Annotated in this window: 57 protein-coding genes and 3 pseudogenes; 28 read left to right on the top strand and 32 right to left on the bottom strand. The window is 71.5% G+C overall.

The window, feature by feature from the left end:
* The 3 genes from AB0J74_RS30780 to AB0J74_RS30790 form a co-directional block, all read left to right on the top strand.
* The coding region (locus AB0J74_RS30780) for an amidohydrolase family protein (RefSeq protein WP_363454152.1) at positions 1 to 495 on the top strand (495 nt) is incomplete at its 5' end.
* Positions 492 to 1,184, top strand: a complete 693-nt coding sequence (locus tag AB0J74_RS30785; protein ID WP_363454154.1) for an iron-sulfur cluster assembly protein — start codon at positions 492 to 494, stop codon at positions 1,182 to 1,184. The genes AB0J74_RS30780 and AB0J74_RS30785, both read left to right, overlap by 4 nt.
* Complete coding sequence (locus tag AB0J74_RS30790; protein WP_363454156.1) at positions 1,181 to 2,206, top strand: NAD(P)-dependent alcohol dehydrogenase; 1,026 nt, start codon at positions 1,181 to 1,183, stop codon at positions 2,204 to 2,206. The genes AB0J74_RS30785 and AB0J74_RS30790 overlap by 4 nt, the downstream gene beginning before the upstream one ends.
* A gap of 161 nt (positions 2,207 to 2,367) precedes the next feature.
* On the opposite strand, the gene AB0J74_RS30795 is transcribed toward AB0J74_RS30790, so the two are convergent.
* Both AB0J74_RS30795 and AB0J74_RS30800 read right to left on the bottom strand, forming a co-directional pair.
* The gene (locus tag AB0J74_RS30795) at positions 2,368 to 3,240 is read right to left on the bottom strand and encodes a methyltransferase domain-containing protein (RefSeq protein WP_363454158.1); all 873 of its coding nucleotides are present in this window, start codon (positions 3,238 to 3,240) and stop codon (positions 2,368 to 2,370) included.
* A complete protein-coding gene (locus tag AB0J74_RS30800; protein WP_363454160.1) occupies positions 3,240 to 3,533 on the bottom strand; it encodes a hypothetical protein in 294 nt (97 codons plus the stop codon). The genes AB0J74_RS30795 and AB0J74_RS30800 overlap by 1 nt, the downstream gene beginning before the upstream one ends.
* Positions 3,534 to 3,598: 65 nt before the next feature.
* Here AB0J74_RS30800 and AB0J74_RS30805 point away from each other — a divergent pair, with 65 nt between their 5' ends.
* Together AB0J74_RS30805 and AB0J74_RS30810 are read left to right on the top strand one after the other, a co-directional pair.
* Positions 3,599 to 4,225: a helix-turn-helix domain-containing protein gene (locus tag AB0J74_RS30805; protein WP_363454162.1), complete on the top strand. Its 627-nt coding sequence runs from the start codon at positions 3,599 to 3,601 to the stop codon at positions 4,223 to 4,225.
* Between the two features lie 56 nt (positions 4,226 to 4,281).
* Positions 4,282 to 4,890, top strand: a complete 609-nt coding sequence (locus AB0J74_RS30810) for a class I SAM-dependent methyltransferase (protein ID WP_363454164.1) — start codon at positions 4,282 to 4,284, stop codon at positions 4,888 to 4,890.
* 26 nt (positions 4,891 to 4,916) lie between these two features.
* Here the strand turns inward: AB0J74_RS30810 and AB0J74_RS30815 are convergent, their stop codons facing one another.
* Positions 4,917 to 5,819 (bottom strand): AraC family transcriptional regulator, encoded by a 903-nt coding sequence (locus tag AB0J74_RS30815; RefSeq protein ID WP_363454166.1) that lies wholly within the window; start codon positions 5,817 to 5,819, stop codon positions 4,917 to 4,919.
* A gap of 124 nt (positions 5,820 to 5,943) precedes the next feature.
* Here AB0J74_RS30815 and AB0J74_RS30820 point away from each other — a divergent pair, with 124 nt between their 5' ends.
* The gene (locus tag AB0J74_RS30820) at positions 5,944 to 6,366 is read left to right on the top strand and encodes an organic hydroperoxide resistance protein (protein ID WP_363454168.1); all 423 of its coding nucleotides are present in this window, start codon (positions 5,944 to 5,946) and stop codon (positions 6,364 to 6,366) included.
* Between the two features lie 16 nt (positions 6,367 to 6,382).
* Here AB0J74_RS30820 and AB0J74_RS30825 read toward each other — a convergent pair whose 3' ends face one another.
* The 9 genes from AB0J74_RS30825 to dapA all read right to left on the bottom strand — a co-directional run bounded on the left by AB0J74_RS30825 (position 6,383) and on the right by dapA (position 14,989).
* On the bottom strand, positions 6,383 to 6,847 hold the full coding sequence (locus AB0J74_RS30825) for a hypothetical protein (protein ID WP_363454170.1): 465 nt from the start codon (positions 6,845 to 6,847) through the stop codon (positions 6,383 to 6,385).
* 16 nt (positions 6,848 to 6,863) lie between these two features.
* Entirely contained in the window at positions 6,864 to 8,054 is a 1,191-nt protein-coding gene (locus AB0J74_RS30830) for an ABC transporter permease (RefSeq protein ID WP_363454172.1), read from the bottom strand.
* On the bottom strand, positions 8,051 to 8,746 hold the full coding sequence (locus AB0J74_RS30835; protein WP_363454174.1) for an ABC transporter ATP-binding protein: 696 nt from the start codon (positions 8,744 to 8,746) through the stop codon (positions 8,051 to 8,053). Before AB0J74_RS30835 ends, AB0J74_RS30830 begins: the two co-directional genes overlap by 4 nt.
* On the bottom strand, positions 8,743 to 10,038 hold the full coding sequence (locus AB0J74_RS30840) for an efflux RND transporter periplasmic adaptor subunit (RefSeq protein WP_363454176.1): 1,296 nt from the start codon (positions 10,036 to 10,038) through the stop codon (positions 8,743 to 8,745). Before AB0J74_RS30840 ends, AB0J74_RS30835 begins: the two co-directional genes overlap by 4 nt.
* A gap of 77 nt (positions 10,039 to 10,115) precedes the next feature.
* A complete protein-coding gene (locus AB0J74_RS30845; protein WP_363454178.1) occupies positions 10,116 to 11,363 on the bottom strand; it encodes an efflux RND transporter periplasmic adaptor subunit in 1,248 nt (415 codons plus the stop codon).
* Positions 11,364 to 11,490: 127 nt separating this feature from the next.
* Positions 11,491 to 12,315 (bottom strand): DUF4097 family beta strand repeat-containing protein, encoded by an 825-nt coding sequence (locus AB0J74_RS30850; RefSeq protein WP_363454180.1) that lies wholly within the window; start codon positions 12,313 to 12,315, stop codon positions 11,491 to 11,493.
* 26 nt (positions 12,316 to 12,341) lie between these two features.
* Positions 12,342 to 13,091, bottom strand: a complete 750-nt coding sequence (locus AB0J74_RS30855; protein ID WP_363454182.1) for an ABC transporter permease — start codon at positions 13,089 to 13,091, stop codon at positions 12,342 to 12,344.
* Complete coding sequence (locus AB0J74_RS30860; RefSeq protein WP_363454184.1) at positions 13,088 to 14,029, bottom strand: ATP-binding cassette domain-containing protein; 942 nt, start codon at positions 14,027 to 14,029, stop codon at positions 13,088 to 13,090. The genes AB0J74_RS30855 and AB0J74_RS30860 overlap by 4 nt, the downstream gene beginning before the upstream one ends.
* Before the next feature lie 78 nt (positions 14,030 to 14,107).
* On the bottom strand, positions 14,108 to 14,989 hold the full coding sequence (gene dapA, locus AB0J74_RS30865) for a 4-hydroxy-tetrahydrodipicolinate synthase (protein WP_363454186.1): 882 nt from the start codon (positions 14,987 to 14,989) through the stop codon (positions 14,108 to 14,110).
* Positions 14,990 to 15,061: 72 nt separating this feature from the next.
* On the opposite strand from dapA, the gene AB0J74_RS30870 reads away from it, so the two are divergent.
* From AB0J74_RS30870 to AB0J74_RS30880, 3 genes are all read left to right on the top strand, one after another.
* Positions 15,062 to 15,982: a LysR family transcriptional regulator gene (locus AB0J74_RS30870; RefSeq protein WP_363454188.1), complete on the top strand. Its 921-nt coding sequence runs from the start codon at positions 15,062 to 15,064 to the stop codon at positions 15,980 to 15,982.
* Positions 15,983 to 16,112: 130 nt separating this feature from the next.
* Complete coding sequence (locus AB0J74_RS30875; RefSeq protein ID WP_363454190.1) at positions 16,113 to 16,874, top strand: alpha/beta hydrolase; 762 nt, start codon at positions 16,113 to 16,115, stop codon at positions 16,872 to 16,874.
* 9 nt (positions 16,875 to 16,883) lie between these two features.
* On the top strand, positions 16,884 to 18,137 hold the full coding sequence (locus tag AB0J74_RS30880; RefSeq protein WP_363454192.1) for an aspartate aminotransferase family protein: 1,254 nt from the start codon (positions 16,884 to 16,886) through the stop codon (positions 18,135 to 18,137).
* Here the strand turns inward: AB0J74_RS30880 and AB0J74_RS30885 are convergent.
* The 4 genes from AB0J74_RS30885 to AB0J74_RS30900 all read right to left on the bottom strand — a co-directional run bounded on the left by AB0J74_RS30885 (position 18,117) and on the right by AB0J74_RS30900 (position 21,625).
* Entirely contained in the window at positions 18,117 to 19,085 is a 969-nt protein-coding gene (locus AB0J74_RS30885; RefSeq protein ID WP_363454194.1) for a hypothetical protein, read from the bottom strand. The two genes, AB0J74_RS30880 and AB0J74_RS30885, sit on opposite strands and share 21 nt — an antisense overlap.
* Positions 19,086 to 19,173: 88 nt before the next feature.
* The gene (locus AB0J74_RS30890) at positions 19,174 to 20,376 is read right to left on the bottom strand and encodes an FAD-dependent monooxygenase (RefSeq protein WP_363454197.1); all 1,203 of its coding nucleotides are present in this window, start codon (positions 20,374 to 20,376) and stop codon (positions 19,174 to 19,176) included.
* Positions 20,373 to 21,032 (bottom strand): VC0807 family protein, encoded by a 660-nt coding sequence (locus AB0J74_RS30895; protein ID WP_363454199.1) that lies wholly within the window; start codon positions 21,030 to 21,032, stop codon positions 20,373 to 20,375. Before AB0J74_RS30895 ends, AB0J74_RS30890 begins: the two co-directional genes overlap by 4 nt.
* Positions 21,029 to 21,625 carry a TetR/AcrR family transcriptional regulator gene (locus AB0J74_RS30900; protein ID WP_363454201.1) on the bottom strand — a complete coding sequence of 199 codons (597 nt, stop codon included), beginning with the start codon at positions 21,623 to 21,625 and terminating at the stop codon, positions 21,029 to 21,031. Before AB0J74_RS30900 ends, AB0J74_RS30895 begins: the two co-directional genes overlap by 4 nt.
* 132 nt (positions 21,626 to 21,757) lie before the next feature.
* Between AB0J74_RS30900 and AB0J74_RS30905 the strand changes: the two genes are divergently transcribed.
* Positions 21,758 to 22,282, top strand: coding sequence for a hypothetical protein (locus AB0J74_RS30905; RefSeq protein WP_363454203.1), 525 nt, complete (start codon positions 21,758 to 21,760; stop codon positions 22,280 to 22,282).
* A gap of 249 nt (positions 22,283 to 22,531) precedes the next feature.
* On the opposite strand, the gene AB0J74_RS30910 is transcribed toward AB0J74_RS30905, so the two are convergent.
* Complete coding sequence (locus AB0J74_RS30910) at positions 22,532 to 23,962, bottom strand: tetratricopeptide repeat protein (RefSeq protein WP_363454427.1); 1,431 nt, start codon at positions 23,960 to 23,962, stop codon at positions 22,532 to 22,534.
* A gap of 104 nt (positions 23,963 to 24,066) precedes the next feature.
* On the opposite strand from AB0J74_RS30910, the gene AB0J74_RS30915 reads away from it, so the two are divergent.
* Entirely contained in the window at positions 24,067 to 24,822 is a 756-nt protein-coding gene (locus AB0J74_RS30915) for an SDR family oxidoreductase (RefSeq protein WP_363454205.1), read from the top strand.
* Positions 24,823 to 24,827: 5 nt separating this feature from the next.
* Here AB0J74_RS30915 and AB0J74_RS30920 read toward each other — a convergent pair whose 3' ends face one another.
* From AB0J74_RS30920 to AB0J74_RS30945, 6 genes and pseudogenes are all read right to left on the bottom strand, one after another.
* Complete coding sequence (locus AB0J74_RS30920) at positions 24,828 to 25,106, bottom strand: PRC-barrel domain containing protein (RefSeq protein ID WP_363454207.1); 279 nt, start codon at positions 25,104 to 25,106, stop codon at positions 24,828 to 24,830.
* Positions 25,096 to 25,449 (bottom strand): hypothetical protein, encoded by a 354-nt coding sequence (locus tag AB0J74_RS30925; protein WP_363454209.1) that lies wholly within the window; start codon positions 25,447 to 25,449, stop codon positions 25,096 to 25,098. The genes AB0J74_RS30920 and AB0J74_RS30925 overlap by 11 nt, the downstream gene beginning before the upstream one ends.
* Position 25,450: 1 nt before the next feature.
* Positions 25,451 to 26,668, bottom strand: a complete 1,218-nt coding sequence (locus AB0J74_RS30930) for a divalent metal cation transporter (protein WP_363454429.1) — start codon at positions 26,666 to 26,668, stop codon at positions 25,451 to 25,453.
* The gene (locus tag AB0J74_RS30935; RefSeq protein WP_363454438.1) at positions 26,665 to 27,120 is read right to left on the bottom strand and encodes a hypothetical protein; all 456 of its coding nucleotides are present in this window, start codon (positions 27,118 to 27,120) and stop codon (positions 26,665 to 26,667) included. Before AB0J74_RS30935 ends, AB0J74_RS30930 begins: the two co-directional genes overlap by 4 nt.
* Positions 27,121 to 27,214: 94 nt before the next feature.
* Positions 27,215 to 27,457: pseudogene (locus AB0J74_RS30940) on the bottom strand (GNAT family N-acetyltransferase); the annotation flags it as partial.
* 121 nt (positions 27,458 to 27,578) lie between these two features.
* Positions 27,579 to 27,710: pseudogene (locus AB0J74_RS30945) on the bottom strand (winged helix-turn-helix transcriptional regulator); the annotation flags it as partial.
* A gap of 380 nt (positions 27,711 to 28,090) precedes the next feature.
* Between AB0J74_RS30945 and AB0J74_RS30950 the strand changes: the two are divergent.
* On the top strand, positions 28,091 to 28,297 hold the full coding sequence (locus AB0J74_RS30950; protein WP_363454211.1) for a hypothetical protein: 207 nt from the start codon (positions 28,091 to 28,093) through the stop codon (positions 28,295 to 28,297).
* 41 nt (positions 28,298 to 28,338) lie between these two features.
* Here AB0J74_RS30950 and AB0J74_RS30955 read toward each other — a convergent pair whose 3' ends face one another.
* Complete coding sequence (locus AB0J74_RS30955; protein ID WP_363454213.1) at positions 28,339 to 29,748, bottom strand: MDR family MFS transporter; 1,410 nt, start codon at positions 29,746 to 29,748, stop codon at positions 28,339 to 28,341.
* A gap of 93 nt (positions 29,749 to 29,841) precedes the next feature.
* On the opposite strand from AB0J74_RS30955, the gene AB0J74_RS30960 reads away from it, so the two are divergent.
* On the top strand, positions 29,842 to 30,432 hold the full coding sequence (locus AB0J74_RS30960; protein WP_363454215.1) for a TetR/AcrR family transcriptional regulator: 591 nt from the start codon (positions 29,842 to 29,844) through the stop codon (positions 30,430 to 30,432).
* Positions 30,433 to 30,465: 33 nt separating this feature from the next.
* Positions 30,466 to 31,212 (top strand): helix-turn-helix transcriptional regulator, encoded by a 747-nt coding sequence (locus tag AB0J74_RS30965; RefSeq protein ID WP_363454217.1) that lies wholly within the window; start codon positions 30,466 to 30,468, stop codon positions 31,210 to 31,212.
* Here the strand turns inward: AB0J74_RS30965 and AB0J74_RS30970 are convergent.
* Entirely contained in the window at positions 31,209 to 31,964 is a 756-nt protein-coding gene (locus AB0J74_RS30970; protein WP_363454219.1) for an SDR family oxidoreductase, read from the bottom strand. The two genes, AB0J74_RS30965 and AB0J74_RS30970, sit on opposite strands and share 4 nt — an antisense overlap.
* Before the next feature lie 68 nt (positions 31,965 to 32,032).
* Here AB0J74_RS30970 and AB0J74_RS30975 point away from each other — a divergent pair, with 68 nt between their 5' ends.
* The 6 genes from AB0J74_RS30975 to AB0J74_RS31000 all read left to right on the top strand — a co-directional run bounded on the left by AB0J74_RS30975 (position 32,033) and on the right by AB0J74_RS31000 (position 37,387).
* A complete protein-coding gene (locus AB0J74_RS30975; protein WP_363454221.1) occupies positions 32,033 to 32,638 on the top strand; it encodes a helix-turn-helix domain-containing protein in 606 nt (201 codons plus the stop codon).
* 247 nt (positions 32,639 to 32,885) lie between these two features.
* A complete protein-coding gene (locus AB0J74_RS30980) occupies positions 32,886 to 33,605 on the top strand; it encodes an ABC transporter ATP-binding protein (RefSeq protein ID WP_363454223.1) in 720 nt (239 codons plus the stop codon).
* A gap of 102 nt (positions 33,606 to 33,707) precedes the next feature.
* Complete coding sequence (locus tag AB0J74_RS30985; RefSeq protein WP_363454225.1) at positions 33,708 to 35,027, top strand: FtsX-like permease family protein; 1,320 nt, start codon at positions 33,708 to 33,710, stop codon at positions 35,025 to 35,027.
* Complete coding sequence (locus AB0J74_RS30990; RefSeq protein WP_363454227.1) at positions 35,024 to 36,241, top strand: sensor domain-containing protein; 1,218 nt, start codon at positions 35,024 to 35,026, stop codon at positions 36,239 to 36,241. Before AB0J74_RS30985 ends, AB0J74_RS30990 begins: the two co-directional genes overlap by 4 nt.
* A gap of 1 nt (position 36,242) precedes the next feature.
* Positions 36,243 to 36,887 carry a response regulator transcription factor gene (locus AB0J74_RS30995; protein ID WP_363454229.1) on the top strand — a complete coding sequence of 215 codons (645 nt, stop codon included), beginning with the start codon at positions 36,243 to 36,245 and terminating at the stop codon, positions 36,885 to 36,887.
* 53 nt (positions 36,888 to 36,940) lie between these two features.
* Positions 36,941 to 37,387 (top strand): DUF1801 domain-containing protein, encoded by a 447-nt coding sequence (locus tag AB0J74_RS31000; RefSeq protein WP_363454231.1) that lies wholly within the window; start codon positions 36,941 to 36,943, stop codon positions 37,385 to 37,387.
* Between the two features lies 1 nt (position 37,388).
* Here AB0J74_RS31000 and AB0J74_RS31005 read toward each other — a convergent pair whose 3' ends face one another.
* Positions 37,389 to 37,733 carry an MmcQ/YjbR family DNA-binding protein gene (locus AB0J74_RS31005; protein ID WP_363454233.1) on the bottom strand — a complete coding sequence of 115 codons (345 nt, stop codon included), beginning with the start codon at positions 37,731 to 37,733 and terminating at the stop codon, positions 37,389 to 37,391.
* Between the two features lie 72 nt (positions 37,734 to 37,805).
* Between AB0J74_RS31005 and AB0J74_RS31010 the strand changes: the two genes are divergently transcribed.
* Positions 37,806 to 40,586 (top strand): AAA family ATPase, encoded by a 2,781-nt coding sequence (locus AB0J74_RS31010; protein ID WP_363454235.1) that lies wholly within the window; start codon positions 37,806 to 37,808, stop codon positions 40,584 to 40,586.
* On the opposite strand, the gene AB0J74_RS31015 is transcribed toward AB0J74_RS31010, so the two are convergent.
* Complete coding sequence (locus AB0J74_RS31015; protein ID WP_363454237.1) at positions 40,570 to 41,793, bottom strand: amidohydrolase family protein; 1,224 nt, start codon at positions 41,791 to 41,793, stop codon at positions 40,570 to 40,572. The genes AB0J74_RS31010 and AB0J74_RS31015 overlap by 17 nt on opposite strands.
* A gap of 102 nt (positions 41,794 to 41,895) precedes the next feature.
* Between AB0J74_RS31015 and AB0J74_RS31020 the strand changes: the two genes are divergently transcribed.
* Genes AB0J74_RS31020 through AB0J74_RS31030 form a run of 3 tightly spaced genes read left to right on the top strand, consistent with a single transcriptional unit; the run spans position 41,896 to position 44,312 of the window.
* Positions 41,896 to 42,417 carry a SigE family RNA polymerase sigma factor gene (locus tag AB0J74_RS31020; protein WP_363454239.1) on the top strand — a complete coding sequence of 174 codons (522 nt, stop codon included), beginning with the start codon at positions 41,896 to 41,898 and terminating at the stop codon, positions 42,415 to 42,417.
* Complete coding sequence (locus tag AB0J74_RS31025; RefSeq protein ID WP_363454241.1) at positions 42,414 to 43,658, top strand: hypothetical protein; 1,245 nt, start codon at positions 42,414 to 42,416, stop codon at positions 43,656 to 43,658. The genes AB0J74_RS31020 and AB0J74_RS31025 overlap by 4 nt, the downstream gene beginning before the upstream one ends.
* Before the next feature lie 9 nt (positions 43,659 to 43,667).
* Positions 43,668 to 44,312 (top strand): MBL fold metallo-hydrolase, encoded by a 645-nt coding sequence (locus AB0J74_RS31030; protein WP_363454243.1) that lies wholly within the window; start codon positions 43,668 to 43,670, stop codon positions 44,310 to 44,312.
* Here AB0J74_RS31030 and AB0J74_RS31035 read toward each other — a convergent pair.
* The 4 genes from AB0J74_RS31035 to AB0J74_RS31050 all read right to left on the bottom strand — a co-directional run bounded on the left by AB0J74_RS31035 (position 44,302) and on the right by AB0J74_RS31050 (position 48,849).
* The gene (locus AB0J74_RS31035; RefSeq protein WP_363454245.1) at positions 44,302 to 44,916 is read right to left on the bottom strand and encodes an alpha/beta hydrolase; all 615 of its coding nucleotides are present in this window, start codon (positions 44,914 to 44,916) and stop codon (positions 44,302 to 44,304) included. The two genes, AB0J74_RS31030 and AB0J74_RS31035, sit on opposite strands and share 11 nt — an antisense overlap.
* 65 nt (positions 44,917 to 44,981) lie before the next feature.
* Positions 44,982 to 46,427 carry an MFS transporter gene (locus tag AB0J74_RS31040; protein ID WP_363454247.1) on the bottom strand — a complete coding sequence of 482 codons (1,446 nt, stop codon included), beginning with the start codon at positions 46,425 to 46,427 and terminating at the stop codon, positions 44,982 to 44,984.
* Positions 46,428 to 46,475: 48 nt separating this feature from the next.
* Positions 46,476 to 46,964: a MarR family winged helix-turn-helix transcriptional regulator gene (locus tag AB0J74_RS31045; RefSeq protein WP_363454249.1), complete on the bottom strand. Its 489-nt coding sequence runs from the start codon at positions 46,962 to 46,964 to the stop codon at positions 46,476 to 46,478.
* 34 nt (positions 46,965 to 46,998) lie between these two features.
* On the bottom strand, positions 46,999 to 48,849 hold the full coding sequence (locus tag AB0J74_RS31050) for a M48 family metalloprotease (RefSeq protein WP_363454251.1): 1,851 nt from the start codon (positions 48,847 to 48,849) through the stop codon (positions 46,999 to 47,001).
* A gap of 96 nt (positions 48,850 to 48,945) precedes the next feature.
* On the opposite strand from AB0J74_RS31050, the gene AB0J74_RS31055 reads away from it, so the two are divergent.
* From AB0J74_RS31055 to AB0J74_RS31070, 4 genes and pseudogenes are all read left to right on the top strand, one after another.
* Positions 48,946 to 49,893 (top strand): DUF4034 domain-containing protein, encoded by a 948-nt coding sequence (locus tag AB0J74_RS31055; RefSeq protein ID WP_363454253.1) that lies wholly within the window; start codon positions 48,946 to 48,948, stop codon positions 49,891 to 49,893.
* A gap of 17 nt (positions 49,894 to 49,910) precedes the next feature.
* The gene (locus tag AB0J74_RS31060; protein ID WP_363454255.1) at positions 49,911 to 50,375 is read left to right on the top strand and encodes a hypothetical protein; all 465 of its coding nucleotides are present in this window, start codon (positions 49,911 to 49,913) and stop codon (positions 50,373 to 50,375) included.
* A gap of 12 nt (positions 50,376 to 50,387) precedes the next feature.
* A pseudogene (locus AB0J74_RS31065) lies at positions 50,388 to 50,855 on the top strand (hypothetical protein); the annotation flags it as partial.
* 87 nt (positions 50,856 to 50,942) lie between these two features.
* Positions 50,943 to 53,855 carry a M36 family metallopeptidase gene (locus AB0J74_RS31070; protein WP_363454257.1) on the top strand — a complete coding sequence of 971 codons (2,913 nt, stop codon included), beginning with the start codon at positions 50,943 to 50,945 and terminating at the stop codon, positions 53,853 to 53,855.
* A 41-nt stretch (positions 53,856 to 53,896) separates the two neighbouring features.
* Here AB0J74_RS31070 and AB0J74_RS31075 read toward each other — a convergent pair whose 3' ends face one another.
* Entirely contained in the window at positions 53,897 to 54,286 is a 390-nt protein-coding gene (locus tag AB0J74_RS31075; protein ID WP_363454259.1) for a TIGR03618 family F420-dependent PPOX class oxidoreductase, read from the bottom strand.
* Positions 54,287 to 54,389 lie beyond the last annotated feature (103 nt).

Genomic DNA, 54,389 nt, shown 5'->3' on the forward strand with positions numbered 1-54,389 from the left:
ATCTGGCCGTTGGACAAGGACGCGTTCGATGTGTCCGATGTGGACCATGCCGCGACCGACTTCCCGGAGCTGAACTTCATCGTCGAGCACGTGGGCCTGCCGCGGATCGAGGACTTCTGCTTCATGGCGACCCAGGAGCCCAACGTGTACGCGGGCCTGTCGGTCGTCATCGGCGGTCTCATGCACGCCCGGCCGAAGTTCTTCGCGAAGGTGATGGGCGAGCTGCTGTTCTGGGTCGGCGAAGACAAGATGACCTTCGGCAGTGACTACGGCATCTGGGAACCCAAGTGGCAGATCGAAGGGCTCGTCGACTGGGACTACCCGAGCGACGAGTTCTCCGACTACCCGCGGGTCACCACCGCCACCAAGAAGAAGATCCTCGGGCTCAACACGGCGAAGCTCTACGACATCGAGGTGCCGGCGGAGTTCCGCCTCGACGCCGGCGAGGGCACCCCGGCGGCCCGGGAGGACGCGCAGCTGGTCGAGCCGACATGACCACGGACACGGGGTCGCGCCCCCTCTTCGACGCGCTCGACGAGGTACGCGACCCGGAGCTGGACGAGCCGATCACCAAGCTCGGATTCGTCGCATCCGCGTCGCTGTCCGACGACGGCGACGCGGTCGTGCACCTGCGGCTGCCGACCTACTTCTGCGCGCCCAACTTCGCCTATCTGATGGTGGCCGACGCCTACGACGCGGTGTCCACCGTGGAGGCCGTGCATCGAGTGGAAGTGGTGCTCGACGAGCACTTCGCCGCCGACGCGATCAATGAGGGAGTCGCGGCGCGGGCCGGCTTCGTCGGCTCCTTCCAGGGGGAGGCCGTCGACGAGCTCGACACGCTCCGCGAGAATTTCCTCCGCAAGGCCGTGCTCGCCGGCACGGACCAGGTGTGCAGGCCACTCGTTGACGCGGGAGCCACGCCGGCCGAGCTCGCCGCGCTCACGCTTGGCAGGGTGCCGCCCTCGCCCGCACTCGCCCGGCTACGACGCCGGCGGGCCGAGCTGAGCCTCCCGGCCGGGGACGACGCAACGCTGCTCATCGAGCCGGGCTCGGGCGACCCCGTGGACGCGCCTGCGGTGCCGCTGCACCTGCGCAAGGCCCGGCTGACCCGCACCAGCCTCGACGCCAACACCGGCATCTGCCGCGGCATGCTGCGCCACCGCTACGGAGTGGAGGACACATGAAAGCCGTACGGCTACACGCGTACCACCAGCAGCCGGTGGTCGAGGACGTACCGGAACCGACCGTCAAAGGGCCGTTCGACGTGCTCGTCCGGATCGGCGGCGCCGGCGTCTGCCGCACCGACCTGCACATTGCCGAAGGCCAGTGGGCCGCGGCGATGGCCCCACAGCTGCCCTACACACTCGGCCACGAGAACGCCGGGTGGGTGCACGAGGTCGGCTCGGCGGTCTCCAGCGTCGCCGTCGGCGACACCGTGATCCTGCACCCCACGACGACCTGCGGCCTATGCCGCGCCTGCCGGGCCGGCGACGACATGCACTGCGTCAACAGCTCCTTCCCCGGCCTGTCCCACGACGGTGGGATGGCCGAAGTCCTACTCACCTCCGAGCGCGCCTGCGTCAAGCTCGACCCGTCGACCCGCCCCCAGGACGTCGCCGCCCTCGCCGACGCCGGCATCACCGCCTACCACGCCGTCCGCAAAGCCGTCCCACTCCTGTATCCCGGCACCACAGCCGTCGTCATCGGCGCCGGCGGGCTCGGCCACATCGGCATCCAATGCCTCGCCGCCCTGACCGCCACGAAGATCATCGTCGTCGACCGCAACCCCGACGCACTCAAGCTCGCCGAACAGATCGGCGCACACGAGACCGTCGTCGCCGACGGCACTCACGTGCAGGCCGTGCAGGACCTGACCGGCGGCCGCGGCGCCGACGTAGTGCTCGACTTCGTCGCCGAACAGGGCGCCGAAGCCGACGCGTTCGCGATGACCGCGCGGGCCGGTTCCTACTTCGTCATCGGGTACGGCGGCACCGTCCACATCCCGACCCTCGACATCATCTCCACCGAACGCAACATCGTCGGCAACATCGTCGGCACCTACAACGACCTCGCCGAACTGATGGTGCTCGCCCAAGCCGGCCGCGTCACCCTGCACACCCGCACCTACCCACTGGACGCCGCCCTCGACGCGATCCAGGACCTCGACGCCGGCCGCGTCCGCGGCCGCGCCATCCTCGTGCCATAAGGGCCCCACGAACAGTCAGCACCTGCCAGGCCGCCGAATACTGTCCCGTCGGCACTGCGGCGACGCCGTCGGGCGCGGCGGGGGCGCGCTGGTTCGTCGCGGTTTCGGGCGGCGGCGCTGGCGAGGAGTGCGAGGAGCGGCCTGCCGAGAAGTCACCGGCGTCATTCCTGACCTCGGGCGGGCTCGGGGGTTGTCGCCGTAATCAGCCAGCATCCGGCGGGCAACCGATAGCCGTTGCCGGCCGTGCGGAAGCGTTCCAGTAGGCGTGCCGCGCCCGCACGGGCGGATTTCTGGGCGGACGGAAGAGCGGCCCGGTAGGCCGCGCCGGCGGGACCGATCTCGATCAGCCATGCCGCGACCGCTTCGGGGTCTTCGGGCGGTTCGAGCGCGACGTCCTGCGCGACGACCGCGACGTCGGTGAAGCCCGCCGCGGTGAGCAGGCGGGTCACCCGCGCCGGGTCCGCGAAGGCGAACGGCCCCGGCTCGTCACCGATCGGTAACGGCGGCATCGCACCCAAAAATGGCGCCGCGCCGAGCATCGCCGCTGGCAGCCACGGATTCGCGCCGCCGTCACGGAACACGGTCGCGGCCAGCCGGCCCCCGGTGCGCAGAGATCGCCGGATCGTCGTCAGTCCGGCGACCGGATCCGCGAAGAGCATGAGCGCCATCCGGGAGTGGACGGCGTCGAACGGCGCTCCGGGCACGCGATCGAGGGTCTCGATGTCGCCGACCAGGTAACGCAGACCCGGCGCGGCGAACCGCGCCCGGGCTGCCGCCACCATCGCGGCGGCGAGGTCGAGGCCCACGGCGCTGCCCGATGGTGCCACCGCCGCGGCGAGTTCGGCGGTGGCACCGCCGCACCCGCAGCCGACGTCCAGCACCCGTTCGCCGGGCCGTAGCCGCAGCCAGTCGAGCGCCGCCGCGCCCAGCGGCCGGCCGACCTCGTCGTGCCAGTCGGCATGCGTGATCCAGCCGGGTGCCGCCTGCGCCCAGAAGTCGGCATTGCGGGCCCGCAGAGCGGAGGTGTCAGTCATCAGAACGGCATCTCGGCGCCGGAGACGCTGGTGGACCGGAACCTGGCGGCCTTGGTCGGGTCGAAGCCGTCCTCCTGCGCTGCCAGGCCCGCGGCGCGGACCAGGCGCTCCGTCTGGAACCGACGAAACGCGGCCTCGTCGGCCCAGACGTTGATGATTCGCCAGCCTTCCTCCGAGGGACCGGCGACGTGGGCCAGCAGGCCCGGCGGGCGGTCCGGGCCGAGGTGCTTCTCGACCTGGCGATACTCCTGCTCGGTGACTCCGGGCATGTCCTGCACGACGCCGTACGGCATTTCGACCACCTAAGGCTTTAGTCAATAGAGCGAAGCTTTATCTAATAGTGGACTACGCTGCCCCCGTGGCTGTCAACCGCCGATATGTTTCGCCGAGGCGCCAGGAGCAGGCGCGGCTGACGCGGCGAGCGATCCTCGATGCCGCCGCCAAGTTGTTCGTCGACCCCGGCTACGCGGCTACCCCGCTCACCGCCATCGCCGCCGAGGCCGACGTCGCCATCCAGACGGTGTACGCGGTGTTCGGCAACAAACGCCAGCTCCTCTCCGACCTGGTCGACGTGACCCTGGTCGGCGACGACGAGCAGGTGGCGATGCAGGACCGGTCGTTCGTCACCGACATTCGCGGGCTGACCGGTCTGCGACCGAAACTCGCCCGATACGCCCGGCATCTCTCCGAGGTCCACGCCCGGCAGGCTCGCGTGATGCTGGCGCTCGCCGGCGCGGCGACCGCCGACGCGGACGCCGCGGCGATCTGGCGCAAGAATCTCGAGGATCGCCGCCACGGCATGCTGATGTTCGCCGCCGACCTGATCGAGACCGGCGAGGTGCGGGTCGACCAGGAACAGGCCGCCGACGTGTTGTGGCTCGCGCAGGACGTGCGCAACTACGACTGGCTCGTCGGTCAGCGCGGTTGGTCGGCGGAACAGTTCGAGGAGTGGTTCGTGGCCAGTGTCGCCGCTGTGCTGACCTGAGAGGGTGACGACCACCCGGCCCGCTCTGGCCTTCCGAGGGTCCCTAGACTCGCCCGGTGAACCTGGAGCCGGTCAGGCAGGCATATGCGTCCGTCGCGGAGCTCTACATCGATCTGTTCGGCACGAGCCAGCAGGTACATCCCGACGACCTCGCCTTCATCGGGCGACATCTGGCCGGCCAAACCGGCCCGGTGCTCGACCTGGGCTGCGGCCCTGGCCACATCACCGAATACCTGCGCGCGCTGGGTGCCGACGCGACGGGAATCGACATGGTCCCCGAGTTCATCGCCCACGCGCAGGCGGCCCACCCGAGCGGCACCTACGAACTTGGGTCGTTCGACAATCTCGCCGTTGCCAACCAATCCGTCGGCGGCATCCTGGCCTGGGGCTCGTTGATCCATCTGCCGCCGCAGGATCTCGACGGCGTGCTCGCGGAGTTCCGGCGGGCGATGGCCCCGGCCGGAACGTTGGTGGTCGCTATTTTCGTTGGTGACGAAGTCGAGGCCTTCGACCACAAGGTCGTGACCGCCTATCGCTGGCCCGTCGACGAGTTCTCCGAGCGACTGGCCCGAGCCGGCTTCGCGGAAGTCGAGCGCCTGCTGCGGCCCGGCGACGCCACCCATCGGCCACACGCCGCCATCGCGGCGGGGGCGACCAACGGGTGAGTCAGCCTACGTGCACCGGGTCGCGGTCATCGCCTCGACTGCTGGCGGAACTGGCCCGGCGCTAGGCCGTGCTCGCGTTTGAAGGCCTTGGCGAAGGCGAACTCTGACGTATACCCGGTGCGTTGCGCGACGGCCTGCAGGGGTCTGTCGCTGTCGCGCAGCAGTTGCGCCGCCAGGGTCATCCGCCACCAGGTCAGATAGCCCAGGGGCGGCTTGCCGACCAGCGAGGTGAACCGGCGGGAGAACGCCGCCCGCGACAAGCCGGCCTTCGCGCCCAGTGTTTCGACCGTCCACTGTCGAGCCGGTTCCTGGTGGATGTGGCGCAGCGCCGCGGTGATCACCGGGTCTCGCAGCGTCGCGGCCCAACCGCCGCCGGTTTGTGACGACAGCCAGGCCCGCAGGATGTAGAGCAGCATCATGTCCAGCAGCGCCGACACGACCGCTTCGGTTCCGTGCTCGGGATTGGCGATCTCGTCGCCGAGCAGGTTGACCGCCGCGTGCAGCGGCCGGTGATGGCCGAGACGAGCCGGCAGGTGGATCACGTCGGGCAGTTCCTCGAAGAGTGGATGCGGGCGCGTCTGGTCGAGCGTGTAGGCACCGCACAACAGGACCGTCGCGGCCCCCTCACCGTCGTCGGTGCTCGGTGTGATCGCCGGCAGGCTGGCCGACGGTGCGTTCGCCAGCGGCGTTGACACGCTGTCGGCCAGCGCGTGCCCGCAACCGTGCGGCAGGCACACGACGTCACCGGCACTCAGCGCGATCGGCGCGCCCTCCTGCGGGATCAACCAGCACGACCCCTCCAGCACGACATGGAAGCCGGCCCCGGAGAACGGTTCGGCCCGGACGCCCCACGGAGCACGCTTGCGGATCTCCGTGGAGTGCGGGCGACCCGTGCGCATGACACCGATCGCGTCACTGAGTACGTCCATGGACCGATCGTATCGCCCGCTCAAGCACCGACGAGACGATCAGACATGAAATGGAGACGGTGAGGCCTGGAGGGGTCTTCGCAAGCTCCATACGTTGAACGCACACCCGACCGAAGGGAACAGCATGCTCACCAAGATCCTCTACACCGCCGAGGCCGTCTCCACGGGCGACGGCCGCAACGGTCACGTCGCCACCTCCGACGGCCGTATCGACCTCGACCTGGCCATGCCGCCCGAACTCGGCGGGACCGGCGACGGCGCGAACCCGGAACAGTTGTTCGCCTCCGGCTACGCCGCCTGCTTCCACAGCGCGCTGCGGTTGGTCGCCCGCCAGACCGAAGCGGACATGACCGACTCCACCGTCAGCGCCCTCGTCAGTCTCGGCAACGAGGACCAAGGCCTGGGCCTGGCGGTGACCCTGCTCGTCAACCTGCCCCACGTCGCGCCCGGCACCGCGAAGGAACTCGCCTCGGCCGCACACCGCGTCTGCCCCTACTCCCGCGCCACTAACGGCAACATCCCGGTCGAACTGCGGATCGCCGACTAGCCGCGGGCATCGTGTCTCAGCCGGTCTTCGTGACCGCCGAGGCCGTCACCGAGCCCTCCGCGTCGGCGCTGCCCTCGACGCTGACCTTGTCGCCGGCCTTGAGGTTCGTGAGCTTTCCCGGAACCCGCACGGTGGTGTCGCCGTCGGTGCGGACGGTGACCAGCTCGCCCGAGGCCGTTTGCACGTAGACGGTCTTGCCGTCGACCAGTTTGACGGTGCCGGTCGTGGCCTCGCCGCCGCCGGCTCGCTGGCGGGCGGCACCGCCGGGGAACGCGGTCGGCGGGGTGAGGGTGCCCTGGCCGCGGAACCCGGCCGGGCCGGACGCCGCGGTGGGCTGGTCGCCGTAGGCCTTCTGGACCTGGATGCCGGTCGCGAAACCGCCGACGAGCAGCAGCGCCAGAGCCAGGACCAGGGTATATCTGTTCCACCAGCGGCGGCTCGCCGCGGCGGCCAGTTGGGCGTCCAATGTGTAATGGGTCACCAGAGGTCTCCCGATGTCACTCGTAGCGGAGGGCGTCGATGGGGCGCAGGCGGGCGGCCCGGTTGGCGGGAACACTGCCGAAGAACAGGCCGATCGCCACAGATACGCACAGGGCTAGCGCGATCGAGCTGGGAACGATCACCGGTCGTACGCCGACGATCGTGAAGTGACTGCCGACGAGTGCGGCCGCCACGCCCAGCCCGCCGCCGAGCAGGCTGAGCATCGTGGCTTCGGCCAGGAACTGGGTGAGGATCACCCGGCGTGGTGCGCCGAGTGCCTTGCGGATGCCGATCTCGCGGGTCCGCTCGGTCACCGTGACGAGCATGATGTTGGTGATGCCGATCCCGCCGACCAGCAGGCTGATGCCGGCGACGGCACCGAGCAGCGTGGTGAACGTGTCGGCCGTCTGGCTCTGCGTCTCGAGCAGCTGCGACGCGTTCTGGATGCGATAGGGCTGGGTCGTCGAGTTGGCGGGGACCTGCACGCGTTGCGAGAGGATCGTGGTCACCTGCGACTGCGCGTCGGTCACCTTCTCGGAGGAACTGGCCTCGACCACGATGGAGTTGAAGGCGCCGTACCCGGTCAGCGTCTGCTGCACCGCGGTCAATGGCGCGATCGCCAGGTCGTTGGCGTCGAGGAACCCGGACGCGCTGCTCTTCTGGTCGAGCACGCCCACCACGGTGAACAGGGCGCCGTTGACGGTGATTTCCTTGCCGACCGGCTCGACGCCGGGAAACAGTTCGTCGGCGACGGTCCGGCCGATCACGACGACCCGGCGACCCTGGGTGACGTCGTCGTCGGTGAAGGCCGTTCCGGTGCCGACCGGCGAGTTGGACGCGCCGAAGTAGCTCGGATAGCTGCCGACGAACTGTTGGACCGCGTGGTCCGTGCCCTCGTAGGTGAGGGTCGCCTGGGCGCTGACGACCGGCGACACCGATGCCACGTCGGGCGCGAGCACCGGGTCGTGCAGCGCCTGCGCAACCGGCGGCGTGAGCACGTCGCCGCTACCGGCACCCTGCACGGTCAGGGTCCTGGTGCCGAGCGCCTCGATCCGGTCGGCGACCTGGCGGGCCGAGCCGTTGCCGACCGCGACGAGCAGGATCACCGCCGCGACACCGATCAGGATGCCGAGCATGGTGAGCCCGGAGCGGAGCTTGTTGGCGCCGATTCCGCGCACGGCGAAGCGCAGCACCTCGAAGAAACTCATGTCAGGATCCGTTCCTGCCGGACGTCGGAGGCGATCTGGCCGTCGAAGAGCCGGATCAGTCGGCTGGCCCGGGCGGCTACGTCCGCTTCGTGGGTGATGAGAAGGATGGTGCGGCCGGCGGCGTGCAGGTCGTCGAAGATGCGCAGGATGTCTTCGGTGGACCGGCTGTCGAGGTTTCCGGTCGGCTCGTCGGCGAGCACGAGCGCCGGTTCGGTGACGAGGGCCCGAGCCACCGCCACGCGCTGCTGCTGGCCGCCGGAGAGCTGGTTGGGCTCGTGGTCGGCCCGGTCGTCGAGGCCGACCATGTCCAGCGCGACCCGCGCCCGTCGCCGGCGCGCCGCCGCGTTCTCGCCGGCGTACGCGAGCGTGAGCTCCACATTGGCCAGTGCGGTCGTACGCGGGATCAGGTTGAAGGACTGGAAGACGAACCCGATGCGCCGGTTCCGGACCAGCGCGAGCTGACGGTCGTTGAGTCGGCTGACGTCGACGCCGTCGAGCAGGTATTGCCCGGTGGACGGGATGTCGAGGCAGCCGAGGATGTTCATCAGCGTCGACTTGCCGGAGCCGGACGAACCCATGATCGCCACGTACTCACCGCGTTCGACGCTCAACGACACCCCACGCAGGGCGTGGACGGTCGCGGCGCCCTCGCCGTAGACCTTGGTTATCTCGCGGACGTCGAGGACGGTCACCGGCCACCTCCGGCCCGCCGGCCGCCGTTGAACCCGCCGCCGGCCGGGAAGCCTGCGCCACCCGGGAAACCGCCACCGCCAGGGAAGCCGCCCTGATTGGAGCTGGTCGTGGCCAGCGTGACCGCTACCTGCTCCCCGGCCGCGAGCCCGTTCTTGATCTCGGTTGTGCCGTCGCCCTCGATCCCTGTCTCCACGGCGCGCACCGTGCGCTGCCCGCCCGCGACGACCGTCACGCTGTGGCGGTTCCCCACGGTGGTGACGGCGGCGGAGTTGACGTAGACGACGTTCTCCGCCCGTGCGACCGTCACCGACACGTTGACGCTCTGGCCGGCTCGCACTCCCTCGGGCAGTTCGTCGAGGGTGAACGTCACGCCGTAGGTCACGACGTTGTTCGCGGACGTCGCGTTGGGGTCGATTCCGGCGACCTTGCCGGTGGTACGGGCGCCCGGCAGCGCGTTCCAGGTCACCGTGCCGGACTGGCCGGCCTTGAGCTTGGTGGCGTCGCTCTCCGAGACCGACGCGGTGACCTCGAGCTTGGTCAGGTCGGCGATCTCGATGAAGCCGGCCGACGATCCGGAGCCGCCCGCCACGCCGTTGCCCCCGTTCGACCCGTTGGAGCCGTTCGATCCAAAGGACCCCGTAGACCCGGTCGAGCCGGTCGAGCCTGTCGAGCCGGAAGTCCTCGATGAGCCGGTCGACCCGGAAGACCCGGATGAGTTGGTCGAGCCGGAAGACCCGGATGAGCCGGTCGAGCCGCCGACGGTGCCGTTGACCGCGGTGACCGTGCCGGCTCGCGGCGCCCGCAGGGTGGTGCCGGCGACACCGTCGTCGGCTTCCTCGACGTCGGCGTCGGCCTGGCTCACCTGGGCCCGCGCCTCGGAGGTGTCGCCGTTGGCGTGTTCGGCGCGGTCGAGCGCGGCTTGCGCCGCGTCGCGGTCGGCCTTGGCGGCGTCGAGTTGTCGCTGCGCGGCGGTGTCGTCGACGGTGGCCAGGATCTGGCCCTTCTTGACCTTGTCGCCGACCTTCACGCGGATGTCGGTGACCGTCCCGGACGTGGCGAACGAGGCGCTGGCCGTCGCGGCGCTGCGCACATTGCCGGCGGCCGACACGGTAGCGGTGACGATGCCCCGGGCAGCGGTGACGGTGCGGGTGCCGGCGGCGCTCGGCCCAGCCGCCTCGGCCTTGCCGAAAGAGGTGTACGCCCATACGCCGGTGCCGGCTATCGCCAGCGCCAGGACGACGTTGACCAGCAGGGCCGGCGACAGGTCCGGTCTCGGAAGGGATCGGCGCATGCGCGACAGCTTGGAGCAGACGCCTCGGAGCCAGCCTCGCACCAGCTCAAAGCTGCCTGGGAACGGCTGGATACGAGCTATGCGCCGGCTAGGACGACCTCGTCACCTTCGACTAGACCACTCTTGATCTCGGTGTACCGGTCGCCGCGCAGGCCGATCGCGACCGTTCGGGTCTGGTCGCCCGCGGTCGTGCGTACGACGGCGGTTCCGTCGCCGTGCACCGCGGTCGAGGGCACCCGCAGCACGCCGGTGACCTGGCCCGTGGTGACCCGGACGCTCGCACTCTGGCCGACCAGAAGGCCTGCCGGAACCACCTCGAAGGCGAGCAGCGACCCGTAGCGCACCATGTTCCCGTCGGCGGCGCCCACCGGACTGACCTGGACGACGCGGGCGGCCAGCTCGTCGCCGGGCCGGTTGGCGAGCGTGACGGTCGCCCGCTGCCCGACCTCCAGGTGGTTGGCGTCGGCCTCGGGAAAGTCGGCCGCCACCTGCATGCCGGCCACGTCGGCCACCGACACGAACGTGCTGCCCGCCCCGACATCGGTGCCGACCACCCCGGCCACCGTCAGGACCTTGCCGGCGATCGGCGCCTTGAGCTTCGTGCCGGCGAGCTGATCCTGCGCTTCGGCGAGCGCGAGCCGGGCGCTCGTCAACCGCTGCTGTGCGGTGAGTACGGGGTCGCCGCCCCGCTGGCCGGCACAGTCGGAGCTCGCGCCGCCACCCCGCGGCCGGTTGCCGCCGGTGTGCGGCGGCCCGGCCGACCCGCCCGGGCGCGGCGGTTGGCTGGCCGACCGGGTAGGCGAAGCAGATGCGGACGGGGTGGGCGAAGCGGCTGCGGACGGCGTGGCCGAGGGCGACGCCCCGCCGGTCCAGGCGAAGGCGACCGTCCGCGCCGGGACCCCGGCCGAGTCGGCCACCGCACACGCCGCCTGGCCGCTGTCGTCCGCCGCCCGCGCCTCGTCGAGCGCGGCGTCGAGTGCTTGGCGCGCGTCGTCCACCCGCTCCTGCGCGTCGGTAGCGTCGATCTCGGCCAGCACCTGGCCGGTCTTCACCTGGTCGCCGGCGCGCACGTTGACCGCCGTGACCGTGCCGCCGGTGGCGAAGCTGAGCGTGCGGGTCTGCGCCGGTTCGAGCGACCCGGTCGTCGCGACGGCGGTGACCACGTCACCGCGGTCTACCCGGGCAGTGCTCGTCGTGGCCGACGCCGCCGGGTCGTGCCTGTTCATCGCGTAGGTGACCGCGGAAGCGAGCACCACGGCCAGCACTATCGCGCCGCACGCGGCGAGCCGCGTACGCCCGCGCCACACGTTTCGGCGAACGCCCATGAGCCGCGAGTCTCGGTGGTCCACCTCGCAGGCCGCTGTGCCGCACCTCGGAATTTGCTCAAAGACCTGGGCGCCGCGGAGCCGCCTCGACGAAACGGGTTCGTCGAGGCGGCTCGGCGGATCGGTGTCACCGCGCGGGCGCGATGGTGATGTCGCCGTTGCGGGTGCGGGCGCGGACGGTGACCTTGTTGTCGGGGTTCTGGATCGGTGGCAGGAAGTTGTAGACCGAACCCTTCGTGCTGTCGGCGTCGACCGCGGCGGCCGAGGCCGGGTTGACGCCGATGTCGATGTTGCCGGCGTGGTTGGCCAGGTCGGCGTGGCCGGCGGCCAACTGGCCGATCCGGATCGCCCCGGTGCCGGTCTTGACGGTGGCGTTCGCGTCGGCGCGGTCGATGTCGAAGCCGGCGTTGCCACTGGACAGGTCCAGATCCGCCGCCGCGTGACCGATCCGCACCTGCCCGGCCGAACTGGAGAGTTTGACCGCGCCGCCGACCTCGCCGATCCGCAGCGCGAACCGGGCTCCGTCCACAGTGGCGCACTCGCCGATCCGGTCGATGGTGACGTCGCCGCCCGCGATGTTGGCCCGCAGGTTGGTGATCCGGTCGAGGGCGATCCGGCCGGAGGCCAGGTGCAGTTCGCACTCGCCGAGCGAGCCGTGTGCCCGCACGTCGGAGTGAGCCAGGTAGGACACCAGGCTCGAGCCGGCCGGCAGGTTGATGGTGATGGCGACCGATCCGCTGTTCTCCCCCGAGGTGGTCGTCTTGACCGACAGTTGACCGGCGGCGAAGTCGACCTTGGTCTTCTCCGCGACCTTCACGTGCGACGGGTCGGCTGGGTTGACGGCCTCGACCGCGACGGTGGTGTCGACCCGGTCGGTGGCGTTGACCCGCACCTTGGCCCCGGCGACGACGACGGTCAGGGCGACAGGGCCCGGGGTGGCAAAGGTAGGCACGATCTCGCTCCTCAGTCTGATGAAGGTCAGGCGCGCTTGTTGAAGGTGGATCGGGCCCAGAGGTAGCCGATGGCGGCGATGAGCACGCACCAGGCGATGGCGGTGATCGCGTCCCGGCCGGACGGTGCCCCGTTCAGGAGGCCGCGGAGGGTTTCGATGATGGGAGTGAACGGCTGGTATTCGGCGAACTCGCGCAACCCCGGGCCCATCTTGTCGGCCGGGACGATGGCGCTGGAGAAGAACGGGAGCATGACCAGCGGGACCGCCGCCAGGCCGGCGGTCTCCGGTGATTTCGCGAACAGGCCGAGCGCGACGGTGAACCAGCCGGCGGCGAAGCCGAGCAGCACGATCATGCCAAGGACGCCGAGCCAGTCCAGGGCGCTGGCGGACGGGCTGAAGCCGAGGGCGAACGCGACGCCGGTCAGCGCGGCGATCGCCACCAGGTTCGTCAGCACGGTGGCGATGACGTGACCGGTCAGGACCGCGCCGCGGGAGACGTCCATGGCCTTGAACCGGTTGATGATGCCCTTGGTCATGTCCGAGTTCACCGCCGTGGCGGTGGATCCGAGGCCGTAACAGACGGCCAGGAGCATCAGGCCGGGTGTGGCGTAGTCGATGTAGTCGACCCCGACACTGAACGCCTTGCCGAACATGTAGACGAACATCAGCATGATCACGATGGGCATCAGGACCGCGTTGAACACCGAGGTGGGGTTGCGGCCGATGTGGGTGAAGTTGCGGCGCAGCATCACGATCGAGTGGGCCTGGGAACTCATTTCACGTCCGCCTTCGAGCTGGTGGGGGTGCCGGTCAGGGCGAGGAATACGTCATCGAGGTCGGGCAGGTGTACGGAGAACTCGTCGGCGTTGACCGACTCCCGGTCGAGCCGGTCCAACAGCGCCCGCAGCGACTTGGTGCCGCCGTCGCTAGGGACCCGCAGCGCCAGGGCCTCGTCGTCGCGGGTGGCGTCGGTCAACACCCGGGCAGCCGCGTCCAACTCGGCGACATTGGCGAACCGCAGGCGCACATGCGAGCCGGGAACCTGCCGCTTCAACTCGTCCGGGGTGCCCTGCGCCACCAGGTGGCCTTCGTGCAGCACCGCGACCCGGTCGGCGAGTTGGTCCGCCTCCTCCAGGTACTGGGTGGTGAGCAGGACGGTGACGCCGTCGGCGACCAACTCTCGGACGATCTGCCACATCGTGCGCCGACTCCGCGGGTCCAGACCGGTCGTCGGCTCGTCCAGGAAGATGATCGACGGCGAGCCGACCAACGTCATCGCCAGATCCAACTTCCGGCGCATACCGCCGGAGTAGGTCGACGCCTGCTTGCCCGCCGACCCGACCAGGTCGAACCGCTCCAACAACCCCGCCACGACCCGCTCGCTGGAGCGCAGGCGTTTGAGGTCGGCCATCAACTGCAGGTTCTCCCGACCCGTCAACAGCTCGTCGACGGCGGCGAACTGGCCGGTGACCCCGATCGCCGCCCGCACCGCCTTGGTCTGCGACGCGATGTCATGGCCCGCGACCCGGACCGTGCCGGCATCGGCACCCATCAACGTGGTCAGGATGTTGACTGTCGTGGTCTTCCCCGCACCGTTCGGCCCCAGCAGGGAGAAAACCGAGCCCGTCGGCACCTCGAAGGAGATGCCGTCGAGGACCACCTTGTCCCCGAACGCCTTGCGCAACCTGGAAACCTCAATCGCTGAACTTCTCATGCCGCCAACAATCAGCGGCACCCCTGACACCCACCTGACACGCCCCTGACACGGCGACTGACACGGGCGCCGGTGCCCTCACCCGACCTCGACGGCGAGTGCCTCCTTCAGCCGCGCCAGGTCCGAAGCCGGCGCCGGGAGCAACGGCGACCGCACCGTCGCGTGCGGGATGATCCCCCGTTCGGCCAGCGCGGCCTTGGCCAGCACCGCACCCTGCGACGTACCCATGACGGCGCCGACCAACGGGTCCAGCGACCGCTGGATCGCCCGCGCCGAGGCAAGGTCGCCACCGCGCACCGCGCGGATCAGATCGGCGTTGCGGTCGGCGGCGACGTTCCCGACGACGCTGAGCAGGCCGGCGGCGCCGCAGGCGAGATAGGGCAGGTTGAGCTCGTCGATCCCGCAGTAGTAGGCCAGTGGCGTGCGAGCCATCACCGCCATCGCCGAGGGCAGGTCACCCTTGGCGTCCTTCACGGCCCGGATCCGCGGATGCCCGGCCAGCGAGATCAGCGTGTCCGTCTCCATCGCGATCCCGGCGCGCGCCGGAACGTCGTAGAGCATCACCGGCAACTCGGTGGCATCGGCCACCGCCACGCAGTGCGCCTCCACCCCGGCCTGTGTCGGCCGGGAGTAGTAGGGGCAGACCAGCAGCAGCGCGTCCGCGCCGGCCGCCGCGGCCGCGCGGGCCCGGCGCACGCTGGCGGCCGTGTCATAGGTGCCGACCCCCGCGATCACTCGGGCCCGCCCCGCCGCGCGGGCGGAAACGGCACCGACCAGCCAGGCCGACTCCGTTTCGGTCAAGGTCGGCGACTCGCCCGTGGTCCCGCCGACGACGATGCCGTCACAGCCGGTGGTCAGGAGGTGGTCGACGAGATCGGCCAGCCCCGATTCGCAGATCGCGCCGTCGGGGCGCATCGGGGTCACCATGGCGACGAGGTTCGAGCCGAAAAGCAAGGTCATGGACTGAGCCTGCTCGCCTCGATACCTGCGGTCCAGCGATGCTTTCTTGGCACTATTACGTACCATCGCTTCATGATCGATGTCACCGCCCTGCGGGCCCTGCGGTCGGTGGCCGCTCTCGGCACCCTGGCCCGGGCGGCCGACGAACTGGGATTCACCGCCTCGGCGGTCTCGCAGCAGATCAAGCGGCTCGAACGCCAGGTCGGCGTGCCCGTGCTGGCCCAGGCCGGCCGCGGCGTCGTGCTCACCGCGGCCGGCCAGGCCGTCGTCGAGGCCGCGCCCGACGTCTTCCAGGCGCTGGAGCGCTGCGCCGAGGCGGCCCGGTCGGTCACCGACGGCGCACCGCGCGGGGTGCTCAAGGTCGCCGCCTTCTCCACCGCCATCCGCGGCCTGCTCGCGCCGGCCATCCCGCGACTGTCGGCCCGCTGCCCCGACCTGCGCCTGCACCTGATCGAGCAGGACCCGGACCAGGCGCTGCACAGCGTCGACACGGGTGTGGCCGACCTCGCCCTGGTGCACGACGCCGACGGGCTGCCGGCTCCGTTGCCGCCGTCGATGACCCAGCGCCACCTGCACACCGACGCCGGCGACGTGGTCGTGAGCCGCACCCATCCGCTCGCCGGGCTGACCGCTCCCCTCGCCCGCGAAGACCTGGCCGGCCATGCCTGGGTGACCAGCCCGCCCGGAACCGTGTGCCACCAATGGTTCCGCCGCCTGTTCGCCGACGCACCGGAGGAACCCGCCGTGCGACACCTGGTCGACGACTTCGCCACCCAACTCGCGCTGGTCGCGGCCGGCGGCGTGGTCGCACTCATCCCCAGGCTCGCCCGCCCGCCGCTCGGCGAAGAGTTGGTCTCGCATCCGCTGGAACCCCAACCGAAGCGCGAGGTGTACGCCGCCTGGCGGCGCAGCGCCGACGCGAGCCCGGCGATCCGAGCGGTCCTGCGGGAGCTGGCGGAAAAGCGGTTGAGGGATCGGGCAGCCACGCTCTAGCGTGCAGTCGACAGCGGCACGGCGCGAGGAGGTGAGACCCATGAACGCTGGGTGCTCCCCCGTCGCGCGATCGACCTAGCCGTCGCCGGGAGCGCCGAACCCAACAGGCACTCCCGAAAGGCACAAACTCATGCACTTCACTGTGGAGACATCGTCCAACGGTGTCGTCGAACGCGAATTCACCCTCGGCGAGATCACCGGCGTCATCTGGTCGCCCGTTTCCGGGCCCGACCACGCGCCACTCGTGTTGATGGGGCACGGCGGCGGCCTGCACAAGAAGACGCCGGCACAGGTGGCCCGCGCTCGCGACCTGGTGGTCACGCGAGGGTTCACCGTCGTCGCGATCGACGCGCCCGGGCACGGCGACCGGCCGCGATCGGCAGCAGACGAGCAGGCCCGCGCCGACCTCCGCGAGGCCGTCGCGGCCGGCGACAACGCACGCTTCCGGTCGGTCACCATCGGATACGCCACCGCGCTGGCGGCGCGCGCCGTACCCGAATGGCAAATGACCCTCGATGCTCTCGCGACACTGCCGTGGATCGGAGCCGAGGCGCCGATCGGGTACGGCGGTGGCATCACGCTGGGCACCGCGATCGGGATTCCGTTGACCGCGGCCGAGCCCAGGATCCGAGCGGCCATCTTCGGCGGCGGCTTCTTCCCACACGAGGCACTGCTCGCGGCGGCCAGGCGGATCACCGTCCCGGTCCAGTTCCTGCTGCCGTGGGACGACGAGCACGTCGACCGCTCCGCCGCGCTCGCCTTGTTCGACGCCTTCGCCTCGCCGGAGAAGACGCTGCACGCCAACCCGGGCGACCATCGCAGCATCCGCTGGGTCGGTCTCGACAACGAGTTCCTACCGCGGCACCTGTCCAGCGGCGCGCGCGGTGTCTAGCGTGGATCCATGGGCTTCTGGGAAGACGTCGACCGGCACCTGGTCCGCTACTCGGCCGCCGGGCGGTTCACGCCTGAGGTGATCGTTCGCGCCGAGGGCAGCTATGTGTTCACCGAGTCCGGGCGGAAGATCCTCGACTTCACCTCCGGTCAGATGAGCGCCATCCTCGGCCATTCCCACCCCGACATCGTGGCGACGATCCAGGGCCAGGTCGCGACGCTCGACCACCTGTTCAGCGGGATGCTCAGCCCGCCGGTGGTCGATCTGGCGCGCCGCCTGGCCGGATCGTTGCCGCAACCGTTGTCCAAGGTGCTGCTGCTCACCACCGGCGCCGAGTCCAACGAGGCCGCGATCCGGATGGCCAAGCTGGTCACCGGCAAGCACGAGATCGTCTCGTTCGCCCGGTCGTGGCATGGCATGACCCAGGCCGCGGCGGCCGCGACCTACAGCGCTGGGCGCAAGGGCTACGGGCCGGCCGCGCCGGGCAACTTCGCGATCCCGGTGCCGTTCGTGCGCGGCGCCGCGGAGTTCGACTGGGCGGGACAGCTCGACCTCGCGTTCGAGCTGATCGACGCCCAGTCGGTGGGCAGCCTGGCCGCCTGCATCGTCGAGCCGATCCTCAGCTCCGGTGGCGTGATCGACCTGCCGGAGGGTTACCTGGCGGCGCTGGCGGCCAGGTGCCACGAGCGCGGCATGCTGCTCATCGTCGACGAGGCACAGACCGGCTTGTGCCGCACCGGCGCCTGGTATGCCTTCGAGCGCGACGGCGTCGTGCCCGACATTCTCACTCTCTCGAAGACGCTGGGCGCCGGCCTGCCGCTGGCCGCGATGGTCACATCGGCGGAGATCGAGGAGCGGGCGCACGAGCGCGGCTATCTGTTCTTCACCACGCACGTCTCCGACCCGCTGGTCGCCGCGGTCGGCAACACGGTGCTCGACGTGCTCGAACGCGACAAGCTCGACGTGCGGGCGGCCGAGTCCGGCTCCTTCCTGCGCGACGGCCTGCTCGACCTCAAGGCCAAACACGACATCATCACCGACGTACGCGGCCGCGGCCTGCTCGCCGGCCTGGAACTGGCCTCCGACGAGGTGGGCGCCGAGGTGACCCGGCGTTGCCTGGCCCTCGGGCTGCACATGAACGTCGTGCAGCTACCCGGCATGGGCGGGGTGTTCCGCATCGCCCCACCCCTCACCGCGACCCGGGACGAACTCGCCGACGGCCTCGACATCCTGGACCGCGCGCTAGCAGTAACCCCGGTGTAGGAACGGTCGTTGGCCCGGCTCGCCGATGTCCAGCGGGATGTTGACCGAGCCGGGCAACGCGTCAAGGGTGGTGTTGGGCAGGATGAACTCGCGCCCGGTGTAGCGCTGCTCCACCGACTGCGCCTGGGCCGGCTGGCAGACGAACGGGTCGGCGTAGGTGTTGTAACCGCGCCCCACCCCGGTGTTGAGGAACCCGGCGTCCTGGCACTGGAAGAGCACGGCCCGCAGCGCCGCGGCATCGCGCGGCCCGGTGTAATCCGCGGCGACGTTGGCGAAGCACCGCGTCGACTCGGCGCCTTCGTAGGGCGACGGCCCGGCGGCGGCCAGCGCGTCGAGGAACGCGCTGTCGCAGCCGATCTCGGGCCCGGGGAAGGCACCGTCGAGCAGGGCGTCGCGCCGGCAGCCGGTGACGTGTTCGAACGCGTCGACCGCGTCTTCGGTGCGACCGAGCCGCGAGTAGGCCCGTTCGAGGTCACGCAGCGCCGCGCGCGGGAAGCCCAGTTGGTCGCCGACCAACCGGAACCACTCGGCGAACGTCGGCACCCGTGCGTGCACGCCGCGCGGGAGGGTGTAGACGGCGAGGTCGGTCTCGTAGGACCAGCTGTCCAGGCCGGGATAGCCGACATAGGACAGGATCCCGACGCCGACCTTCGCGGGCTGGTCGCCGTAGCGGTGGCGCAGCCGCAGGTAGGCCTCGAGGTTGACACTAGAGCCGGCCCACGCGTACGCGAAGCCGCTGGGGTAAAGGAAGTCGTCTCCGCGGCTGTGCGTGGTGGCGAACAGGGTCGGCGCGACGCAGCGCACCTCCCGCGCCTGCCACGCGGCCTGGAACTGGCTCGGGGTGGTGACGCAGCGCCCGCCCGCGGCAGCCGGCGATCCCACGAGGAGACCGCCGGCGACGACCAGGACAAGGGCGCAGAGGAGGGTACGTGTCCGGCTGAGGTCCATCGACGGCTCCTAGCGATCCGGTGTGCCGCCAGTCTTCACGCCGGAGCCACCGATGTCGATGGACGATCGACCGAACCCGCCAGGGGGCTCATGAGAGGAAGCCGTCCGGGCGGACGGTGACCGGGCCGTGCGGGGTGTCGACGACGTGGTGGCGGCCGTCGTGCAGCAGGGTCAGGTCGAGGTCGGGCAGCCGGTTGCCGTGGTCGAGGCCGGCCACCCGCTCGGCCAGCGCCCGGCTGTCGACCAGCTCGGAGAACACCGCGCGCAGTGCGGTGACGTCTTCGTCGGGCACCAGCAGGACGCCCTGGGCCTGGGTCGACTGCAACACCCGGGCCGCCACCGGGTGGCGTTCCGCGTGGTAGGTGTCGAGCAACTCGTCGCCGGATTCGCCGCGGACCACCTCGGCCAACTTCCAGCCCAGGTTGAAGGCGTCCTGCAGGCCCAGGTTGAGGCCCTGTCCCCCGGCCGGCGAATGGATGTGTGCCGCGTCGCCGGCAAGGAAGACGCGGCCCGCGCGGTATTCGGCGGCCTGCCGGGTGGTATCGGTGAACCGGCTCGCCCAGCGCACGTCGCCCAGCGTCAGGCCGTCGTGCGCCAGCGCGTCGGCCACCTCGGCATCGGGCACCGGGTCGTCCTTGCCGGCCGCCAGCTGTTTCGGGCCGGCGGCCAGCACCCGGAAGACGCCGTCGCCGAGCGGCAGCACGGTCAGCAGGCCATCGCCGCCGGGAGCGGGCAGGGTCCACTCGGCCGGGCCCGCCCCGGCCAGCGTGACGTCGGCGACCAGGGCGCAGACCCGGGCGTCGCGGCCGGGGAAGGCCACACCGAGTTGCTTGCGGACGGCGCTGCGGGCACCGTCGCAGCCGACCAGGTAGCCGGCCGCTTCGCCGTTGACCACGACGCCGGCCCCGTCCTGGCTGAACGATCCCAGTGGTTCGCCGTAGCGGATCTCGGCGCCCAGGTCGCTGGCCCAGGCGGCCAGCCGCTCCTCGACGCGGGCCTGCGGAATGCCGATCTGAAAGGGGTACGGCGTGCGCAGCCGCGAGTAGTCGAGCGGGATGCCGGCGAAGTGCCCGGCCGGTAGCCGCGCCGGCGCGATGGCCAGGATGTCGTAGAGGAGGCCGCGGGAGGCCAGCACCTCGGCCGACCGGGGCTGCAGGTTGAGCGCCTTCGACTGGCCCGTGCGGGCGGCCAGCCGCTCCAGCACCACCACCCGGGCGCCGCCCAGGGCCAGCTCGCCGGCCAGCATCAGGCCGGTCGGGCCGGCCCCGGCGACGACCACGTCGACGCTCATGCGCGCAGGTCCCACTTCTTGGTGTAGTAGAGGTGGAACAGCAGGGTCGGCACCAGGATGACCGGCCAACTGGCGTTGAGCACGGCTGGCGCGAGGTCGAGCGGCAGCAGGTAGGCGGCGAACAGCGTCACGACCACGTTGAACAGGCCCGCGCAGCCCCAGACGAAGGTGAGCACGCGCATGGCGTACCGGAAGCGCCGATCCGTGTCCCATTTGGACTCCCATGCGTGCAGCCCCGCATCGCCCACCTTGGTCAGCACGAAGGTGCGGTAGAGCGACATCAGCGCGGGCCGGCCGACCCAGACCGAGGCCAGCAACCACACCGCGACCAGGCCGCCGAGCAGGCCGCCCCAGGCGTCACGGACCAGCATCGTGCGGGCGTCGCCGGTCATCGCGGAGACGCCCAGGCTGAGAGCGACGACCGAGATGACGAACACGGCCAGGAGGTCGACCTTGCGGGTACGCGTGAACCTGACGATCACGGCGATCACCGGGATCACGCCGGACAGCAGCAGTGCCCACCACTGGTCGACACCGCCGGCGCGGAGGGCGTAGTAGGCGATGAGCGGCAGGGCGAAGTCGACGAACATCCGCACGAGCAGGGTGCGACGGTTGACGGGCTTCGCGACGGGCGAGGGTTCGATCACGGTGTTCACGAGGGGTCCTTCTGAGTCGCGCGGGTGAAGAGGGCGACCAGTTCCGCCGCGTAGGCGTGCGGGTCGAGGTCGGCCCGGTTGGCCGCGGCGTCGATGGCGGAGCGCAACGTCACCGCCATCACGACCGGATCGAAGGTGCGGAAGTCGCCGGCCGCCTGGCCCTCACGGAAAAGGGTGGCCAGCCGCGAGATCGGGTCGTCGAGGTCGTCGAGCCGCACCAGCGGGGTGCCGTCGTCGGCCCGGGCGTTCGCCGCGATCTCGTTGACCGCGCGGATGGCGGTCGGATGCTCGGCGATGAACTCCAGATTGGACTCGATGTAGGTGGCCAGCAGTTCGGCCCGGGTGCCGCCGGCGCGCAGCCGCTTGCCCATGTAGTCGGCCGCCTCCGCGAGCACGGCACCGACGACGGCCCGGACGAGCTCGGCCTTGTCGTCGAAGTGGTAGGAGATCAGCCGCGTGCTGCTGATCCCGGCCCGCTTGGCGATGCGGGCGAACGAGGCGTTGCCGTACCCCAACTCGGCGATCGTGTCGATCGCGGCCAGCACGATCTGCGCCCGCCGCGCTCCCGACGTCACGCTCTCAGTTACTCGCATGAGTAACTTTTTACTCGCCCAAGTAACTCCCGTCAACCCGAGTTCGGGTTCGGCAACGCGCCACCGTCTCTTCTGCCAATCCCGCCCGGGCGTTCATCGTCTCGTCCCCGGCGCGGACGTAGCGTCACGCTGGTGGTTATCGAGCAGCGTTCACGTCTCGGTCTGGTCGGCGCCGTGTTCCTGGTCGGGCTCGCGCTCATCTACCCGGCGCGTTGGTTGATGCATCCCTGGGCCGCGCCGCTGGGGCCGGCCCTGGTGGGCTACTGGCAGGGCGAGGTCGCCTACGGCCCCGACGACAGCCGCACGATCGTGCTGCGGCTGACCGAGGGCGTCGGCGGCGGCGACGAGGGCTCGGAGATCGGCGGGACCGCCACGGTGTGCGCCGCCGAGCAGGACGCGACCTACGCGCTATCGGGCGATGCGCTCGACTATCGGGGCACGCGCTTGTTCCTCAACGCCCAACCCACCCGGGACGCGACCGGCCTCCATCTGGGCCGGCTCGATGGTGCCTGGGACGGCCACGACGGCCTCACCATCTCCACCACGCTGCTCCGGACCGCCCCGGACGGGAGTGTCACCTCCGCTGATGCTCCGACGGTGCGCTTTCAGTTGCACCGGGCCGGCAAGGCCGACTTCACCGCGCGTTGCGACGTCTGACTCATCTGAGAGTGGAGCTCTGGGCAGCCCCACCCTCGTTCCCGCACCGTCGGCCGGCATCAACGCCATCCGCAACATCCCTGCCGACGGCACCTACCTCCGCACGCCGGACGGTTCCATCTACGCCATGATCGGCGGGGCCAAGGTCTGGGTGCCCTCCGTCGGCAGATCCTGCTCGTCTCGCTCGTTTTCGCGCCGGCGGGATGCCACTGAAACGCACGGGGTCCAGGATCGACGGGTCGCTGGTGCTCATCGCGTCGTCAGCCGGCGGCGGAACTCGGCGTGGGCCGACTGCATGACGCCGTTGAGGCGTTCGAGTTCCTCGTCTGTCGGCTCGCGTTGGAGGCTGACGCTGATCTGGAAGTCGCCGTCCTTCATCGTCACGTCGAGGTCGGCCAGCAGATCCGCGGGTAGGCGGCTGAGGACGAACGCTCGGTACGCGTCCGTGATCGTCGACTGCATGTCGCCGCAGCCGCAGGTGCGGCCCTCCAACACCGCGCCCAGGTGGCTGCGGGCGGTCAACGCGTCCGGATGGACCGGGTCCAGGTTGGACAGTGCCTCCTCCAGCACGCCGCGGGCCTCGTCCAGCCGGTTCTCGTGCTGCAGCAGGATGCCCAGCGCGACCTCGGCCCGGCCCAGCATCTCGCGGTCAGGACCCCGGCGGGCCTGCGCCACCGCCTCGCTCAGGCGTTGCTCCGCCGGGCCGACCTGACCGGCTTCGCGCAGCGCCAGCCCCCAGTTGCGCAACACCTGGCTGACCAGCTCGGGCCGACCGATCCGCTGCGCCCGCTCGTACGCCGATGCATAGGTCGCCAGCGATGCCTCGACGTCGTCCTGCGCCATCGCCAGGCCCAGCGCGGCCATCAGCGCGTCCTCCGCCCGGCCCTGGCGGTCGTAGGAGGCGAGCACGCGCTGGATCGCGTCCACCCGCCCCGGGTCTTGGCCGAGGTTCGCCAGCTGCGAGAGCACGTTGAGCGTCGCCTGGTGGTCCGGGCCGAGCCTGGCCTCCAGGGCCGCGGCCAGGTCGGTCAGCACGGCCGGGTCGACGCCGTCGCGGGTCACCACCGACGTCGCCACCTGCTCGACGACCTCGTCCGGCAACTGGGTCAGCTCGGCGAAGAGCGGACCGTCCACGCCCTCCGCTCGCAGGATCGACGCCCGCAGTGCCAGGGCGGTGGCGACGCGTTCGTGGCCGTTGCGCCAGAAGTTGGCAACCGTCTCCTCGATCACCTGGCGGGCCTCGCGCACGTTGCCGCGTTGCAGCAACACGTCGGCGAGCGGCTCCAGGCCGAACGCGTAACCGGCGTGCTCGCGGCCGTAGAACGCCAACCTGGCCGCCGCGCCCGCGCGCAGCTCGGCTTCGGCCTCCTCCAGGCGGCCGGCCATCCGCAGCACCATGCCCAGGTTCATCCGGTAGGTGAGCTGGTCCTTGGCCGCCTCCCGGTCGGCGCCCGGCGCGACCGAGACCGCCGCCCGGAAGCATTCGATGGCGCGGGCCACCTGATCGCAGTTGAGCAGCAGGTTCCCCAGGTCACACTGGGCCGACGCCCACGCGACGCTGCCGCGGCCGTGCTTCTTCGTCACCGCCTTCAGCTCGCGGGCCATGACTTCTTCGGCGTCGACCACGCGGCCCTCCCGCAACAGCGCGAAGGCGACCTCGATCGGAGGGGGTTTGGACATCACGGTGCGGGAGTCTAATGATCAACGGGCGCGCCGACTGTCCCTCGCACTCCTAGGAAGAGCGCACACTGGTTGGCCGCGGCGGGGTTGCGCAGGCTGGAGCCATGAAGCGAATCGCAGTCATCACCGGCGGCAACCGGGGCATCGGGCGTAGCGCCGCGTTGCATCTTGCCCGGGCCGGGGTCGGTGTCATCCTCACCTACCGGACCCACCCCGAGGAGGCGGCCGAGGTGGTCAAGGAGATCACCGACCTGGGCTCCGAGGCCGTCGCGCTCGAGCTCGACGCCGGCGTGGTCGGGTCGTTAGACGCCTTCGTCACGTCCGTTTCCGACGTCCTGGGGCAGACGTGGGGCCGGGACAGTTTCGATTATCTGGTCAACAACGCCGGGCTGCAGATCCCGATGTCGTTCGGCGAGGTGACCGAGGAGAGCTTCGACCGGATCGTCGACATCTACTTCAAGGGCGTCTTCTTCCTCACCCAGAAGCTGGCCGGCCTCATCGCCGACAACGGGGCGATCGTCAACGTCTCCTCGGCCATGACCCGGTTCTACGTGCCGCAGCGGATCATCTACAGCGCCGCCAAGGGTGCCGTCGAGGTGCTCACCCGCTATCTCGCCGAAGACCTGGGCAGTCGCGGCATCCGGGTCAACACCGTCGCACCGGGCGCCGTCGCCACCGACTTCAGCGGTGGCCTGCTGCGCGACAACCCGCAGGTCCAGGAGCACATCGCCGGCGTCACCGCGCTGAAGCGGATCGCCCTCGCCGACGACGCCGGCGGCGCGATCGCCGCGATGCTGGGCGACGGCAACCGCTGGGTGACCGGGCAGCGCATCGAGGCATCCGGCGGCATGCACCTCTAGGGCCGCTACCGCAGGCGCAGCGCCGACCACGGCACGGTGGTCATGTTGCGGCGCAGGATCAGGCCGGCGGCGGTCTCCAGCAGCCACGGGCCGCCCGCCTCCTCCCGCTCGTACCCCAGCAGGCGTCCCCAAGGCCCACGCACGACGATGGCCGCGGTGATCAGCGGACCGTCCGCGCCGTCTTCGGCGATCAGGTCGACCACCCGCCCGAGCGGGCGGCCGTCGCGGCCGACGGCGGTGCGGCCGAGCAGGTCGCTGACCCGGGGGCGGCGTTCAGGCGTCATCGTCGGCTCCCGGGATGCGGCCGATCGCGTGATCGTCGAGCCAGCGTTCCAGCGGTGCCGGGTCGAGGATCTCGAGCCGCACAGACAGGTGTACGGCCGAGTCGATCCGCGCGACGACGTCGTAGGGGATCCGGCGCGGACCTAGGCGGTCGACGTCGAGTCGCGCCGCCGAGGTCTCCACCCAGCGGCCGAGCCAGCCGCCGAGCCGCGGGCCGAGCGCCTGCTGGCCGGTGAGCAACGCGGTCACCCGCGGACCATCGAGTTCGAGGTCGTCGACCTTGCCGACGGGCGTACCGTCACGGTCGACGATCTGGCGGTCCAGCAGGTCGAACGCGAGCAGCATGTCAGCCTCCCATCCCCGTCATGACCATGAGCGGGATCGCCGCGACCGCCGCGGCCACGACGATCACCAGGTAGACCAGGCCGAGCACGTTGGCGAACCGGCCGTTGACTTTGTTGCCCAGATAGCCGCGGTCGTTGGCAACGACGAGGATCGGCAGATAGGTCAACGGCAGGGCGATGGCACTGAAGATCAGCATGTATTCGGTGAGCTGGATCGGGTCGATCGTGGTGAGCAGCGCGGCGACCGCGACCAGGATGCTCACCAGCACCACCAGGTGGAACCGGGTCGCCCGGCGAGGTCGCAGCATCTTGCCCCAGGCCCAGCCGAAATACTGCGCGACCGTGTAGCCGGCCGACAGGCTCGTCTCCATCGCCGCGCCGAAGGTGGCCGCGAAGACGCCGACAATGGCCAGGGCAAGACCGATCTGGCCGTACGCCAGTCCCGCCGGCAGAACCGCCTGGCCCAGGGTGTCCACGCGCACGCCGAGCGGGTGGAAGACGGTCGCCGACGTTGCCAGGAAACCGAAGGCGAGCAACCCACCGAGCGGGAACCCGACGAAGACGTTGACCCTCGACACGTTGAGGTCGCGGGGCGTCCAGTGCTCCTCGACGCCGCCGGAGGAGAAGAAGAACACCTCGTAGGGCGTCATCGCCGAGGCGAACAGCGCGATCGCGAAAAACCAGTAGGTTGGCCAGTTCTCGCCGGCCGGCGGGGTCAGGTGTGTGACGGTTCCGAAGGCCGGGCGCAGCGAGAACGCCGAGACCAGCACCACGATCAGGGCGAGCCCGGCCAGCCCGAAGACGCGTTCCAGGGTCTCGAACCGCACCCGCCACAGGGCCAGCCAGAGCACCACGGCGACCAGCGGCACCCAGACCAGGTAGGGCGCGCCGTTGAGCAGTTGCAGCGCCAGGGCGACACCGCCGATCTCGGCGCCGAGCGTGGCCACCGTGATCAGGTAGGAGCCGACCAGGTTGACCAGTGCGACCCGCGGTCCGAGGCGCTCGCGGACGAGGTCGAAGACCGGCCGCCCGCTGACCGCCGCGACCCGGCCGGCCATCTCGGCGTACACGCAGATCCCGACGACCCCGACCACCAGCACCCACGCGTGCGAAAGGCCGAAGCGGGCGCCGGCCTCCGATGTGGACACGATGTCGCCGATGTCGACGAAGCCGCCGATCGCGGTCAGGATGCCGAGGGTGACGGCCAGGAGCCGTTTCACGAGTGCACCGCGATGAACCGCGCCAGGCCACCGGCAACCCCGGCCGCGTCGGCGGCGGCCTTTCGCAACTCCGCGGGTACGCCGTCCGCCGCGCCCTCGATCTCGTCGAGCGCCGTCTTCGCCTCGCGCAGCAGCGGATCCAACTCGTCGCGCAGTGTCGTGGACCGCTCGTCGGGCGGTCCTTCGGCGCCGAAGTTTTTCGCCGCGCCGGCGATCGCCTTCCGGGCATCGGCCAGGCTGGCCCGCACGTAGGGCGCGCCGACCCGGCCGTCGGCCCGCGCGCCGGCGGTCAGCCGCGCGGTGGCGATCGCGCCATAGGCCGACTGCGCCGCGGACACGGTCATCGTGCGGTAGTCGTGGAAGTCGGCGGGCCGGGTCGCGAGGTAGCCCAGCGCGCCCCACAGCAACGCGACGACCGTGACCGCCGTCGCGGCCCAGTCCCGAGACCGCATGCCGCCTCCTCCGCCGAATGCCGGCGAAGCCGGTTACCCAACTCGAGGCGGTCTCACTCCCGTCACCCTCACAGGTGCCGCCGGTCTCGTAGAGGTGCCGGGCCTCCGCGAGCGTGCGGTTGGTTTCCAGCCGTAGGGTGCGCATCCCGTTGGCCTTCGCCTCGTCGGCCAGGCGCTCGAGGAGACGGCGGCCCAGGCCCAGTCCGCGTGCGTCCGGCGCCGTCCACATGCCCTTGACCTCGGCGGTCCGGGTCGTGGCGTGCAGCTTGAGCGCGCCGCAGCCCAACGGCGTGCCGTGCGCGGTCGCCACGAGGAGCACACCGTCGGGCGGCGTCATCTCCGCCTCGCTCGCGGAGATGCTCCGGGCGGGGTCGAAGCCGGGTCGAGACGCGGTCGAGCACCGCCCGCTCCGCGGTGCCGGTCGTGGTCAGGCGGACCGTGCGGACCCGTCCATCGCCGGCAGCCGGGTCGGTGGTGACCAGCCCGTCCGACTCCAGCCGGCGCAGTTGGCGGCTCAGGTAGCCCGAGTCGAGGCCCAGCCGCGAGCCGAGGACGCGCACCTCGGACCCGTCCGGCTCGACCTCCCACAACAGCCGCGAGAGGCGAGGGACCGGTCGCGCGAGAGGTATTCGTCGTTCAGCGCTCCGACCCGCTGGGTGACGGCGCGGTTGAACCTGCGTACGACGTCGATCTGGCCCTGGTCCATTCGCTGACAGAGAATTTCGGGCTGGCCACCCTTGATCGGTTCAGCGGCGGACGGATCGGATCCGAACTCTTCTCGGCGATCGGTCGGCATCGCGCGACGTGGCACGGAAAGTTGTGCGGGACCGACCGGCCAGCCGATCGCCACCTGACCTTTAGCCGCGCCGACCGGGTTATTCGGCTGACGGTCAGGGCGTCAGCCGCCAAGCCGCCGGGACAATCTCCCCGGCCGATCCCGTTCACGGGACCCGCCGGGCACGATCGGGCCATGCTGAACTGGGTACCCGACATCGGGTTGCTGAAGGCACTGATCGCGATGAACGACGGCAGGACCGACATCGTCCTCACCCCACCCGACCAGCAGGTGATGGAGTGGGCGCGAGGTCAGGGCTACCTGGTGACGGTCGCGTCCGGAACGGCAGAGATCCGACCCGGCGGCACCATGGACGACCCGCCACCGCCGCTGAGGTTTTGAACCCGGCCAGGTTCACCGAGGCAGACTCGGTCAATGCTTCGTCAGGCGGGTGGGGCCGCGGGCTCGCGAGGCAGGCCCAGCGCGATGACCACCGCGATCGCGGTGAAGGCGGTCGACCACCAGAAGGCGATGTCGAAAGCCCGATCCCCGGGATGACTGACGATCGCGCGTTGCAGCACCACGGCCAGGACCGCCGTCCCGAACGAGCCGCCGATCTGCTGCACCGTCCGGGTGATGATGCTGGCATGCGGCACCGCCGCGCGGTCGAGGCCCGCGTACGCCGTCGCCATCACCGGGATGGTCACCGCGCCCAGCCCCACGCCCCGCACCACCAACGCCAGGATCAACGGCCACTCCGCCGCGTCGTCCCCGGCCAGCGCGAACGGGATCGTCGCGAGCATGACCACCAGCAGGCCGGTGAACACGATCCAGCGGGCGCCGATGCGGTCGGTCAGCTTGCCGGCCACGCCGCGGCTCAACAGGACGCCGATGCCCTGCGGCGCCAGCAGCAGGCCGGCCGCCAGCGCGCTCTGGCCGCGAACCTGTTGGAAATACAGGGGTACGAGCAGCATCGCCCCGTAAAGCGCGAAGCCCGACAGGAACAGCAGGGCGTTCGACGTGGTGAAGGAGCCGAGCCGGAACAGGCGTACGTCCACCAAGGGGTTCTGGTCGTGCCAGGCGCGGATCGTGAACGCGACGACCAGCATTGCGCCGGCCAGCAGCGGGAGGAACACCGACGGGTGACCGAAGCCGTCCTCGGCGCCGACCCGGGCCAGGCCGAAGACGATCGCGGCGATGCCGGGCGAGAGCAGGGCCAGGCCCCAGCCATCGAGGCGGGACCGGCGTTCGGGTCGCGACGGGGTCATCAGGAACCAGGCCAGCACCAGCCCGAGGACGCACAGCGGCACGTTCACCCAGAAGATCCACCGCCAGCTCAGGTGGGTGACGATCAGGCCGCCGGCGACCGGGCCGAGGATCGGGCCGAGCAGGACCGGCATGGCGATCACCGCTGTGGCGCTGCCGATCGAGCGGCCGCCCAGCGACCGCATCAGCAACGTCGTCATGACCGGGAGCATGATGCCGCCGCCGACGCCCTGTACGACGCGGAACGTGATCAGGCTGCCGACGTTCCAGGCCAGGCTCGCGCCGACCGAGCCGGCCAGGAACACCGCCAGTGCAGAGATCCAGAGGGGCTTCGCGCCGAGCAGGTCGAGGAGCCAACCGGTGACGGGTACGACGATGGCGAGCGCCAGCAGGTAACCGGTGGTGACCCACTGGACGGTGGCGATGCTCGCGTGCAGGTCGCGACCGAGGGTGTCGAGCGCGACGTTGACGATCGTGGTGTCGAAGACGACGGCCAGCACACCGGTGAGCAGGACAAGGGCCTGCCGGACGAACGCGGGATCGAGACGGGTGGTGGCAGCGGCGGTGGCGGGAGGGGCGGTGGTCATGGCGGATCTCCCCGCTAGGGAAATAAGATACGTCGTTGTATCTAGTCTTCGCGCCACCCGGCCCGATGTCAATAAGATGCAGGGGTGTATCTAATGCAGTCGCAGCGCCGGCGCGGCCAGGAGTTGGAGGACGCGCTGCTCCAGGCCGCGTGGGAGGAACTCCTCGCGGTCGGCTACGGCGGTTTCACCATCGAAGGCGTCGCCGCCCGCGCCGGGACCAGCCGACCGGTGCTCTACCGGCGCTGGCCCAACCGGGCCGACCTCGCGGTCGCGGCGCTGCGCTATCACGGCCGCACGGAGCCGGTCGTCGTGCCCGACACCGGGTCGCTGCGCGAGGACCTGATCCAGGTGCTCCGCAACGCCTGGAAGGGGCGGATGGAGCTGGCCGTGCTGTTCAGCGTCCAAATGGGACAGTTTTTCGCCGAAACGGGCACGTCGCCGGCCAAGCTGCGGGAGGACTTCCTCAGCAGCAGGCCGCAGCCGTCCGGTATGCAGCGGATCATCGATCGGGCCGTCGAGCGGGGCGAGATCGACCCCGCCCGGCTGACCGAGCGGATCGCCAGCCTGCCCTCAGACCTGCTTCGGCACGAGATGCTGATGACCCTCGCGCCCGTACCCGACGAGGTCATCCTGGAGATCGTCGACAGCATCTTCCTGCCCCTGGTGCGCCCGACTGGAAGCTAGCGCGCAGCGGACGGCGATGGACACTCTGCTGAAGTGACTATCCGAGAGCAGAGCTACTTCGCGCTCGCCGCGTTGATGGACGGCCCGCTGCACGGATACGCGATCATCAAGCGGGCCGCAGAACTCTCCGACGGGCGGGTGCGGATGGCCGCCGGCACCCGCTACGCGGCGCTCGACCGGCTCAGTGCCGAAGGCCTCCTGCACGTTCTCGACGAAGAGGTGGTCAACGGCCGACCTGACCGACGAGGGCGTCGCGGTGCTCCGCGCCGAGGCCGAGCGGATGATCCGGGCGGCCCGGGTCGTGACCGAGCGCCGCCGGACGGGGCGCGCCCGGGTGGTGAAGCCGGCATGAGCCACGACGCACTCGAGGCCCGCTACCACGCGCTCATGTGGGCCTACCCGAAGCGCTACCGGCGCGACCGCGGCGCCGAGATGATCGGCACGCTGATGGAAGCCGCCGGAGCCGACCAGCGGCGGCCCGTGCCGGTGGCGGTGTTCCTGCTGCCCACCGACTACGAGACGACGATCGGCGTGCAGCCCTGGGGCACCGCGGTGGTCATGGCCGCCTTCCTGATCTGGGTCGCCGTCGATGCGCGGGCGACCGTCGCCGCCGGCCTCCCGCTCGTTCCGCTCGTCGTGGCCACCCTCTTCCTCTGGGGCCACGGCGTCTGGGACCCGACCGGCAGCATCCTCGGTGCCTGGTTCCGGTCGCTCGTGGTCGGCATCGGTGCGTTGCTGATCACCGGCGGGTTCATGCCCCGCCGCCAGGCCCGTGCCTAGACGCGGGGCCCGAGGAACAGGCCGCCGCTCGCGTCGATGACCTGGCCCGTCACCCAGCGCGCCGCGTCGGAGGCGAGGAAGGCGACCACATCGGCGACATCGTCGGCCCGGCCCAGCCGGCCCAGCGCGGTCATTCCCGCGATGGCGTCGGCCAGCCCGGGCGCGGCGAACGCCGAACCGTTGGTCGGCGTCCGGGTGGCGCCCGGCGCGACCACGTTGACGGTGATGCCGCGGGCACCGAGCGCGCTGGCCAGGGTCAGGCTCATCGTCTCGACCGCACCCTTCGTCATCGCGAACGACGTCTGGGTCGGGTTGGCCATCCGGGTCGCCACCGACGAGACGGTGATGATGCGGCCACCGTCGGAAAGCAACGGCAGGGCGCGCTCGATGATGAAGTACGGCGCCCGCACGTTGACCGCGAAGAGGTGGTCGAACTGCGCCGGGGTGGTGGCACCGAGCGGACCGGCCGGCGCGGCCGCGGCGTTGTTGACCAGGATGTCGAGCGACCGCCCGGCCAGGCCCGCCTCGACCCCGGCGAAGAGCGTCTCGACGTCGCCATCGACGCCGAGTGCGGCCCCGACGGCGAACGCGCCACCGCCGATCTCCTCGACCGTCGCGGCCGCGCCGGCTTTGTCCGTGCCGAAGTGCACTATGACCGCCGCACCCCGCGCCGCGAGCCGAGCCGCGATGGCCTTGCCGATGCCGCGCGAGGCCCCCGTCACCAGCGCCGTCCGGCCGATCAGGTCGTTCATGCCCATCACCTCGATTGTGTTAGCGACTACCAGTTTGGTAGACGCTAACATACCGATAGTCTCTACCAGTGAGCACCTTGCGGCAGCAGCGGCGGGCCGAGACGCAGCGCGCGATCCAGACGCACGCCATCCGGCTGTTCACCGAGCGCGGCTACGACGCCACGACCGTCGCCGACGTCGCCGAGGCCGCGGGCGTGTCGCCGATGACCGTCTACCGGCACTTCCCGACCAAGGAAGACCTGGTGCTGGTCGACGAGTACGGCGCGCTCATCGCCGGGCGGATCGCCGCGTCGCCGGCCGGGCAACCGCTGGTCCGCCGCATCGGCACCGCCCTCGTCGAAGCCGCCGCGCTGTTGACCGCCGGCACCGAGAAGCGGTTCCTGCTGGCCCGGCTGCGGCTGATGATCTCGACGCCGGCCCTGCGGGCCAGGCACCTCGACAACGTCTACGCCCTCCAGCAGGCGATCGTCGACGCCCTGCCGGCCGGCGATCCCGAGGCCGACTTCCGTGCCCACGCCGCGGCCAGCGCCTGCCTCGCCGCCATGCACACGGCCCTGGTCCGCTGGGCCGCCGACGACGGACGCGCCGACCTGCCCGACCTGATCTCGAAAGCGCTGGCCGCCGCTTTCGGCCCGGAGCTCTACACAGGACCGTGCTCCGGGAAGGCGGGCTGACCCTCGACCGCGTGCGGCCATCTCGCCCGGACGGCCGACAGCACGAAGATCCAGATCTGGACCAGTAGCGGCACCGTTGCGCAGCGCTGGACATCGGCGGCGACGGCAGGCACCCAGGTCCAGATCTGCGACTGCGCCGGCGTCGCCAACCAGCGCTGGGCGCTGCCGGCCTAGGTACGGCTAGCCGCACCTCCGTGGCAGAGCCAGCCCTGATGTCGCGGCAACGCGTCACGACCAGGGTGAAGGCATGGAATCCGTCATCTCCCTGACGTCGGTGTCGCGGCGCTATCCGCGTGGTGTGCTCGCGCTGCGCGACGTGACCCTCGACGTTCCGGCCGGCCAGTTCGTCGCCGTCATGGGCGCGACCGGCTCCGGCAAGAGCACGCTGCTGCACTGCGCCGCCGGGCTCGACCGGCCCACGTCCGGTCGGGTCCGGCTGGCCGGCCACGACGTCACCCGGATGCGGGAGGCCCGGCTCACCCGCCTGCGTCGCGACCGGGCCGGGTTCGTCTTCCAGGCCTACAACCTGCTCTCCGAACTGACCGTACGCCAGAACGTAGCGCTACCGATCAAGCTCGGCGGCCCGCGGGCCAGGAGCGTCGACGAGGTGCTCGCGCAGGTCGGCCTCGATGGGCTCGGCGCCCGGCCGGTCGGCGAGCTGTCCGGCGGCCAGCGGCAGCGCGTCGCGATCGCCCGCGCGCTGGTCACCGGGCCGGCGGTGATCTTCGCCGACGAGCCGACCGGAGCCCTGGACCCGACCACCGGCGCCAAGGTCCTCACCCTGCTGCGCGAGGCGGCCGACCGCGACGGGGTGACGGTCCTGATGGTCAGCCACGACCCGATCGCCGCCGCCTGGAGCGACCGGCTGGTGCTGCTGCGCGACGGCAGCGTCGCCGACGACGGCCCGGCACCGGGCGCGGCCGCCATCTCCGACCGGCTGCGCGGCGTCTCGGCGGTGACCGCGTGATCCGCCAGGCCCTGCGCCGCAACCCCTGCGCCGTCCCGGCGGTGACCGCGTGATCCGCCAGGCCCTGCGCCGCAACCCCTGCGCCGTCCCGGCGATGACCGCGTGATCCGCCAGGCCCTGCGCCGCAACCCCTGGGCCTTCCTCGGGCCGGCCGCCACCCAGGCGCTCGCCGCCGCGCTGGTCACCACCGGGCTGTGCCTGCTCGCCTCCTTCGACGGCGCGCCGCTCGACCCGGCCCAGCGGGCCGCGCTGACCGACAGCGGCATCGCCGATCTGGGGTTGATCTTCGTGATCTCCTCGGTCTACCTGTCCCTGCTGATCGTCGGCGTCACGATGGGCACCGCGATCGCCGACCAGGCGCAGGATCTGGCGCTGGTACGCACGATCGGCGCAACACCGGCCCGCGTGCGGCGGGCGATCGCGGCGCAGGCCGCGCTGATCGCGGTGCCGGCCACGGTCGCCGGCATCCCGCTGGGCCTGCTGGCCGGGCGGGCCTGGCTGGCCGGGCTCACCGGGCACGGCGTGGTGCCGGCCGAGGTCGGCTTCCGGTTGCACGCCGGCACCGTGCCGAGCGCGTTCGCGGTCACCGTCGGCACGTCGTTGCTCGGCGCGCTGATCGCGGCGATCCGGCCGTCGCGGCTGCGGCCGGCGGTCGCGCTCACCGAGGCGGCGGTACCCCGGCGGCGGGCCGGCCTCGTCCGTACCCCCGTCGGGGTGCTGTTGGTGGCCGGCGGAATCACGTTGTCCGTGCTGCTCACCGGCGAGAACGCCGAGACCGCCGACCAGGCCGGCTTCTTCGTCATGCTGGCCATGTGCGTCGGCGTGGGGCTGCTCGGTCCGTTGCTGTTGCGGGTTGCGGCACCCCTGGCACGGCTGTTCGGCGCGACCGGGGCGCTGGCCGCCGACGCGGTCGTCGCCCGGGCCCGATCGCTGTCCGGCGCGCTCGTGCCGCTAACCCTGGCGGTCGGGTTCGCCGCGTTCACGATCGTCCTGAGCTCGACGACCGCGCACGTCACCGGCGTCGCCACGCCGGCGGCGGACCGCTGGATCGAGTTCGCCGGCACCGGCGCCTACACGGCCTTCGCCGCCATCGCGGCCGTCAACACCCTGGTCACCGTCATCCAGGCGCGCCGGCACGACCTCGCCGTCATCCGGCTGGCCGGCGGCACCCGGGGGCGCACGCTGGCGATCGTGATCTGCGAGGCTCTGGTGGTGACCGCAACCGCACTCGTGGCCGGCGCGGTCGTGGCCATCACCACGCTGCTGCCCCTGCTGCACACCGCGCTGGGCACCTGGCGCCCGTGGGTGCCGGTGTCCTGGCTGCTGGCCGGCATCGCGATCACCGCGGCGCTGGTGCTCACCGGCCTGGCGCTGCCGGCCGCGGCCAGCCTGCGCCGGGCGCCGATCGAGGTCGTCGGGTGATCCTGCTCCGGGTCTGGGTGACCGCCCGCCTGTGGCGCGAACTGGCGTTCGTGTTGTGGGGGGCGGTCCTCAGCCTGCCCGCGTTCGCGCTGGCGTTGCTCGGCATCGCGGCCAGCGCGCTCTCGGTCGTCATCTTCGGCCTGTTCCTGCTCGCCGACGTGCTGTCGCTGGCCCGCGGCGCCCCACGCTATTTCCGCTCACCCGCCCGGCGGCTGCTCGGCTGGGAGTGGCCCGACCCGCCCCCGCTGGGCGCGCACACCCGCTGGGGCCGGATGGTCGCCGTGCTCGGCGACTCCACCGCCTGGCGGGCGCTCTGCTACTGCTTCGTCCGCTTCCCGCTGATCTGGCTGGGCGGCTACGGCGTGGCGATCGCGGTCGTCAGCGGCCTGCTGGCGCTGACCTATCCGGCCTGGTGGTTCGTCGCACCCAACCCGTTCAACTCGCTCGACGCGCACACCTGGGGGCAGGCCTGGCTGGAGGCGGGCCGCGGTGCGCTGTTGCTGCTCGCGATGCCGTGGTTCGTGCGGCTGATCGTGTTGGCCGACTCGTGGCTCGTCCGCGGGCTGCTGCGGCCGACCCGCGCGGCCCGGCGGATCGCGCAACTCGAAGCCGGCCGGGCCGCGCTGCAGGCCGACGCGGCGGCGATGCTCCGCCGGGTCGAACGCGACCTGCACGACAGCACCCAGGCGCGGCTGGTCTCGCTGGGTGTCGCGCTCGCCCGGATCGAGCACCGGAGCACCGAGCAGCCGGTGCGGGCCCTCGCCGAGGATGCCCTCGGCACCGTCACCGAGGCGCTGGCCGAGTTGCGCGACATCGTGCGCGGGTTGCACCCGCCGGCGCTCGACGACGGGCTCGACGTGGCACTGTCCACATTGGTCGGCCGCAGCGCGGTGCCGACGTCGGTCACGGTCGAGCTGACCGCACGACCACCGGACGCGGTCGCTTCGGCCGTCTACTTCACCGTCGCCGAGTTGCTGACCAATGTCGCGCGGCACGCGGGAGCCAGCCGGGTCCGGATCTCGCTCCGCGACGGCGGCGGCGCGCTGACGCTGGTCGTGCACGACGACGGCCGCGGCGGTGCGACCGCCGGTGGCAGCGGCACCGGGCTGAGCGGGCTGACCCGGCGGGCCGAGGCGCTCGACGGCGCGCTGCACGTCGAGTCGCCCAAAGGCGGCCCGACGACCGTCACCATGACCCTGCCCCGGGAAGGCTGAGATGCGCGTCGTCATCGCCGAAGACAACGCCCTGCTGCGCGACGGGGTCGTGCTGCTGCTGGGCGAGCACGACATCGAGGTGGTCGCCGCGGTCAGCGACGCCGGCGCGCTGCTCGCCGCCGTCGCCGCCGAGCGGCCCGACGCCGCCGTGGTCGACGTGCGGATGCCGCCCACGCACACCGACGAGGGCCTGCGGGCGGCGCTGAGGATCCGCAGCGAGCACCCGCAGATCGCCGTGCTGGTGTTCTCGCAGTGGGTGGAGACCAGCTACGCCCGGCGGCTGCTGTCGGAGCACACCGGCCACGTCGGCTATCTGCTCAAGGACCGGATCGTCAGCACCGGCGAGTTCGTCGACGCGCTGCGCCGGGTGGCGGCCGGCGGCACCGCGCTCGACCCGGAGGTGGTGCGGCACCTGCTGGCCGCACCCGCCGTCGACGCGGGGCTGGCCCGGCTGTCGGCCCGCGAGCGGGAGATCCTCGGGCTGCTCGCCGAGGGGCGCTCGAACGTGGCCATCGCCGAGTCGCTGCACCTGGCCGAGCGCAGCGTGGAGAAGCACGTCACCGCCATCTTCACGAAGCTCGACCTGCCGCACGACCGCTCCGACCACCGCCGGGTGCTGGCCGTGCTCCGCTATCTGCGGGCCTGACCTGGTCAGTTTCGGAGAAGCCCGGCCAGCGGGCGGCCCTTAGGCTTGATCACATGACCGAGACGAAGTACGACGGGTTCACCGAGGAAGAGCGCGACGCGATGAAGGAGCGCGCCAAGGAGCTGAAGACGACCGCCCGGCGCGGCTCGCGGGCGTCCAAGGCCAAGGCCGACGGCGAAGGCGACGTGCTCGCCAAGATCGCGGAGATGGACTCCGACGACCGTGACATCGCCGAGCGGCTGCACAACTTGATCAAGAAGAACGCGCCGAGCCTCACACCCAAGCTGTGGTACGGGATGCCCGCGTACGCCCTCGACGGCAAGGTCCTGTGTTTCTTCCAGGCCCGCGCGAAGTTCAAGACGCGGTACGCGACGCTGGGTTTCAACGACGTCGCGGCGCTCGACGACGGCACGATGTGGCCCACGGCGTTCGGCATCGTGGAGTTGACCGCCGCCGACGAGAAGCGGATCGCCGCGTTGATCAAGAAGGCCGTGCGCTGAGTCAGTCGGCCGGGGCCCGCATCCGCCACGCGTCGGTGATCAGTTCGCGCAACCGGTCTTGGTCGACCCGGGCCAGCCGGAGCATGACCAGCGGCAGGCCGTCGTACGCCGGCGTGGTGAAGAAGAGATCGGGTTCGCCCAGCAGCAGCGCCTGCTTCTCGGCCTCGTCGCCCACGTAGAGCACCGCGATGTCGCTGCGGATCACCCGTCGCTGGCCCGGGCGGCGCTCCGGGTAGGACCAGACGAATCCCTTGTCGGCCACCCGGAAGTCGAAACCGTCACTCTCGATCTCGACCACCCGCGGAAGTGCCAGCGCCAGGGCACGGACGTCGTCAGCGTCAGCCATGCGCTCAGGCTAGGCGGTCGCCATCACGACTGGTCACTGCCGTGGATCAACGGAACGTCGTACGGTCGGTTCGTGCCTCGCGTGTTGTTGCAACGCGACGCCGAGCTGGCCTCCCTCGGGCGGCAGGTCGCCGCGGTGCGGGCCGGCATCGGGCGGATGATCATCGTCGATGGGCCAGCCGGCATCGGCAAGTCGAGCCTGCTCGGTGCCACGGCCGAGACGGCTTCGGCGGCCGGCGTCCGCACGTTGCGGGCCGCCGGCAGCCCGCTGGAGCAGGACGCCGGCTGGGGTGTCGCGCGGCAGCTCTTCGCACCGCTGCCGGCCGCCGAGTTCCCGCCCGGCGCCGCGGAACTGGCGCGACGGGCGCTCGACGCCGACCGGGCCGAGCCGGTCCGCGGCGGCGACGCCATGCACGCCGCGCTGCACGGCCTGACCTGGCTGGCGGTGGGCCTCGCCGAGCGCGGGCCGACGTTGCTGGTCGTCGACGACGTGCACTGGGCCGACCCGCTGTCGCTGCGCTGGCTGGCCGGCCTGGGTCGGCAGCTCGGGGAGCTGCCGCTGGCGATCCTGTGCGCCGTGCGCACCGGCGAGCCGCCGACGTCCGCCGACCTGCTCGACGAGTTGCTGGCACTCGCGCCGGAGCCGCCGGTGCGGCCCGGCCCGCTCGGCCCGGCGGCCGTCGCGGCGGTGGTCGCGCAACGGTTGCCGCAAGCCGGCCCGACCTTCGCCGCGGCGTGCCACGCGGCCACCGCCGGCAACCCGTTCCTGGTCGGCGCGTTGCTCAACCACCTCGTCGCCGAGCGGGTGGAGCCGACCGACGAGTTCGCGGCCACGCTGAGCGCGTTCGGCCCGGAGCAGGTGGCCCGAAGTGTCGGCCGTCAGCTCCTGCGGTTGCCGCCCGGTTCGGCGTCGCTCGCGCGGGCGTTCGCCGTGTTGGGCCGGGGCACACCGCTGCGACACGCGCGCTCCCTGGCCGGGTTGTCCGGCAATGACGCGCTGCGGGTGGCCGACCGGTTGCGGGCGGCCGGGCTGCTCGACCGCGCCGACGACGGCTGGTTCCTCGTGCACCCGCTGGTCGCCGGTGCGCTCTACGGCTCGCTGGCCGGCGGTGAGCGGAGCCAGTGGCACGCGCGGGCGGCGCGGCTGTTGGCCGGGGAACGGGCCGACCCGGAGGCGGTCGCGCTGCACCTGTTGCGCACCGAGCCCGCCCGCGACGCGGCGACGGTGGCGACGCTGCGGGAGGCCGCGGCGCGGGCCAGCCTGCGGGGCGCGCCGCAGAGCGCGGCCGTCTTCCTGCGGCGGGCGCTGGCGGAACCGCCGCTGTCCGTTTCCGTCGAGGCGGACGTGCGCAGCGATCTCGGCCTGGCCCTCGCCGCTCACGTGGATCCCGAGGCACCCGCGTTGCTCGCCGCTGCCGTCGACCTGGCCGCGTCGCCGTCCCAACGGTCGCGGATCGCGCTGTCCGGGGCGCGGGCGCTCGGTCTCGGCGGTCACTTCGTCGAGGCCGGCCGGTTGTGCCGGCTGGGGCTCGACCACGCGGACGGCATCGCGCCGGAGGTCCGCGCCCACCTCGAGGCGGAACTGCTCGGCAACATCTGGCTTGACACGTCGACGGTGGACGAGGCCCGGGCCCGGCTTTCGCCTTCGTCGTCTCCGGGCTGGCGGGTGATCGCGTCACTGGCGGCCCTGTTCGACGGAGCGCCGGCCGCTTCGACCGTGGCGCTGTTGACCCCGGCCCTGCGCGACGGCACCCTCGACGAGGCCGGCTCGATCCTCGCGACGTGCGCGAAGTTCATCCTCATCGACAGCGGCGAACTCGACGCCGCGCGCGACCACTGCACCGCCCTGATCGAGGCCGCCCGCCCGCGCGGCTGGCTGATCGCGCTCGCGCACGGCAGCTTCCTGCGCGCGCTGGCATTGATCCGCGCGGGCCAGATCGACGAGGCGGTGGCCGACGCCCGCTTCGCCTACGAGTTCAAGCTGGTCAACTCGCCCCTCCCCGCGCTGCTGTGGTCGGTGTTCACGTTGGTGGAGGCGCTGACGCAGCACGACGAGCTGGCCGAGGCCGACCGGGTGCTGGCAGCGGTGGGCGAGCCGCCTTCCGGGGCGCTGGCCACCGCGCACCTGCTGGAAAGCCGCGCGCGCCTGCGACTGGCCCAGCACCGCCCGGCGGACGCCCATGCCGACCTGGTCCGGGCCGCCGATCACTGGCGGCGCTTCGGTGCCGTGCATCCGGGGCTGGCCACCTGGCGGGCCGACGACGCCGAGGCCGTGCTGTGGCTGGGTGACCGGGCGGCGGCGCGGCGGCTCGCCGTGGAGCACATCGAGCTGGCCGATCGGGTCGGGTTGCCGGGGCCGCGGGGTGCGGGGCTGCGGGCGCTGGCCCGGGTCGTCGGTTCCAAGGAGGCCATCGGGTTGCTCGAGGAGGCGGTCGAGCTGCTGGCCGGGACGCCGGAACGGCTGGAACACGGCCGCGCCCTCGTCGACCTCGGCGCGGCGCTGCGGCGCGGCAACCACCGCGATGCCGCCCGCGATCCGCTGCGCCGGGCCCTCACGTTGGCCGACCGGGGTGGCATGCGGTTGCTGGCCCGCCGGGCCCGGCAGGAACTCGAAGCGTCGGGCGCGCGACCGCGGCGGGCGGCGGTGTCGGGGGTCGACGCGCTGACGTCGGCCGAACTCCGGGTGGCGACGCTGGCCGCCGAAGGACACAGCAACCCGGAGATCGCGCAGCGCCTGTTCGTCACCCGCCGTACGGTCGAAACCCACCTGACCCACGTCTACGCCAAGCTGGGCGTCGGCACCCGGGCCGACCTGGCCGCGGGCCTGTCGAGGCCGGTCAACCGCGCCCGGTGACGGGAAGGGGCTCGCCGCCGACGTAGACGGCCTTGATGCGATCTATCGCGGCTGGATCGGTCAACGGGTTGCCGTCGACTGCCAGCAGGTCGGCGTCGTAGCCGGGGGCGATGCGGCCCTTGCTGGCGCCGAGGCCGATCACCTCCGCGGCGCGCGCGGTGCTGGTGCGCAACGCCTCGGCCGGGGTCATGCCGACCCAGGTGGTCAGCATGCCGACCGCGGACCGGAGCACGTCGGCCGGTTTGCCGGGGCCCAGGCCCGCATCGGTGCCGGCGATCAGGTCGACGCCGCCGGCGTACATCGTGCGGGCGTTTTCGATGATCGCCGGGATTCGTTCGCGGATGCCGTTCGGTGGGGGCGGGGCGCCGGGGACCAGGACCATGCCGAGCGTCAGGCCGACGGTCACCGGGGCCGCGGCCAGAGCGGCGACCAGGTCGTCGGGGATCTTGTCGATGCCGTCGACGGTCATCAGCGTGACGTGTTCGAGGCCGTCGACGCCGGCGGCCAGCGCGTCGCGGACCGTCCGCAGGCCGTGCGCGTGCGCGGTGATCGGCAGGCCGTGTGCGTGGGCCTCGTCGGCGGCGGCGCGCAACTCGGCTGCGGTGTACTGCGACAGCTCGGGTCGGCTGCCGGCCGTGATGTTGCCGCCGCTCGCCATGATCTTGATGACGTCGACACCTCGGGCGGCGTGGTCGCGCACCGCCAGCCGCACGCCCTCGATGCCGGCCGCGGCCCCGCCCAGGTAGTGGCAATGGCCGCCGGGTGTGGTGATCGGCGGACCCGACGCGACGATCGTCGGCAGCGTGCGGTCGGTGCGCGCGGCCTCGCGCAGCCGCAGCGACAGGTAGCCGCGGTCGCCGAGGTCGCGCACCGTGGTCACGCCGCCGGCGGCCGTGCGCCGGGCGGCTTCGAGCATCGCGGTGTACGCGGCCTCGTCGTCCCGCTCGGCCAGCGCCGCGACCGGGTCCACCGAGGCGTCGAACGCCAGGTGCACGTGCCCGTCGACCAGACCGGGCAGCAGCGTCGCCGCACCGAGATCGACCACGTCGGCGCCGTCGGGCGGGGCCGTGCCCACCGAGACGATCAGGCCCGTGCCCGGGTCGACCGTGACCACCGGGTTCGGGGTCAACGTGTCGCCCGTGCCGTCGAAGAGCGCGGCCGCGCGGACGGCCGTGAGGCGCTGGCGCGGTGTCGCGGTAACAGTCACCCACGCAGTCTCCCGCCGGAGCGACCGGCACGATGTCAACTGGGCTACACACCCGTGCAACCGATCGCGGCGCCGCCGTGCACCTTTAACCGAGGAGGTGTCATGCCGCGCGGCGAGACCGACGATCAACGGCAGTTTCGGGAGTACTTCACGGCACGGCGCGACGCGGTCCGGCGTACCGCCTATGTGTTGTGTGGTGACTGGCACTGGGCCGACGACCTGGCCCAGAGCGCATTCATGCGGCTGGCGGTGAGCTGGCGGAAGGTGCGCGACCGGGAAGCGCTCGACGCGTTCGTGCGCACCTGCCTGGTGCGCGCCTACCTCTCCGACGTCAGGCGGGTGTGGCGACGCCGGGAGAGGTCGGTCGCCGAACCGCCCGAACGATCTGCCGAGGCCGACTCGACGTTGCGGGTGGAGTTCGTCGCCGCGTTGCGGCAACTCCCGCCACGGCAGCGGGCGGTGCTGGTCTGCCGCTACTACCAGGACCTCGACGTCGCCGAGACCGCGGCGACGCTCGGGTGTTCACAAGGGACGGTCAAGAGCCAGGCCGCGCGCGGCATGGCGAAGCTGCGCGAGTTGCTCCGCGACCAGGAAGAGACGACGACGGTAGGTGGCGCCCGATGAGCGAGCTGAAGCGACAGTTGCGGGACTTAGCCGCGGACGAGGGGCCGCCGAGCCGGCTGTCCGCCCACGAGGTCTACGCCGAGGCGTTCCGCCGGCGCCACCGGCGGGCGACGGCGTGGGCGGCGGGCGCGGTGGTGGGTGTCGTGCTGGTCGGCGCGATGGGCGTGACCACGGCGCGGGCCCCGGGCGGCAGCCCGGTCACCGCACCCCACCCGGCACAGAGTGCCGACGGGTGGCCCGCGGAGACCCATGACGGCACGATCATCTCGGCGGCGGCCACCGACGCCACGCATCTCTACGCCGGGATCGCCGCTTGCCCGTGGCAGGGCCAGGTGCGGCACTGCACGGCCCGGCTGGTCGGGTCCGACGACGCCGGGCGGACCTGGACCGTCCGCCAGGCCGACTTCGGCGACGGGCGGGTGACCGCGCCCGCACCCGGCGTGCTGCTGCGCACCATCGAGGACGTGGCATCGCCGCCCCCCAAGATCGAGTACGAGACCCGGCTCAGCACCGACGGCGGCCGGACCTGGCGTGTCCTGCGGTCCAGCCCCGACCCGGTGGCCGAGGTGCCGGCGGGCGGCTGGGTGCAGTGCGCCGAGCCCTCGGTCCAGGTGTGCACGCTCCTGGCCGTCGACCCGGCGACCGCGTTGGCGGCTCCGTTGGCCAGCCAGCCCGCGCTGACGATCGACGCACCGGCCCAGGTGCCCGTGTCGGCCGGCGTCTGGGTCACCGGCCGTGACCCGGACGACCGCTCCCGACCCGCGGTGGCCGTGAGCCACGACCGGGGCCGTACCTGGTCGACGCACGTCTTCGGCAGGGAGGAGATGCCGTCCGCGTACCGGTCGGCGGTGCCGCACAGCGTCGACGGCTCCACCGCGTACACCGTGGTCTCGGGCTCGAAACCCACGGTCTTCCGGAGCATCGACGGCGGCCGGAGCTGGCAACCGGGTCCGGAGACCCTGCCATCGTCCGCCGGCGCTGACGGTGACGGGTTCGTCGCGGCGGACGGCACCCATATCGTGCTGGGCACGACGAACCCGCCCTGGCTGTGGTACGCGGGCACGGCCGGCGGCTACCGCACCGTCGACCTTCCGGGGCTCGACGACCGGCTTCCCCCGGCCCGGGCGCTGGTGCGGGTCACGGCGCCCGGTGTCTACGTCGCCTTCGACAACGCCGCCGTCTACCGGTCGTCCGACGGCCTGCGCTGGACCCGCACCGTGATCCACCTGCCGCCGTCGTAGAGTTCGATCATGTTGCTCACCAAGTACACGCACGCCTGCGTACGTGTCGACGACGGCGACCGCCGATTGCTGCTCGATCCGGGTATCTGGACGGAGCCGGAAGCCTACGACGGCGTGACCGACATTCTGGTCACGCACGAACACGCCGACCATTTCGCCGTCGAACAGCTCGCGGCACTGCTGGCCTCCTCCCGCGAACTGCGGATCTACGGCGACGAGTCGCTGAGGGCCGCGGCCGCCGAGGAGAACGCACCAGCGGTGGCCGAGGCGATCCAGCCGGTCGCGGTCGGCGACACGTTCACCGTCGACGGTTTCGCCGTCACGGTGGTCGGCGGCAAGCACGCGGAGACATACGACGGCCTGCCGCGGTGCCGCAACGTCGGTTTCATCGTCGACGGCGTCTACCACCCGGGCGACTCCTTCTTCGTGCCGGCCGAGCCGGTGACCACGTTGCTGGTGCCGTCCAGCGGCCCGTGGTTCAAGCTCCGCGAGGCGCTCGACTTCACCCGCGCGGTGGCTCCGGACCGCGCGGCGCCGATCCACGACCGGATGGCCTCGAGCGATTTCGGTTACGACAACTTCGACGGCTGGATGACCGAGAAGAGCCAGACGGCGTACGAGCGAATCCCGCTGGGCGGGTCCATCACCGTCTGATGTAGTCAGCGACCGCGTCGGCGAACCGGTCGAGGTGCGGCGGGAACTCCGGCCGGGGTGCTTCGGGGCACCCCGGCAGCTCGGTCGCTTGGGGCAGGATCCGGAGCAGGGCGTCAACGGTCCGTCGTTTGTGGACGGCATTGTCGGGCACCGCGGGCAGCACTCCGACCGGCTGCGTCAGGGTCGCGAGCTCGCTGTCGTGCGACCCCCGCAGCGGCCGCCCGCCCAGCAGCGCGGCCAGGACCTCCGCGGTGGCGCCCAGCGCCGCGAGAGCCGGCCGCAGCCGGGCGTCGATATCGTCGTCGCCGGCCGTCGCCGGCCAGGCCAGCAGCAATCGCTCGACCCGGTCCGGCCGTTGCAGGGCCAGCCGGACGGCGGCCGAGCAGCCGTTGGACCCGGCCAGCACGGTCACCGGGTGCCGCGGCAGCGCCGCGGCGAGGTGGTCCGCCTCGCTGGCCCAACTCGGTGCCCGGTGCGGGCGCTCGGCGGTCCGCACGTCGAACCCCCGCCGCTGGAGTGCCGCGACGACACCGGGTCGGCGCCAGAAGCGCTCGGCGTCCATCTCTTCCCAGAGACCACCGGGCACCAGCAGCAGCGTGCTCATCTGATCTCCTTGCAGCAAAGCATCGGGCGTGCGGCCCTGTCGACCGGAGCGGGGCCGGCGAGGTCTCAGACCTTAGTGGGCTCAGCCTGCGCGACGGCCGCGGGCGCGGGACGCGAAGCCGGCTGCAGCAGGAGGAAGGCGGTCACGAAGGCGACCACGACGAGCCCCGCGCCGACGCCGAACGCGAGCCGGTAGCCGCTGGTCAAGGCCTCGGGCGTGCCGTGGCCGAGGTGCAGCAGCCGGTCGGTGCGGGATGCCGCCAACGTGGACAGTACGGCGACGCCCATGGCCATCCCGATCTGTTGTGTGGTGTTGAACAGGCCGGACACCAGGCCCGCGTCGTCGGGGCGTGCACCGGACATGGCCAGGGTGGCGAGCGCGGGCAGCACGAGACCGAAGCCCGAGGCGAGCAGCATCGTCGGCAGCAGGTCGGTCACGTAGTTGGCGTGCACCGGCAGCCTGGCCAGCAGGCCGAGCGTGGCGGCCAGCAGCACCAGGCCGATCAGCAGCATCCGGCGCTCGCCGAAGCGGGCGTTGAGCCGCGCCGCGACGCCCAACGAGACGGAGCCGATGGCCACGGCCGCGGGAAGCATCGCGAGGCCGGTGCGCAGGGCGTCGTAGCCGAGAACGCGTTGCAGGTAGAGCGTCACGGTGACCTGGAACGCGAAGCACGCGGCCAGGGTGAGCACCTGGATCAGGTTGGCCACCGCCACACCGGGCGCGCGCAGCACCCGCGGCGGCAGCAACGGGTCACGCGCCGTGGCCTGCCGGACCGCGAAGGCGGCGATCAGGGCGAGCGCCAGGCCCAGGCCGCCGAGGGTGCGGGCCGAGGCCCACCCGTACTCCTCGATCTTGACGACCGTGTAGATGGCCACCACCAGCGCGCCGGTGACCAGTGCCGCGCCGACGACGTCGGCCTTGGTTGCCCGGCCGGAGGAACGGTCAGCGGGCAACGTGCGCTGTGCCAGCACGACCGTGGCCACGCCGATCGGCAGGTTGATGAAGAAGATCCAGTGCCAGCTCAGCGCGTCGGTGAGGACGCCGCCGAGCACCTGGCCGATGGCCGCACCCGCGGCGCCGGTGAAGCTGAAGACCGCGATGGCCCGGCCGCGCTCCCCCGCCGTCTCGAACAGGGTGACCAGGATGCCGAGGCTGACCGCGGTCGCCATCGCGCTGCCGGCGCCTTGCAGGAAGCGGGCTCCGATCAACAGCGCCGGGCTGGTCGCGGCGCCCGCCAGCAGTGAGGCCGCGGTGAACACGAGGGTGCCGGCGACGAACATCCGCTTGCGACCGATCAGGTCGCCGAGCCGTCCCGCGAACAGCAGCAGGCTGCCGAACGCGATCAGGTAGGCGTTGACCACCCAACTCAGCGCGGCCGGCGAGAAGCCGAGGTCGTCTTGGATTGCGGGCATCGCCACGGTGACGATGCTGCCGTCGAGCACGGTCATCAGCGAGCCGGTGGCGATCACGCCGAGGGCGATCCACCGTACGCGTGCAGCCATGAGGTCCATAGGAAGGACCGTAGCGGATGGTTCCGTTGCAGACAATCTCTAAAAGAATCAGTTCCCGCGCTCGCGGGCCCGGCGGACCGGACGCGGGTTCTCGACCGGGGCCGCGAGGTGGCCGGCGACCAGGCGTTCCATGGCGTGCAGGAAGGTCTTGCGCTCGGTGGCGGGCAGCGCGTCGAGCGCCTCCGCGTGCACCCGGTCGACGATCTCCTGGCTGCGCCGGGCCACCCGGGCGCCCTCGGGCGTGACCGCCACGATCCGGGCCCGCCGGTCGGTGCTCGACGGCCTGCGCTCGGCCAACCCGGCCTCTTCCAGGGCGTCGACCGTGACCACCATCGTGGTCTTGTCCATGTCGCCGATCTCGGCGAGTTGGATCTGGGTGCGCTCCTCCTCGAGCGCGTGCACCAGCACGCAGTGCATCCGGGCGGTCAGCCCGATCTCGGCCAGGGCGGCGGCCATCCTGGAACGCAGCACGTGGCTGGTGTGGTCGAGCAGGAACGACAGGTCGGGGCTGTCGCGCCGGGGCGCCATGGCGGTCATGACGCCCAGCATAGTTCCGTAACGGATAATCCGCCTATGTCGCAAGCCGGAGCTGGCCGAGCACCTCGAGCAGGGTCTCGCGGCTCTTCGACTCCAGGTCCTGGCCGTCCCATTTCTCCCGGAATATCATGACGGTCCCGTCGTGCAGGGTCAGCACCGCCCGCACCGGCGTCCGCTTCTCGACCGCCGCCGACGCGACCTCCTCGAAGGGCAGGAACCGGTAACGCTCGGCCAGCCGCTCCGCCGGCAACGAGCCGACCAGGGCGCGCAGCCGTTCCCGGCCCTTCTCGATCTTGCCGGGATCGGGCACGAACACGAAGCCGTTGCTGAGCAGCACCACGTCGTGGGCGTGGTTGTCGACGGTCACGTTGGCCAGGCCACCGATCACCCGCGCGCCGCGCGCCGTGGCCCGCTCCTCGACGATGCCGGCGACAGCCGGGTCGATGCCCAACTCGGCCAGCCGCTTGCGGGCCTCGTCGAGGGTCTGCGGCGACACCGCCAGGTCGGCGATCTCGTGCAGCGGCAGCGGCGTGCCGTCGGCACCGACGAACTCGGCCGGTTTCGACCACGAGTGCTGCCAGTGCCCGGCACCGGAGCGCACCGCCGCGACCCGGAACAGCATCGTCATGGGCCCGGCGAAGGCGGCGACGGCCTCCCGCCTCGTCGCGTTCTCGAAGAACGGCGCCGCGAAGTCGGCCAGCCGATCTCCGGGCACGAGGTCCAAGATGGACTGCAGGTTGGCCTGCGGCGTGCCGGTGTGGCGGGCCGCGGCGCGCAACAGGGCATCGGCCTCGCGCTGCTCGGCGGCGGCGATCGCGGCCGCGGTGAACTCGGGCCAGCGCAACACCTCCCGGTCGCCGGCGTCGATCGTCAACTCCTGCAACTGCCGGCCGGTCACGGTGAGGTCGGGCAGCAGCGCGCCGGAGCGCCGGGTGTCGGGCACGCGGTCGATCTCCGGCGCGCCGGCCATCGCCGCGACGCGCGCCCCGATCGGCGGATGCGTGTCCCAGCGGGAGGCGTTGGCCTCGGGCTCGCGCTCGCGCAACTCCGCCAACTCGTCGGCGCGGGCCTCGACCAGCGCCCCGAAGCCGCCGAAGAGGTCGTCGGGTGCGAACCCGGCGGTCCAGCCCGGCTCCACGTAGCGCCGGAAGAAGAAGCTCCAGGCCGCACCGAGCCCGGGTAGCTCACGCAGCGCGGCCATCGCCGACGCCCGGCCGGCGACCCGCACGGCGGCACGGTCGGCGGCCAACTCCTGCCGGCGCGCCACGACGTTGTCGACCAGCCGATAGACCAGGCCATAACCCCGGAAACCCCAACCGAGCGGGTTGTACGGCGACAGCGCACCGACCGTGGACTCGATGGTGAGCCGGCCCCGGTAGGCGACGCCGGCCAGCCGGGTGTGCAGCCCAGAGTAGTGGCCGAGTTCGTGTGCGATCACGGCGCGGAGTTGGTCGACGGACATCGCCTGCAGCAGCGGGAGTCCGATGTAGAGGAAGCGGCGGCCGCCGACCAGGCCGAGGAACCGGGAGTGCTCGCTGACGGCGGCGTTCACGTCGGGCACCAGCCGGATCTCGTCGGGCATCCGGGTGCGCACCGCTTCGGCCAACTCCCGGACGGTGGCCCACAGCTCGGGCGCCGCGGCCTCGGTGAGCGGCAGGCCGTCGACCGGCTCGGGCTTGTGCCGCATGGCCCGCCAGATCGAGAGGGCCAGCGCGCCGATCGACGCCACGAAGACCGGCACCACGACTTTGACGGCGAGCAGGCCGGACACCCAGTCGCCGATCAGCACGCCGACCACGATCAGCGCGATCAGCTCGACCAGTGCGACGACGTAGAACCCGGCCAACATGACGACCGAGATCAGTGCGCGGACCGCGCCGATCATTGTTCCTCCCCGTTTCCGGAGGGCAACCTACGACGGTGATCTTCGTGGGGCAAGACCCCTTCCGATCGAAGATCACCACCCTTACGATCGGCGGCCATGTGGCCGTTTTCGAGTTCGTCCCGCCTCACGGTCGACCCGACCGAGGGCGACCCGACCGCGCGTGCGCTGGGCCAGGCATTGGCTCGGCACGACTGGACGGCCGCCGACGCGGTGCTGCGGTCGATACCGGACGCCGACGACCGGGCCTACCTGCTCGACCGCGCAAGCGCGGTGCCCGACCTGTGGCCGGCGCTCGGCTCGTGGGTGGCCGCGGCGCCCGGTGACCCGCTGCCGCTGACCGTCCGCGGCGCGTACGCCATCGGTTGGGCCTGGGAAGCCCGCACCGCGGCCCGCGCGAAGTACGTGAGCAAGGAGCGGTTCCAGGAGTTCTTCCGCCGGCTCCGGCTGGCCGAGGACGACCTGGACGCGGCGATCGCGCTCGACCCAGACGACGTCACCGCGCGCAGCTTCCTGGTGCTCTCGGCGCGCGGCCGCCAGGTCCCGAAGGACGAGGCGGCGGCCCGCTTCGAGGCGGTGGTCAGCCGCTACCCGCATCACCGGTTCGCACACGAACACCGGCTGCAATACCTGTGCCACAAGTGGTTCGGCAGCGACGAGGAGATGTTCGCCTTCGCCCGCACGGCGTCCGCGGCCGCCCCGGCCGGCAACCTGCTCGGCGCCCTGATCCCGGACGCTCACGTGGAGCGCTCGATGGAGGCGTCGGCCGGCGACTACTGGGCCTCCCCCGCGGTGGCCGACGAACTGCGGGCGGCGGCCGCCCGGTCGGTCTTCCACGCTTCGTTCACCCGGCGGCCGGGTTGGGTGTGGGCGATGAACCTGTTCGCGTACGCCTTCTCGATGACCGGCGACCGCCAGGCGGCGGCGGCATGCTTCGACGCCCTGGGCGACCGGGTCACCGAATACCCGTGGACCTACGACACGGTCCTGGCCCGCCCGGAGAAGGCGTACGCGAAACATCGCCAGCGAGCCACGTCCGCCGGATAGCAGACCCTGGCTAGTCCATGATCCGACTGCATCAGCCCTTGCGCCGAGAGAAGGATCGCCTCCTTGAGGAGGCAGGGATGACTGCGAGCAGCCCGACAGACCCGTGGGCGATGTCAGACGACCAGTTGAAAGCGATCGTCGAGGAGGACCGGCTGCGGGCCGCCCGAGCCCGCCGTTGGCTGGTCGCGAGCGCGCTCGCGGGCTGCGCGGGGCTAACCGCGGTCGCGCTATTTCGTACCCCGTCGGCTGCGCAGTCCCAGCCGATGTTCGTCTGCGCGGCGTTCCTACTGGTCGTTGCCGTCGCCGCCCCGCTGGCGGTGATGGCGGCGCACCGCGCCCGCCGCCGCCGCTGGTCGCAACGGCAGCGCGAGTGCAAGGAACTCGGCGCGATCGTCTCGGCCATCCGCAACCGCACCCTGGCGGGACTGATCTCCTTTAACTTCCGGCTGATGGATAGGTTTGTCGCCGTCGCGCTCAGCTAGGCGCAGACCTCCTACACCGCCTGTGTCGCGGCCGCTTCCGCGGGACTGCTGGTCCTGTTCGCCGGCACGGCGTTCATCGCGACCCTGGACGGTGTCGGCGGCCAGATTGTCGCCGGCGGGCTGACGGCGCTGGGCGCGAGTCTGTCCGGCTACCTCAGCGTTACCTTCCTACGCACCTTCCAGATGACCTCGAAGCAGATGAGCTACTACTATGGCCAGCCCTTGGTGCATTGCTATCTGCTGCATGCCGAATGGCTAGCAGAGCGCTACGAGAAGAAAGCCGACCTGACCCACCTATGGGAGGTCCGCGAGGAACTACTGCGCAGCGTGCTCCATGCCAGCAACAACGCCCAGAATCACCTTCTCGATCTGCAACTCGTCACTCTCAAACCGCGTCGGCCGGGCGAGCGGGAGCAGACAACCGACGCCGGCGTCGACGGATCGACTGACGTCCATCCAGGGGATGTGCTAGATCAGTGATGCACGTAAATTTCTCTCCGACGGCAACGCTGCCGTCCGAGAGGAGGGGCCGTGCAAAGACGACTTCTTGGCTCGCGAGGGTGCACCGTGCTGCTGACCGCAGCGGTGTTGGTTCTCGCGTCCGGTGCGGCCGGTGCTGCCGGTGCTGCCGGCCGGCCGGCAACGCAACAGCCTGGGCCGGGAAACGGCGGTGTGGTGCAGGGCGACCACGCCGGTTCCCGCGACAAGGACAACCGCCGCGGTGCGCTCGCGCCGACCGGTGAGCAGCGCAGTCGGGCCAGCCGCGCGGCGGCTCGGGTGAGCTTCAACAACCTCGGCACCGTCGCGACGGCGGCGCCGACCGGCCGGGCGCTGGCCACCGGGCTGTCGAAGGATCCGGCCCAGGCCGCCCGCGACTACGTGGCCGCCAACCGCGACCTGCTCGGGCTCACCGAGTCGGGCGCGGCCGCGCTCGAGGTGCTCACGGTGCGGCCGATGGGCGAAGGCGCCGCGGTGATCATGCGGCAGCGGTTCGGTGGGTTGCCCGCCGGGCGGGACGGGATCCTGTCTGTCGGCGTACGCGCCGGATCTGTCCTTTATGTTAGCTCTTCCCTGGCTCGTGACGGTGCGGCGCCGGAGCCCGCGACGATCTCCGCGGCCGACGCCGAACGGGTCGCGATCGCCGACGCCGCCACCCCGGGTGCCCGGGTGTTGCGCACCGACCTGGTCGCCGTGCCGACCGCCGATCGCGGTGTCCGGGCCGCCTACCAGGTGGTGCTCGTCGCCAACGGCGCCGAACCGGTCGGCTATTCCACCTATGTGGACGCTCGCGACAGTCAGGTGCTGGTGCGCGAAGACCTGGTCGACCACGACTCCGACAACCCCGAGTGGGAGGTCTTCCCGAATTCGCCGCCGGTCGACTACAGCGGCACGGACACCCGCGTCGACTGGTGCTGGACCAACGCGCCCGGCTGCGCCGAGACGGTCGGCACCTCCGCCTCCCCGTTGCCCTGGGACGTCGACCCGGCGACCGGCCTGTCGACCAACACGACCCGCGGCAACAACTCGATCGCCGTGCACAACTGGAACAGCGCCGACCCGTTCACCGTCGGCACCGAGACCTCGACGGCGCGACCCGACCGCGACTATCAATACCCCTGGACCAACCAGTGGTACGAGCAGGGCTGTAACCCGGCGACCTTCACCTCGCCGGAGCGCAACGACATCGACGCGGCGCGCGCCAACCTGTTCGGCATGCACAACCGGATGCACGACTGGTCCTACCACCTGGGCTTCACCGAGGCCGCCTGGAACATGCAGGGTGACAACTTCGGCAACGGCAACCTGGGCAACGACTTCGAGCAGGGCAACGCCCAGGCCGGCGGCATCGCCGGTGGCTTCCCGAGCTTCGCGGCACGCGACAACGCCAACCAGATCACGCCGCCCGAGGGCACCGCGCCGATCACCAACATGTACCTCTGGCAGTCGATCCCCGGCAGCTTCTACGCGCCGTGCGTCGACGGCGACTACGACATGTCGGTGATCGCGCACGAATACGGCCATGCCATCAGCGGCCGCATGATCGCGGGGCCCAACATGGGCGTCTCCAGCCCGCAGGGCATGAGCGAGAGCTGGTCCGACCAGCTCGCGATGGAATACCTGTTCGAGCACGGCTACGCGCCGGCCGGCATCCGCGGTTACACGATCGGGCAATACGTGACCTCGGACCCGATCGCCGGCATCCGCAACTACAACATGAGCCAGAGCCCACTCAACTACAGCTCGGTCGACTACGACTTCGTCGGCCTGCAGGTGCACGCCTCGGGCGAGGTGTGGACGGCGACCAACTTCGACATCCGGGCCGCGATGATGAAGCGGTACGGGTCCGGAAACGCGACGATCCAGAAGGCCTGCGCCAACGGCCAGCGGGCGGTCACCGACTGCCCGGGCAACCGGCGCTGGATGCAGTTGGTGTTCGACTCCTACCTGCTGATGGCCGTCAGCGGGGTCAGCATGGTCGACTCGCGCGACGCGATGCTGGCCGCCGACCAGATCCGCTTCGGCGGCGCCAACCAGGACCTGCTCTGGAACGCGTTCGCCAAGCGCGGCCTGGGCGAGGGCGCGACAAGTGCCGGCCCGGGCGACGTCAACCCGGTGCCCAGCTTCTCCTCGCCGCGGGCGACCGAGGCCCGCGTCCTGTTCAAGCCGATCGCACTCGGCGGCGGCACCGGCGCGCTGGCCAACGCGAAGCTGTTCGTGGGCCGCTACCAGGCCCGCGCGATGCCGGTGGCCGACACCGACGCCGCGACGCCGCTGTCCGACGAGGTGCGACTGGTGCCCGGCACCTACGAGTTCATCGTGCAGGCACCGGGCCGCGGCCTGCAACGGGTCGGCCCGATCACCGTCAAGGCCGGCCAGACCGTCCCGCTGCCGGTGGTCATGCTGCAGAACCTCGCGTCCGGCTCGGCCGGCGCCACCGCCACCGGCGACGGCGTCAACCAGGCCCTGCTGATCGACGACGACGAGGCGACCAACTGGGCATCGCTGAACAGCCCGATCGCCGGCAAGCAGGTGACCGTCGACCTGGCCGGCGGCGCCCAACTCGTGAGCCGGGTGCAGGTCAGCGCCATGCTCCGCCCACCGGTAGCCGGCGACGCGGACGCGGGCACGCAGAACAGGTTCAGCGCGCTGCGCCAGTTCAAGGTCTCCGCGTGTACGGCGCGCGGCACCGTCACCTGCACCGACCCGAGCGACTTCCGGGCCGTCTACACCAGCCCGAAAGACGCGTTCCCCTCGATCGCGCCCCGGCCGCGCGCCCCCGAACTCATCGCGCGCGACTTCCGGATCCCCCTGACGCTGGCCACCCACCTGCGCTTCGAGGTGGTCAGCAACCAGTGCACCGGCGCACCCGACTACGCCGGCGAGCAGGATCAGGACCCCCAGTTCACCACCGACTGCGCCGCGGGCAGCATCCAGGACGACTTCGTCCGCGCCGCCGAGTTCCAGGCCTTCCTGGCCTGACCGCCACGAGCGGAGGGGGCCGCGAGGCCCCCTTCGCGCGGTCAGAAGCTCATCGCGCCCGCGTGGTCGACCTCGATCAGGTAGGCCGCGCGGTCGGTGCGCAGCGGGTAGGGGCCGCCCAGGTATTTCTGGGACAGGCGGTCGATGATCTCCCAGCCGCGGTCGCCGTCGACCACCTCGACGACCCGGCCGCGCAGGAACGCCATGTCGTTGGGGCGTTCGCGGCGGGTCAGGGAGATGGCCACCCGCGGGTCGCGCTCGATGTTGCGGGCCTTGCGTGAGCCGGGTGAGGTCAGGAACGCGATGTGGGGGCCCTCGCGGCCGACCCAGACCGGCACGCTGTGTGGGGAGCCGTCCGGGAGGATGGTCGCCAGGTGAGCGGTGCACGGCTCGTCGAGGAGGCGGATCACGTCGTCCGGGAGGGTGGTCATGCGCCCCGAGGTTACCCCCGCCAATCGGACACCCGGCCGCCACGCGCCGACGTGGCTGGCGGAGAATGGCCGGCGGTGCTGCTCAGAGTCGCTGGAGGCGTGC

This window comes from Asanoa sp. NPDC049573 (assembly GCF_040676615.1).
GTDB lineage: Bacteria > Actinomycetota > Actinomycetes > Mycobacteriales > Micromonosporaceae > Asanoa.

Excerpts from the sequence above, each read along its gene's own strand:
- AB0J74_RS30960 (WP_363454215.1), top strand. The coding sequence starts at position 29,842 with ATGCAGTCGCAGCGCCGGCGCGGCCAGGAGTTGGAGGACGCGCTGCTC.
- AB0J74_RS30840 (WP_363454176.1), bottom strand. The coding sequence starts at position 10,038 with ATGCGCCGATCCCTTCCGAGACCGGACCTGTCGCCGGCCCTGCTGGTC.
- AB0J74_RS30795 (WP_363454158.1), bottom strand. The coding sequence starts at position 3,240 with ATGACTGACACCTCCGCTCTGCGGGCCCGCAATGCCGACTTCTGGGCG.
- AB0J74_RS30880 (WP_363454192.1), top strand. The coding sequence starts at position 16,884 with ATGGGCTTCTGGGAAGACGTCGACCGGCACCTGGTCCGCTACTCGGCC.
- AB0J74_RS30820 (WP_363454168.1), top strand. The coding sequence starts at position 5,944 with ATGCTCACCAAGATCCTCTACACCGCCGAGGCCGTCTCCACGGGCGAC.
- AB0J74_RS31025 (WP_363454241.1), top strand. The coding sequence starts at position 42,414 with ATGAGCGAGCTGAAGCGACAGTTGCGGGACTTAGCCGCGGACGAGGGG.
- AB0J74_RS30870 (WP_363454188.1), top strand. The coding sequence starts at position 15,062 with ATGATCGATGTCACCGCCCTGCGGGCCCTGCGGTCGGTGGCCGCTCTC.
- AB0J74_RS30900 (WP_363454201.1), bottom strand. The coding sequence starts at position 21,625 with ATGCGAGTAACTGAGAGCGTGACGTCGGGAGCGCGGCGGGCGCAGATC.
- AB0J74_RS30800 (WP_363454160.1), bottom strand. The coding sequence starts at position 3,533 with ATGCCGTACGGCGTCGTGCAGGACATGCCCGGAGTCACCGAGCAGGAG.
- AB0J74_RS31035 (WP_363454245.1), bottom strand. The coding sequence starts at position 44,916 with ATGAGCACGCTGCTGCTGGTGCCCGGTGGTCTCTGGGAAGAGATGGAC.
- AB0J74_RS31055 (WP_363454253.1), top strand. The coding sequence starts at position 48,946 with ATGTGGCCGTTTTCGAGTTCGTCCCGCCTCACGGTCGACCCGACCGAG.
- AB0J74_RS30950 (WP_363454211.1), top strand. The coding sequence starts at position 28,091 with ATGCTGAACTGGGTACCCGACATCGGGTTGCTGAAGGCACTGATCGCG.
- AB0J74_RS30830 (WP_363454172.1), bottom strand. The coding sequence starts at position 8,054 with ATGAGTTTCTTCGAGGTGCTGCGCTTCGCCGTGCGCGGAATCGGCGCC.
- AB0J74_RS31075 (WP_363454259.1), bottom strand. The coding sequence starts at position 54,286 with ATGACCACCCTCCCGGACGACGTGATCCGCCTCCTCGACGAGCCGTGC.
- AB0J74_RS31005 (WP_363454233.1), bottom strand. The coding sequence starts at position 37,733 with ATGGCTGACGCTGACGACGTCCGTGCCCTGGCGCTGGCACTTCCGCGG.
- AB0J74_RS30790 (WP_363454156.1), top strand. The coding sequence starts at position 1,181 with ATGAAAGCCGTACGGCTACACGCGTACCACCAGCAGCCGGTGGTCGAG.
- AB0J74_RS31040 (WP_363454247.1), bottom strand. The coding sequence starts at position 46,427 with ATGGACCTCATGGCTGCACGCGTACGGTGGATCGCCCTCGGCGTGATC.
- AB0J74_RS30935 (WP_363454438.1), bottom strand. The coding sequence starts at position 27,120 with ATGCGGTCTCGGGACTGGGCCGCGACGGCGGTCACGGTCGTCGCGTTG.
- AB0J74_RS30970 (WP_363454219.1), bottom strand. The coding sequence starts at position 31,964 with ATGAACGACCTGATCGGCCGGACGGCGCTGGTGACGGGGGCCTCGCGC.
- AB0J74_RS30955 (WP_363454213.1), bottom strand. The coding sequence starts at position 29,748 with ATGACCACCGCCCCTCCCGCCACCGCCGCTGCCACCACCCGTCTCGAT.
- AB0J74_RS30860 (WP_363454184.1), bottom strand. The coding sequence starts at position 14,029 with ATGAGAAGTTCAGCGATTGAGGTTTCCAGGTTGCGCAAGGCGTTCGGG.
- AB0J74_RS30890 (WP_363454197.1), bottom strand. The coding sequence starts at position 20,376 with ATGAGCGTCGACGTGGTCGTCGCCGGGGCCGGCCCGACCGGCCTGATG.
- AB0J74_RS31060 (WP_363454255.1), top strand. The coding sequence starts at position 49,911 with ATGATCCGACTGCATCAGCCCTTGCGCCGAGAGAAGGATCGCCTCCTT.
- AB0J74_RS30845 (WP_363454178.1), bottom strand. The coding sequence starts at position 11,363 with ATGGGCGTTCGCCGAAACGTGTGGCGCGGGCGTACGCGGCTCGCCGCG.
- AB0J74_RS30920 (WP_363454207.1), bottom strand. The coding sequence starts at position 25,106 with ATGACGCCTGAACGCCGCCCCCGGGTCAGCGACCTGCTCGGCCGCACC.
- AB0J74_RS30815 (WP_363454166.1), bottom strand. The coding sequence starts at position 5,819 with ATGGACGTACTCAGTGACGCGATCGGTGTCATGCGCACGGGTCGCCCG.
- AB0J74_RS30995 (WP_363454229.1), top strand. The coding sequence starts at position 36,243 with ATGCGCGTCGTCATCGCCGAAGACAACGCCCTGCTGCGCGACGGGGTC.
- AB0J74_RS30885 (WP_363454194.1), bottom strand. The coding sequence starts at position 19,085 with ATGGACCTCAGCCGGACACGTACCCTCCTCTGCGCCCTTGTCCTGGTC.
- AB0J74_RS30925 (WP_363454209.1), bottom strand. The coding sequence starts at position 25,449 with ATGCTGCTCGCGTTCGACCTGCTGGACCGCCAGATCGTCGACCGTGAC.
- AB0J74_RS31000 (WP_363454231.1), top strand. The coding sequence starts at position 36,941 with ATGACCGAGACGAAGTACGACGGGTTCACCGAGGAAGAGCGCGACGCG.
- AB0J74_RS30980 (WP_363454223.1), top strand. The coding sequence starts at position 32,886 with ATGGAATCCGTCATCTCCCTGACGTCGGTGTCGCGGCGCTATCCGCGT.
- AB0J74_RS31045 (WP_363454249.1), bottom strand. The coding sequence starts at position 46,964 with ATGACCGCCATGGCGCCCCGGCGCGACAGCCCCGACCTGTCGTTCCTG.
- dapA (WP_363454186.1), bottom strand. The coding sequence starts at position 14,989 with ATGACCTTGCTTTTCGGCTCGAACCTCGTCGCCATGGTGACCCCGATG.
- AB0J74_RS30915 (WP_363454205.1), top strand. The coding sequence starts at position 24,067 with ATGAAGCGAATCGCAGTCATCACCGGCGGCAACCGGGGCATCGGGCGT.
- AB0J74_RS30875 (WP_363454190.1), top strand. The coding sequence starts at position 16,113 with ATGCACTTCACTGTGGAGACATCGTCCAACGGTGTCGTCGAACGCGAA.
- AB0J74_RS30910 (WP_363454427.1), bottom strand. The coding sequence starts at position 23,962 with ATGTCCAAACCCCCTCCGATCGAGGTCGCCTTCGCGCTGTTGCGGGAG.
- AB0J74_RS31050 (WP_363454251.1), bottom strand. The coding sequence starts at position 48,849 with ATGATCGGCGCGGTCCGCGCACTGATCTCGGTCGTCATGTTGGCCGGG.
- AB0J74_RS30855 (WP_363454182.1), bottom strand. The coding sequence starts at position 13,091 with ATGAGTTCCCAGGCCCACTCGATCGTGATGCTGCGCCGCAACTTCACC.
- AB0J74_RS31030 (WP_363454243.1), top strand. The coding sequence starts at position 43,668 with ATGTTGCTCACCAAGTACACGCACGCCTGCGTACGTGTCGACGACGGC.
- AB0J74_RS31020 (WP_363454239.1), top strand. The coding sequence starts at position 41,896 with ATGCCGCGCGGCGAGACCGACGATCAACGGCAGTTTCGGGAGTACTTC.
- AB0J74_RS30785 (WP_363454154.1), top strand. The coding sequence starts at position 492 with ATGACCACGGACACGGGGTCGCGCCCCCTCTTCGACGCGCTCGACGAG.